We start from the raw sequence: 55,497 nt of genomic DNA, 5'->3' as shown, positions 1-55,497 counted from the left end.
CCGCGCGACGGCGGCGGAACGCTCTCGCTCTTAGCCCTCAGGGGCAAGCCCGTCGTCCTTTTTTTCTATCCCAAGGATGACACCAGCGGCTGCACGCAGGAGGCCATAGAGTTTTCCGGGTTGAAGGGGGATTTCGACAAGATGGGCGTCACCCTCGTCGGAATGTCGCCCGACAGCGTCAAGAAACACGACAAGTTCAAGGCGAAGCATGAGTTGAGCGTCGATCTCGCCGCGGACGAGGAAAAGACCGTTCTCCAGACTTACGGGGTATGGGTGCAAAAGAGCATGTATGGACGCAAATATATGGGCGTTGAACGCACGACTTTCCTGATTGGCCCCGATGGCAGGATCGTCCATGTCTGGCGCAAGGTAAAAGTCCCCGGACATGCTGCCGAGGTGCTCCAGACGGTAAAATCGCTGTGGCATTGATGGCTACCGAAGCCGCAATGCTGGAGGCCAGCCTGCGCGGCGGCGCCATACGGGCGATCCTGGCGCACGATCTCGACCTGAAAGTCCGCCTGACGCGCGAAACGGCCGCTCGCTGGTTCGCGCGCACGCTTTCGGTGCGCAACCCGCTCGATCCGCCGATCCCGGAAAGGCCTGGCCGGCCGGAAAAGCCGGAGCTTGTCCCGCCGCGCATGCTCAAAAAACGGTCGCTCAATACACAAGCCGGTCGCGTCGCGCTGATGCATGCGCTGGCGCATATCGAGCTCAACGCCATTGATCTTGCGCTTGATATCGTCGCCCGTTTTGCGGCGCAGCCCGTGCCGCGCAGCTTCTTCGACGGCTGGATGAGGGTGGCGGATGATGAGGCGCGCCATTTCACGCTCTTGCGCAACCGCCTGCGCGAGCTTGACGCCGATTACGGCGATCTGCCGGCCCATGACGGATTGTGGCAGGCGGCCCACCAGACGAGGAACAATCTCGAAGCCCGGCTTGCGGTGGTGCCACTTATCCTCGAGGCGCGGGGCCTCGACGTCACGCCATCACTCATCGAAAAGATGCGCGAAGCCGGCGATATCGATACAGCCGCCATTCTCGATATCATCTACAATGACGAGAAACGCCATGTTGCCGTCGGCGCGAAATGGTTCCGCTTCTTCTGCGCGCGCAACAGGATCGATCCGGTGGCGCGTTTCCAGGAGCTCGTGCGCGTCAATTTTCGCGGAGACCTGAAACCTCCCTTCAACGACCTGGCCCGTGCGGAAGCCGGTCTCACGCCGTCTTTCTATCGCGCGCTCTCCTCCCTTTCGACCTGATATCTCGTGTATTCAGGGGGCACCGCGCCTTGGCCGCAATGCTTTATTAACCCTAACAGAGTGTAATGATCGCACAAATTCATTTATTAAAGTATGGCTAGCCCCGTGACCGACGAAAGCCTCCCCATCTTCGGAAAGCGAAAAGAGCCGCACACGATCATTATAGCGCGCGGCGACGCTATCAGCCATTTCACGATTCGTCCCTGGGTCTTCGCCCTGGGCGGCTCTTTCTGTGCCGCTATCGCGATCGGATATTTGCTCGCGACATCTTATCTGGTCATTCGTGACGATCTGATTGGCGCAGGGATCGCGCGCCAGGCACGCACGCAGCAGCTCTATGAGGACCGGATTTCAACGCTGCGGGCGCAGGTGGACAGGATCACCAGCCGCCAATTGCTCGACCAGCAGGTGATGGAAGGCAAGGTCTCCGAATTGATCGAGCGGCAGAAGACGCTGAGCCAGCGGAGCGGCCGTCTGGCCCCTCTCCTGAAACGCGCCAGCGACGTTGCTCTCCCGGAAGCGCGCCAGGCTCTGGAGCAGCATACGCAATTCCTGCCTAGCGATGACCTGGCTGACGCGATGTTCATGGGGGTCGACCCGATCATCACCGGGCCTAGTGGTCCAACGCCGACGGCGTTGGAAAAGGCCCAGATCGACAAAGCCGGAACAGACGAGCTACGCCCTTCCGAAGGGCTGTCCGGCCAGTCGGCGGGCGAGAAAGCCGAAGAGATTTTCCAGACAATCAACCGCTCGTTGAGGCAGATCGAAACGGAACAGATCTACAAGGTGCGCAATCTGACGGAAAGCGCCTTTGAAACCGCCGACAACATTGCCGAGACGCTCAATGCGGCCGGGCTGAAGGTCGAAGGTCAGGATGAGCAGTCCGGGATGGGCGGCCCTCTCCTCTCATCCGATTCACCGACGGAAAGCATCGAGAGTTTCGATATGCAGCTCCAGGACCTCGATACGGCACTGGAACGGCTCGACCGGCTCAAGAAAACGGTTCGCACTCTTCCGCTCGCCAATCCGGTGCCTGGAATGCCGGTTACCAGCCTGTTCGGCGTGAGACGCGATCCCTTGATCGGAACTCCGGCCTTTCATGCCGGCATCGACTTTCGCGCCCGCACGGGCCAAAGCGTAACGGCGAGCGCCAGCGGAACCGTCATCAGGGCCGGACGCAATGGCGGCTATGGCAACATGGTGGAAATCGATCACGGAAACGGCTTCACCAGCCGCTACGCCCATCTGGACCGGATTCTGGTCAGCGAGAACCAGAAAGTCTCGCTCGGTACGGCCATTGGCGAAGCCGGCAGCACCGGGCGCTCTACTGGGCCGCATCTGCATTATGAAATTCGCCAGCACGGAACGGCTATCAATCCGGCCAATTTCCTGAAGACAGGCCGCCAGATCGAAAAGCTGCTATAGGCCATCGACTGATTGCTTCCATCGAACGGTTGGAAACAGGCTTGGATTCAATTATTCGCAGCCAATGCTGCGGATCAAATCACGATCTCATCCGCCGCCGGCTCAAGTGTCAGTCCGCATGGGAATGTCCGCGACGGCTTTATATGGCTCCTAGCTCTGCGTATGCCTGCGTGCCAAGACGATTGGACGGATGCGCGCCCCAGCCAAAAAAGCCCGGTATTTTGCCGGGCTTTAGTTCAATCAGGCAATGTCCTCGACCTGCACGTCGCTGCCATGGACGCGATGCGCAAGCGCTGCTTCCATGAACGGATCAAGCGAACCGTCGAGTACATCTTGCGGGCTGGTGCTTTCCACACCCGTGCGCAGGTCCTTTACCAACTGATAGGGCTGCAGCACATAGGAGCGAATCTGATGGCCCCAGCCGATATCCGTCTTGGAGGCGGCAATGGCGTCGGCGGCTTCCTCGCGCTTCTTCAGTTCGTTCTCGTAGAGACGTGCCCGTAGCATCGACCATGCCGTGGCGCGGTTCTTATGCTGCGACCGCTCGGCCTGGCACTGCACCACGATGCCGGTTGCGATATGCGTGATACGCACCGCCGAATCGGTCGTGTTGACGTGCTGGCCGCCGGCGCCTGAAGCGCGGTAGGTATCGATGCGCACGTCCGACTCCGTTACCGCCACTTCGATGTTGTCGTCGATGACGGGATAGACCCAGATACTCGCAAAGGACGTATGCCGCCGCGCGTTCGAATCATAGGGCGAAATGCGCACGAGCCGGTGCACGCCGGATTCGGTCTTCAGCATGCCGTAGGCATTGTGCCCCTTGACGAGGATGGTTGCCGACTTAATGCCCGCCTCTTCGCCGTCATGCACTTCGAGCACTTCAACCTTCATGCGGCTGCGGTCGGCCCAGCGCGTATACATGCGCAGGAGCATCGAGGCCCAGTCCTGGCTTTCGGTGCCACCGGCGCCGGCATGCACTTCGAGATAGGCGTCGTTGGCGTCGGCTTCACCCGACAGCAGGGTATCGATCTGGCGCTTGTCGATGTCGCGCTTCAACGCGCGGATGGTTTCCTCGGCTTCGGCGATGATGGACTTGTCACCCTCCTCTTCACCGAGGGCGATGAGTTCGATGCTTTCATCGAGAGACTGCGTGAGACGGCGGATTTCCGCGATGCTGTCCTCCAGCATCTGACGCTCGCGCATCAGTTTCTGGGCCTCCTGCGCATCATTCCACAGATTGGGATCTTCGGCTTGCTGGTTGAGATATTCCAACCTTTTCAGTGACTGATCCCAGTCAAAGATGCCTCCTCAGCAGGCCTATGCCCTGCTTGATGTCATCGACAAGCGTCTCGATTTCGGCTCGCATTCGCTATCCGTTCCTTCAGGTCAAACTTGCGAATTAGGGCGTCGTGCGTCCAATCAGACGCGCAAAGAACGCTCCAAGTCCCTGTAATGATGCATAATTTACACCCAAAACGATTCCCGCCTTGAGGAATTATGCCAATTGCGGCGGAACATAGTGACAGGTCCGCTGCCTGTAAAGACTGCAGTTTACAGCTTTCGGCCTGGAGTAATCAGTAAAGCCCGCCTGAACCCGACGTGATCGCGCGGGTGGCCTGCGGCGACTGCGGCCGCACCGGCGCGCCTTCGCGGAAACTGTCCATGCCGATGACGGAATAGGAATCGGCAGGGCCCGTGCCTGGCTTGAACGCTTCCATGATGACATCCGCTCCACCCGGATTGGCGCGCATTCCGCTACGACGATTGATCGCGATCAACGTCATGCCATCGGGCACACGGAAGTCCACCTTTGGCTTTCCGACCAGCGCCTGTTCCATGAAGTCCTTGAACACCGGGGCTGCAAGGCCACCGCCGGTATTGCCGTGGCCGAGAGGCGTCGGCGTATCGTATCCCATGAAGACGCCGACCACGAGATCGGGCGTAAAGCCGACGAACCAGGCGTCCTTTTCGTCGTTGGTGGTCCCGGTCTTGCCGGCAATAGGACGATCCAGGCTTTTCAGGATCTGCGCGGTGCCACGCTGTATCACGCCCTCCATCATCGATGTGATCTGATAGGCGGTCATCGGATCGAGAACCTGGTCGCGGTCGTCGATCAGGTCCGGTTCCGGCTGGTTGACCCACGCCGTTGCCGTGCAGCTGTCGCATTTGCGTTCGTCATGCTTGAACACGGTCTTGCCGTAACGGTCCTGGATACGGTCGATCATGGAGGGAACGATGCTGCGCCCGCCATTGGCGATGATCGAATAGGCCGTAACCATGCGCAGGACGGTCGTTTCGCCCGAACCGAGCGACATGGCGAGGACCGGCAGCATCTTGTCGTAGACGCCGAACCGTTCGGCATATTCCGCGACCAGCTTCATGCCCATATCCTTGGCCAGCCGCACGGTCATCAGATTGCGCGACTGCTCGATACCGTAGCGCAGCGTCGATGGGCCGGCGAACTTTCCGGAATAGTTCTTCGGTGCCCAGATACCGAGCGAACCGCCCTGGTCCACCTCGATGGGGCCATCCAATACGACCGATGCCGGCGTATAGCCATTGTCGAGCGCTGCGGCGTAAACAAACGGCTTGAACGAGGAGCCGGGCTGGCGGAATGCCTGCGTTGCGCGGTTGAACTCCGATTCTGAATAGGAGAAACCGCCGATCAGCGCCAGGACACGTCCCGTATGCGGATCCATGGCGACGGCCGCGCCCTCGATCTTCGGCGGCTGGCGCAGCCTATAGGCACTGTCGCTTCCCTCTTTCTTCTCGACATACACGACATCGCCGACCTTCAGCACACCCTCCGGTGATTTAACCGTCGTGCGATGGTCGTCCTTGTCGAGGAGCCGCATGGCCCATTTCATATCGGCAGCCGCGATAAAACCTTCCTTGCGCTCCTTGCCGCGTTCACCCGAGACGTCACGCGGCGGTTGCAGGCCGATGTCGGCGCCTTCACTGGAGACATCAAGCACGACCGCCAACTGCCATTCCGGCACGTCCGCGAAAGCTTCGATCTCGCCCAGCGGAATGCCCCAGTCGCTGCCCAGCTCGATATGCTTGAACGGACCGCGGTAGCCTCTGTTCTCGTCATATTTGATGAGACCCCTGTGCAACGCGCTGCGCGCCATGACCTGGAGCTTTGGATCCAGTGTCGTGCGTACCGACAGACCGCCCTCGTAGAGCGCGTTCACGCCGTATTTCGCGATGATCTGGCGACGGACCTCCTCGGTGAAATATTCGGACGCGAAAAGGTTGTTGCCGGTGGCGCGAGGCGTGACACCGAGCGGTTCCGCCTTGGCCGCTGTCCCATCTTCCTCGGTCACATAGCCATTATCAACCATGCGATCGATGACCCAGTTGCGGCGCTCGATAGCGCGCTCCGGCTGGCGGAAGGGGTGATAATTCGCCGGCCCCTTCGGCAGGGCAGCGAGGTAGGCGGCTTCCGCAATGCTAAGTTCGGTGACCGATTTGTCGAAATAGGTGAGCGCGGCGCCGGCCACGCCATAGGCGCCAAGGCCGAAGAATATCTCGTTGAGATACAATTCCAGGATTCTGTCCTTGGAATAAGCCTGCTCGATGCGCAGCGCCAGGATGGCTTCCTTGATCTTGCGGTCATAGGTCTGGTTCGATGAAAGCAGAAAGTTCTTGGCGACCTGCTGGGTAATCGTCGAAGCGCCAACCGGGCGGCGGCCGGAGCCGATATTCCTCAGATTGGTGACCACCGCACGCGCCAGACCACTGACGTCGACGCCGGGATGTTCGTAGAAATTCTTGTCTTCAGCCGAAATGAACGCCGCCTTGACACGATCGGGAATGACCTGGATCGGAAGGTAGAGACGCTTCTCCCGGGCAAATTCGGCCATCAGGCTGCCATCGGAAGCGTGAATGCGGGTCGTCACCGGCGGCTCGTACTGCGCGAGCACTTCGTAATTCGGCAGTTCCTTGATCATATTGCCGACATAGAGCGCTGTACCGCCCGCGACCAAAAGGAACAGCACTGCGCCGATTCCGAAGAAATATCCGATAAGCCGTATCATATGTGTTCGGATTCCTGCCTTCAGATTACTCGTGTGTCAAATCATGTGCCGGAGGACGCCGTCGCGGCAGGCAAATCAGGAGCGCTTTTACGCAACAATGCCATATGCCGCCGTGCATATCGCCTTCCCCGCATCTCAAGGCTACTGACCACCAAATGCGACAAAGGCAAGGTCACAACGCCTCAATTCTGAAGTTAAGCACGATATATGGGGATTCGCCATGCGAAATACATGAATGTGTTGCATGGGAACCTCACCTCTTCGTGCTATCCCTTTGTAAATGCCCGACCAGCCTTGAATGCAGAGAAGTTCTTGATCGCCTCCGCAAGCCTGCCGGCGACACGCGTGCGCCATGCCGGATCGGTCATCAGCTTTTCGTCCTCGACATTCGAGAGATAGCCAATCTCCACCAGGACGGACGGTACATCAGGCGCCCGCAGGACCTGGAAACCGGCAAAGCGATGCGGATTGTTGATGAGATTGATCTCGCCCTCGAGCGCGTGGACGACCTTGCCGGCGAAATTGAGCGAAAAAGCATGGGTTTCGCGGCGCGTCAGGTCAAGCAGGATGTCCGCGACCTCAGGCGGCTCCTCATGCGCAACGCCGGCAATGGCATCTGACTTGTTCTCGCGCTCCGCCAGGGCTCGAGCCACGCTGTCCGACGCCTTGTCGGAAATGGTGTAGACGGTCGCACCGCGGATATTGCGCAAATTGATCGTATCGGCGTGAATCGAAATGAAGAGATCAGCCTCGTGCTGCCGCGCCAGGCGCACCCGTTCACCCAGCCGCAAGAATTCATCGCCTTCGCGGGTCATCAGCACCCGCATACCGGGATTACCCGAGAGAAGGTCGCGCAACTCCCGCGCGAATGCGAGCGTCACATCTTTCTCCTTGACCCCACGGCTGCTTTCCGCCCCTGAATCGATGCCACCATGGCCCGGATCGATCATGACCGTAAACATATGCGGCAACACGGGGTCTTCGCTCTTGCCGATACGGTCGCCCTTCAATGCAGCCTGCGTCGATCCTGTCGTGGCGTTCTGCGCATCGATCGCCGCGGCGAATTCACGATCGGACGTCGCAACCAGGTCGGCCACAAGGCGGTAGCCCGGCGCGTTTTCGTTTTTCATGACGCGCAGCCCCTCTACCTTGAAGGGCCCACGCAATGCCAGAATCATCCGCGATTTGTCCTCCCCGATCAGGCCGTAACGCACATTGGTGACGAGCCCGCGCGGTTCGAGCGACTGCTTGTCGAAACCGAAATGGGCCTTGGGGAAGTCGATCACCAGTCGATGCGGATGCTCCAGGAGGAGCGTCGAGAGTTCCGGCTCGTGGTCGAACATGATGACGACGCGCGTACGCAATTCATCGCCCGCCATCCGGAACGTCAGCGCCGACAGCGCTTCGCCTGCCTGCGCCATCGGCGTCAGAACAAGCAAAAACAGCCAAAACCCCGCCAGCAAACGCCAACTTCGGCTAAAAATCGGTTTCTCCATTATCTTGGAAAATGTCGACATATCCCTGATGCCCGAAATTCTTTCATCCCTACGCAATGGTAAACGAGACGTAACGCCTTAGAGCTAACGGAGCGTTAACGAAGCCCTTTTGCTCTCTCCATCCTGGAGGGCATTCCCCGCCTCTGCAACATTCGGTCTTGTCATTGACCATATCAGGACATAAAAGCAAAGTCGGGTTACAAATATGCCGTCGGAATCAATTCCAGCAACGCTCGAAAGATCGGGATCAGTTGCAATGGATTTGCGAGGGAACGGCAGGATGGTCTGAACACCGTTCGGTAACCGGCACAGAATTTGGCGGAAGGTGAATCATCTTTCATCTCCGCTCAGTAAAAAGGTGAAGCGCCGATCAGACGCCTTCATCTGCTCCATGCGAGCATAAAGGTCGGCCCGGCGTTTCCGGGCATATATGAGGTCGTTTCGTTCGGAACAGTTATGGGTCATGCAGATTTGACCAGTACCAGCCTAAATACCGCGATCGCCGACAGGCAGTTGCGCGTGAAGGCTGACCTGACTGTCCCGGCGAACCTTGAATTATCCGGCAAGCGCAGCGCTACAGGGCCGAACGCTAAGGAAGCGTCCGTCAGGCCTTTCGTCGCGCGCCCTTACGCCGGAGGGAAAAACAATAATGTCAAACAAAATGCTTATCGATGCCTCCCACCAGGAGGAGACGCGCGTTGTCGTAGTCCGCGGCAACCGGATTGAAGAATTCGACTTCGAATCCGAGCACAAGAAGCAGCTCAAGGGTAATATCTATCTGGCGCGCGTGACGCGTGTAGAACCTTCCCTTCAAGCTGCATTCGTCGAATATGGCGGCAATCGCCACGGATTTCTCGCTTTCAGCGAAATTCATCCCGACTACTACCAGATTCCCGTCGCAGACCGCATTGCCCTTCTCGAAGCCGAGGCACAGGCCGCCAGCGAAGAGGATGAGGACGACGAAGCCAATGCGCGCAGCGAACGGGCTGACCGGACTCGCCGCAACAAGCGTCGCGGAGGCGGCGGACGCTCCGAAGACGAGCCCGTGAAAGCGGAAAGCGGAGACGACGAATCGCCCGCCGACGAAGACAATGACGACCAGGATGGTACGTCGATCGCCGCCGCGGTCGAAAGCGATGTCATTTCGGAAGATATTCCGGAAGGCGCGGATCTGGCCGAGGACGATTCCGCGGAAGCATCCTCCACCGAGAGAGGCCAACGGCGCCCGTCGTCCAGACGCCGCCGGAAGGATGCCAGTGATGACAATGACGGTCCCCAGGACGAAGCCGATATTGTCGAGTCGGTCGGCGCGGAAGATGCGCTCGAGGAAGTGCCTACCCATCAGCGGACCCAGCGTCGCCAGTACAAGATCCAGGAAGTCATCAAGCGCCGGCAGATCCTGCTGGTCCAGGTGGTCAAGGAAGAGCGCGGCAACAAGGGCGCCGCGCTGACGACTTATCTTTCGCTGGCCGGCCGTTATTCGGTGCTGATGCCCAATACGGCGCGTGGCGGCGGTATTTCGCGCAAGATCACCAGCCCGCTCGACCGCAAGCGCCTGAAGGAAATCGTCAAGGAACTCGAAGTGCCGAAGGGCATGGGCGTGATCCTCCGCACCGCCGGCGCCAATCGCACCAAGGCGGAGGTCAAGCGCGACTATGAATATCTGATGCGGCTTTGGGAGAATGTCCGATCCCTGACGCTGCAATCCACCGCGCCTGCCCTCGTCTATGAGGAAGGCAGCCTGATCAAGCGTTCGATCCGCGATCTCTATAATAAAGACATCACGGAAATTCTCGTCGCTGGCGAAGACGGCTATCGCGAGGCCAAGGATTTCATGCGCATGCTCATGCCGAGCCATGCCAAGGTGGTGCAGCCCTATCGCGATCCGGTGCCGATCTTCGCCCGCAACGGCATCGAAGCGCATCTCGACCGCATGCTGCAGCCCCAGGTGACGCTGAAATCCGGCGGCTACATCATCATCAACCAGACGGAAGCGCTCGTCGCCATCGACGTCAATTCCGGCCGTTCGACTCGCGAACATTCCATCGAGGACACCGCGCTCCAGACCAATCTGGAAGCAGCCGAGGAAGTGGCGCGGCAGTTGCGCCTGCGCGATCTCGCCGGCCTCGTCGTCATCGATTTCATCGACATGGAGGAAAAGCGCAACAATCGTGCCGTTGAAAAACGCATGAAGGATTGCCTGAAGGACGACCGGGCGCGCATCCAGGTCGGACGCATCTCGCATTTCGGCCTTTTGGAAATGTCGCGCCAGCGCATCCGGGCATCTGTCCTTGAAAGCACGATGCAGGTCTGCGCCCATTGCGGCGGAACCGGCTATATCCGCTCCGCGTCTTCCGTGGCGCTGCATGTCATCCGTTCCATCGAGGAATACCTGCTGCGCCATTCGCAGAACAACATCATCGTGCGCACGCCGGTTTCGACCGCGCTCTATGTACTCAATCACAAGCGCAAGAACCTTGCCGATCTGGAAGCCCGCTTCGGCCTGACGATCGACATCGAAGCCGATGACAATGTCGGCTCGCAGCATCTCGCCATCGACAAGGGGACGCCTGCGCTCGGCCCCGTGAACCTTGCACCGGCCACCCTGCCCTATCCCGACCTCGATATCGAAGAAGAGGAAGTGGACGAGTTGGAAATCTCCTCTGACGACGAGGAGATCGAGGCGACTGAAGTCTCGACCGCCAAGGACGAACGTTCCAGGGATGATCAATCCGACGAGAGTGGACGCAAGCGCCGCCGCCGCCGTCGCCGCCGCGGAGGACGCGATCGCGACGGTCAGGAGAACGCCATCGCAGCCGATGCCTCATCTGGCGACGATCGCGAAATCGGCGAAGCGAGCGACACCTTGCAGGAGGACGGCGATGAGACCAGCCCGGCAGCCGCGTCAGATGCAGATGCCGCAGCGGCAGCCGAGGAAGAGCGCCGCAAGAAGCGCCGTCGCGGTCGTCGTGGCGGACGCAAGAACCGTCGCGGCGACGATGAAGCCAACGGCCAACTCGAAGCCTCGGCTGACGATGAAGTGCGTAGCGATTCGGATGAAGGCGAAACCGCTCCGGTTGCCGACCTGACGCCGGCTGCGGAGGAAGAGCCCATCGTTTCCCCGACCGACCCCGCCCCGGAAGATGCGGAGGCAGCCGCTGATATAGAAGGCAAACCTGTCAAGAAGCCCGCACGGCGCCGTACTGCCAAGGCAAAGCCTGTGGAAGAAGCGGTTGCGGAAGCCGTCGAAGACCTCGACGCGGCGCCTGCGGAAGAAGCGGTCGTGCCGGAGAAGCCGGCCAAGCCCGCCCGCAAGAGCCGGAAGAAGGTCGTGTCTGTTGCAGAGGTTGCTGAAGCTACCGAAGTCGTCCAGGCCGATGTAACGGCGGAAGCGCCGCAGACAGAGGAAAAGAGCGACGAAAAACCTGCAGAGCCAGTCGAGGAAAAGGTGGAAGTGACTCCGGCCCCAACCGCGCCAAGCAAGCCGGTGGTTACTTCGAATGCCTCTGGGGAAGAAGGCGCGACCAAGCCCAAGCGCGGCGGCTGGTGGCAGAAAAAGGGTTTCTTTTGAAAGATCCTAGCTAAATGAAAACAGAAAACCGGCGGAAACGCCGGTTTTTTTTGTTTATGTCCTGCCATCATGACAGCCATTTCGCCGTCCCGACTGCAGATCATCGTTCCTTCGACGTTGCTATCGTCAATCACGCCGCATAATTGCCCGATTACTATGTGCTTCACAACATTCGCACTATAAGATGCTTCAGCCATTCGAATCCGTGACCTGAACCCAATGATCTGAACCATGGGCCTTGCAGCTATCTTCCCACATTGCGATTTTCACCTGCTTGCCGCGATGCCGCGAAAGCTCGTTACCGCCGTGATGGCTGCCGCCGTCGGGCTGTTGCCCATTGTTCAGGCTCAGGCGCAGTCCAGATCTCTGCCTATCGTGCGCGATGCGGAGATCGAAGCCCTCGTTACCGATTACGCAGCACCGATCCTGAAGGTAGCGGGCCTGAACAGCCGCGGCATCCGCATCGTTCTGGTCAACAACAACAGTTTCAATGCCTTCGTCGATGGCAGGCGCATCTTCATCAATACCGGCACCCTGCTTCAGGCCGAAACGCCGAATGAGGTCATCGGCGTCATCGCGCATGAATCCGGCCATCTCGCAGGCGCGCATCAACAGCGCCTGCGCGAGCAGTTGCGCCGTGCCCAGACCATGGCCGTTATCGGCATGCTGCTTGGCATGGGCGCGACCGCGGCGGGCGCCGCATCAGGCAATAGTTCAGTTGCGGGTGCTGGCGGCGGCATCGCACTTGGCGGCACCGAAATGGCGATGCGCAACCTTTTAAGCTATCAGCGCACCGAAGAAATCACCGCAGACCGCTCCGCCATCACCTATCTCTCACAGACCGGTCAATCGGCGAAAGGGATGCTGTCGACATTCTCACGCTTCGCCAATGCGCTGTCGCTTACCGGAACCCGTGTCGATCCTTATCGCATCAGCCATCCGATGCCGCGCGAGCGTATCGCCAATCTGCAGACGCTGGCGCATGAGAGCCCCTATTTCGACAAGAAGGATCCCGAAGCGCTGCAACTGCGCCATGACATGATGCGTGCGAAGATTGCCGCCTATACGGCCGGTCCGGGCGGTGTGGCGCGCATCTTCCGCAACAATCAACGCGGCCTCGCCGCGCGTTATGGCGATGCGATCTCCACTTTTCTCCACGGATCGGCCAAAGCGGCGCTGCCGAAGATTGACGCGCTCATCAAGGAACAGCCGAAAAACCCGTATTTCCAGGAAATGCGCGGCGAAATCCTGCTGAAAGCCAATGATTCCGCAGGTGCGGCCAAGGCCTTCCAGCGCGCCGCCGCGCTTGATACGCGCAAGTCTGGCCTGATCCGCATGAGTTACGGCCGTGCGTTGATGCTGACGGGCGAGAAAAGCAACATGTCTTCGGCTATTCGCGAACTCAAGACCGGCGTGGTCCGCGATCCCGAATTTTCGGCCGGATACGGTTATCTCGCGCAGGCCTATGGACAGATGGGTGATATCGGAGAGGCCGAACTCGCCACGGCTGACATGCACTATTATTCTGGTAACATCCAGGAAGCGAGAATCTTCGCCACACGGGCACAACAGAAGCTGAAGCGCGGCTCGCCGGAATGGGTCCGTGCGCAGGATATCATCAACAGCAAAAAGCCACGCTCCTGAGTTCTTGTCTGGCAGCATGCCAATTCGATCAATACAACAGGCGGATATCCAGAAATCGGCCTCCGAAAACCGCGAACGGAAAAACGATGAAGAACGCAATCACCATAACGATAGCCAGTGGCGTGGTCGGGCTCGCAGCTCTTTTCCTGGGCTATCAAGCGGGAACCGCGCGCACGAGTTTGGATGCCTCCGATGCGCCGGCACAGTCCGCGCCGGTACAATTGGCCAGCGCTACGCCTGAGGGCGCGGCTCCTGACCGGGCCGCCATCGAGGCGATCGTGAAGGATTACCTGATCAGCAATCCTGAAATCATGATCGAAGTTCAAAATGCACTGGAAACGAAGCAGGCAGCAGCAGCCAAGACCGGCCAGCGCGCGGCGATCACGGCCAATGCCGACAAGCTGTTTCACTCGCCGATGGATGCCGTTTTCGGCAATCCCGATGGTGACGTCACGGTCGTCGAGTTCTTCGATTACAATTGCGGCTACTGCAAGCACGCCCTGCCCGACATGGACGCGGTGTTGAAAAACGACCCCAATGTCCGCTTCGTCATGAAGGAATTCCCGATACTCGGGCCGGATTCGGTCAAAGCCCATATGGTCGCGAAGGCCTTTCAATCGTTGATGCCGGGCAAATATCTCGAATTCCACCGCGATCTCCTCGGCCAGCAGGGCCGCGCCACGGAGCAGACGGCGATCGACATAGCGGTGAAACTCGGCGCCAACGAAGCGCAATTGCGTGAAAAGATGAAGTCGCCGGAAATCGCAACCGCCTTCCAGAACAACTATCAGATTGCCAATGCGCTCAACATCACGGGAACGCCTTCCTACATCATCGGCGACGAAGTGGTCCCAGGCGCCATCGGAGTTGAGGGGCTTGCCGAGAAAATCGCCGAGCAGCGCGACGCCAAAGGTTGAGACGGCCGAAAATTCGATGGGGAAACAGACTGAAATCCTGCTTTCTCCGCCATTTTCAGGCTTTTACCTTGCGCGCATCCCCTCTATATGGGATGCGCATCCTCATTCGATATCCGGAGCGGTATCCGGGCACCATCTCGGAATGCCGGTCACCCTTCAAAAACATCAGGTTGTACTGTAACCAGGAATGACACAGACGATTTTCGTCCTCAATGGCCCCAATCTCAACATGCTGGGAAAGCGTGAACCAGGGATCTATGGTGCCGTGACGCTGGCCGATATCGAGGCCGCCTGCCGCCGGGAGGCGGAGGCGCTGAACTTCGATATCGAGTTCCGGCAGTCCAACCATGAGGGCGACCTGGTGACCTGGATACAGGAGGCCGGCGAGCGCGGCGCCTTGGTGCTGATCAATCCCGCCGCCTACACGCATACGTCGATCGCGCTACAGGATGCGATCCGTGCCGCGAAGGTCACGGTCGTCGAGGTGCATCTTTCGAACATTCATGCCCGGGAAGCCTTCCGGCACAACTCATTCGTCTCAGCCGTCGCCAGAGGCGTTCTCTGCGGCTTCGGCGCGGAGGGATATGTGATGGGGCTGCGTGCGCTTGCGGCATTCGCCGAGCAGGACAAAACCCAGGCCGGAAAAGCCAGAACCGGGACAGGGCATGAAAAACAATAACGGGCAAAGCGGTAAAGGGGCCAGCAACATGGCAAACAGAAACGCAGGTATCGACAAGGAGATCATCCGTGATCTTGCAGAGATACTGAACCAGACAGACCTGACCGACATTGAAATCGAGCAGGGAGATCTGCGCATTCGCGTTTCGCGGCAGATCACCGTCCACGCGTCCGCCCCGCAGGCTTACGCTGCTCCCGCTCCCGCAGCACCGGCTCCGGTCGCAGTCGAAGCAGCCAAGCCCGCAGACGTCTCCAAGAATGCCGTCCCCTCGCCGATGGTCGGCACCGTCTATCTTGCGCCTGCGCCCGGTGCGCGGCCATTCATCGAAATTGGCCAGAAGGTCAAGGAGGGCCAGACCCTCATGATTATCGAGGCGATGAAGACGATGAACCAGATCCCGGCTCCCCGTTCAGGAACCGTGACAGCCATCCTTATCGAAGACAGCCAGCCCGTCGAATATGGCGAGCTGCTGATTGTCATCGAATAAGGGCGGACAGGACACGATGTTTCAGAAAATCCTCATTGCCAATCGTGGCGAAATAGCTCTCAGGGTGCTGCGCGCCTGCAAGGAGCTGGGCATCAAGACGGTGGCGGTGCATTCGACCGCCGACGCCGACGCGATGCATGTGCGCCTTGCCGACGAAAGCGTGTGCATCGGACCGCCGCCTTCGCGCGACAGCTATCTGAACATCCATCAGATCGTTGCGGCCTGCGAGATCACCGGCGCGGATGCCATCCATCCCGGCTATGGCTTCCTTTCGGAGAATGCCAAATTCGCCGAAATCCTCGAAGCGCATGACATAACGTTCATCGGCCCGACCGCCGCCCATATCCGCATCATGGGCGACAAGATCGAAGCCAAGCGAACCGCCAAACGTCTGGGTATTCCGGTGGTTCCGGGATCGGACGGCGGCGTCACCGACGATGTGGAAGCCGCGCGCATTGCAGCCGACATCGGCTATCCCGTCATCATCAAGGCCTCCGCCGGCGGCGGCGGCCGCGGCATGAAGGTGGCGCGCACGCCGGAAGACCTTTCCATCGCGCTCTCCACCGCCCGCTCCGAGGCCGGCGCCGCTTTCGGCGACGATGCCGTCTATATCGAGAAATATCTGGAAAAGCCGCGGCACATCGAGGTTCAGGTGATGGGCGATGGTGCAGGCAACGCCGTGCATCTGGGCGAGCGCGACTGTTCCCTGCAGCGCCGTCACCAAAAGGTCTGGGAAGAGGCGAACTCGCCGGCACTGAACGCCGAGGCGCGCGACAAGATCGGCATGATCGTCGCCAATGCCTGCGCCGAGCTCGGCTATCGGGGCGCGGGAACGATCGAGTTCCTCTATGAGGATGGCGAGTTCTATTTCATCGAAATGAACACCCGTCTCCAGGTCGAGCATCCCGTCACCGAAGCGATCACCGGCATCGATCTCGTGCATGAGCAGATCCGCATCGCTTCGGGCGCCGGATTGTCGGTAACGCAGAAGGATGTCCGCTTCTCCGGCCATGCCATCGAGTGCCGCATCAATGCAGAAGACCCGCGCACCTTCACGCCTTCGCCGGGTGTCATCACCCATTTCCATACGCCAGGCGGCCTCGGCATTCGCGTCGATTCGGGTGTTTATTCCGGCTACAAGATCCCACCCTATTACGATAGCCTGATTGGCAAGCTGATCGTGCACGGACGCAATCGCGTCGAATGCATGATGCGGCTGCGCCGCGCGCTGGACGAGTTCGTCGTGGACGGCATCAAGACGACGCTGCCGCTGTTCCAGGATCTCATCAGCAATCCTGACATCGCCAATGGCGATTACGACATTCACTGGCTCGAGAAATATCTCGCCAGCCAGGCCGCCGACAATCTGGGGAACTGACCAGGGTGGCGCCAGGACGACCGGCGGATGATAATCATATTTCGCCCGATCTTCTTTTGCGTGCCTACGCCACGGGCGTCTTTCCGATGGCCGAGGACGCCGATGACCCGGAAGTCTTCTGGGTCAGGCCGCAGAAGCGCGGCATCATACCGCTCGACCGCCTCCATGTTCCGCGCAGCCTGAGAAAGATCATCAGGCAGCGCCGTTTCGAGATCAGGCTCGATACGGATTTTGAAGGCGTCATCGAAGGCTGCGCGACGGGTACGGGCAAGCGTGCGCGCACATGGATCAACCAGCCGATCCGTGAAGTCTATCGTGCCCTCTTCCAGCGCGGTCACTGCCATACGGTCGAAGCCTGGCGCGAAGGTCATCTGGTCGGAGGTCTCTACGGCGTAACGCTTGGCCGGGCGTTCTTCGGCGAAAGCATGTTCTCCAGGGAGCCGGATGCCTCGAAGGTGTGTCTCGTGGCCCTGGTGGAGCATCTGACCGAGCGGGGTTTCACCCTGCTCGACACGCAGTTCACCACGCAGCATCTGGAACGCTTCGGAGCCATCGACGTGCCGCGAAAGCGCTATGAGCGGATGCTGGAGGAAGCGCTGCTCGGCGCGGCCCAGTTTTAAGTAATTGCGTTTAAATAATTGCGGGCGTTCAGTTCGTCGCTCGAGCGGGCGAAGGGACAGTCGACTGCTGCTTGCAGTCCTTCAACCAGACGTCATAGACGGGATGCTCGATGGCGTTCAGACCGGGGCTGTCGGCAAACATCCAGCCCGAAAATATGCGCTGGATTTTCCTGTTCAGGGTGATCTCATCGACTTCGATGAAGCTGTCGGTCTTCGGCGCCTCGTCGTCGGTGCGGGAATAACAGACGCGCGGCGTGACCTGCAGCGCGCCGAACTGGACCGTTTCGTCGATATAGACGTCGAAAGTGGTGATCCGCCCGGTAATCTTATCGAGGCCGGAAAACTCGGCAATGGGATTGGATATGCGCTCGGCGGCAGCGGGACCGGCGAAAGAAACCAGAATGCACAATGCAGCCGCAGCCCTGGCCAGAAACCGTTTGTCGAAGCTTCGCGTCGCATGGCAGTTCATTGTCAAATCGGCTTCCGCATGATTTCGATTGGCAGATCTTGTAGCAGCCCGATCACCAACACTTCATTAACCCTGCCACACTCCTTAACCAAAGAATATGGCCGATCAAGGCGGCAGGATGTGAAAGTCAGCTGCCCGGCGTCCAGGCATCGTAATCGCCCGTGACCTTCGGACGCTCGCCCAGATTGGCAATCGAGCCCTTCGGCCTGTAGGCGGCGGGCGTGCCGGTCAGATTGGGCTGAAACGGCTTCTGCCATTCGCGGGGCTTGTAATCCTCCTGCGACGGCGGCGTATCGACACGATGATGCATCCAGCCGTGCCAGCCTGCGGGGATGGAGGAGGCCTCGGCATAGCCGTTGTAGATCACCCAGCGGCGCGTGCGCCCCTCGGAATCGGTTCCGCCCTGATAATAGACATTGCCGAATTCGTCCTCGCCGACGCGCTGGCCCTTGCGCCATGTATGAAAGCGCGTACCGAGCGTCTGGCTGTTCCACCAGGTGAAAAACTGAAGCAGAAAACTCTTCATGGCGTTTCCAAGTCCAAGCCGTCTCTCGTCAAGATCGTGATCGGTTGCGAGAGAATAATGAGAAGAATGTGCCCTGCTTATGGCCGTATCGTCCGGTCAAGGCAAGGGTCAAGTTGACGCTGGCAGGGCAAACACGGGTAAAGGGACTATAGCGACCAGTCGGCAAGCGCCTTTTCGAGCGTCAGCACCGCAATGCCCGAATCCGGCTCGCCCCAGTTCTCCGTGCGGGCGGTCCGGGTGTATCCTTTGGCTTCGTAGAATTGCACGGCCTTGCCGTTTTTCTCAATCACATCGAGCCGCAGCTTGCGGGCATTCGGGAACGCACTTTCGATTTCGACGAGGAGTAGAGTGCCGATACCCTGCGCCTGCTTTTCCGGCCTGACATAGAGCTGATGTAGATTGGCCAGCGTCTGGTCGCTCTGGCTGGCAAAGGCCATTCCATGCAGATCCGACCCGTCATCGGCCAGGACGAATTCCGAATAGGGCTTGGCCAGTTGCTTCTTCAAGGCATCGAGCGAGTGCCATTTATCGGTGATGGCGTTCACCTTCTCGACACCCAGTACATCATCGAAGGTCGCATGCCAGGTCTCGACCAGAAGGTCCCGAACGGCGGAAATGTCGTCCTTGGTAGCAGTTCTCAGCCACATCTCATTCGATACCCAGTTTTGCCTTCACCAGATCATTGACCGCCTGCGGGTTGGCTTTGCCGCCGGTTGCCTTCATCACCTGACCGACGAACCAGCCGGCAAGCGTCGGCTTGGCGCGGGCCTGCTCGACCTTCTCGGGATTGGCAGCGATCACCTCGTCCACCGCCTTTTCAATGGCCCCGGTATCCGTCACCTGTTTCAGGCCGCGCTCTTCCACAAGCGCCTTGGGATCGCCGCCCTCGCTCCAGACAATCTCGAACAAATCCTTGGCGATCTTGCCGGAAATCGTGCCTTCCTTGATGAGATCGATGATTCCGCCAAGCTGATCGGGTGTTACAGGCGAATGTTCTATATCTTTTCCGGCCTTGTTCAGGGCGCCGAGAAGATCGTTGATGACCCAGTTGGCAGCGGTCTTGCCGTCCCGCCCCTTGGCGACCGCCTCGTAATAATCGGCAATGGCTTTCTCGGAGACGAGAATGGAGGCATCGTAGACCGAAAGGCCCTGCTCCCGGATCAACCTTGCCTTCTTGTCGTCAGGCAGTTCCGGCAATTCGGCCGCCAACGCATCGACGAAAGCCTGGTCGAACTCGAGCGGCAGCAGATCCGGATCGGGGAAATAGCGGTAGTCATGCGCCTCTTCCTTGGAGCGCATGGAGCGCGTCTCGCCCTTGACCGGATCGAACAGTCGCGTTTCCTGATCGATGGTCCCGCCATCCTCCAGGATGGCGATCTGCCGGCGCGCCTCATATTCGATCGACTGGCCGACAAAACGGATGGAGTTGACATTCTTGATCTCGCAGCGCGTGCCGAACGGCTCGCCCGGGCGGCGCACGGAGACATTGACGTCGGCGCGCATCGAGCCCTCGTCCATGTTGCCGTCGCAGGTGCCGAGATAGCGCACGATGGTGCGCAGCTTGGTCAGATACGCCTTCGCCTCGTCCGGCGAGCGGATATCGGGCTTTGAGACGATCTCCATCAGCGCCACGCCGGAGCGGTTCAGGTCGACATAGGACATGGTTGGATGCTGGTCGTGCAGCGACTTGCCGGCGTCCTGTTCCAGATGCAGCCGCTCGATTCCCACTTCGATGTCCTCGAACTGGCCTTTTGTGTCAGGTCCGACGGAAACCGTGACGACGCCCTCGCCCACGATCGGCTGCTTGAACTGCGAAATCTGATAGCCCTGCGGCAGGTCTGGATAGAAGTAATTCTTCCGGTCGAAGATCGATTTCAGGTTGATCTGCGCCTTGAGGCCAAGCCCGGTGCGCACAGCCTGCTTGACGCATTCCATATTGATCACCGGCAGCATGCCCGGCATGGCGGCATCGACGAGTGAGACGTTGGAATTCGGCTCGGAGCCAAACGAGGTCGAAGCGCCGGAGAAAAGCTTCGAATTCGACGTTACCTGGGCATGGACCTCCAGGCCGACGATCACTTCCCACTCACCGGTGGCTCCGGAAATAAGACGTTTGGGTTCAGGTGTGCGCGTATCGATGAGTGTCATGCTGGCTCGTCATTGCTGGATTATGTCCCTTATTCGCTAGTGCAAAGCACCGGCTGAGGCAAGAGCCGAAACGGCAATTGGCGCGTGGTGGCGTCCAGCCCCAGTGATCGCGGGAAATTCCTGCCTCTCAAAATGAAAAGGCCGCCCGGAAGGCGGCCTCTTGATTATACGAGTGAGCTGATCACTCTTCGTCTTTTTTCTTCGCTGCGGCCTTCTTCTTCGGCGCGGCTTTCTTCGCGGGCTTTGCTGCGCTGTCCGCGGTTTCGTCCTCGGCCATCAGCTCTTCCTTGCTGACCTTCTTGTCGGTCACCTGGATCGATGCCAGCAGATGATCGACGACCTTTTCCTCGAAGATCGGCGCGCGCAGATTGGCGACGGCATCCGGTGTCCGGCGGAAGAACTCATAGATCTGCTGCTCCTGGCCGGGATAGCGGCGAACCTGGTCGTAAAGAGCACGCTGCAGTTCGTCTTCCGTCACCTCGATGCCGGCTTTGTCGCCGATCTCGGAGAGGACCAGGCCAAGGCGCACGCGGCGTTCGGCCAGCTTGCGGTATTCTTCGCGGGCGGCTTCTTCAGTCGTCTCTTCATCCTCGAAGGTACGGCCGGCTTCCTGCAGATCGTTGTTGATCTGCATCCAGATATTGTTGAACTCCGCATCGACGAGCTTCTGCGGCGCTTCGAACTGGTATTCGCCATCGAGCGCATCGAGAATCTGCCGCTTCACCTTCTGGCGGGTGAAGGAGCCGTACTGGCTCTCGATCTGCTCGCGGATCACCTGGCGCAGCCGATCCATCGATTCGATGCCGAGCTTCTTGGCCGTCTCGTCATTAAGTTCGAGTTCACCCGGCTTGGCGACTTCCTTGACGGTGATGTCGAAGGTCGCGTCCTTGCCGGCCAGCTTCTCCGCGCCATATTCGGCGGGGAAGGTCACGTTGATCTGCTTCTCGTCGCCGGCCTTGGCGCCGATGAGCTGCTCTTCGAAGCCCGGAATGAACTGACCCGAACCGAGCACCAGTTGCGCATCCGTATCGGCACCGCCATCGAAAGGCTCGCCGTCGAGCTTGCCGAGATAGTCGATGGTGACGCGGTCGCCATCCTCGGCCTTGCCCTTCTTCGTCTCGAAGCTGCGGGTGGAAGAGGCGGCGCGCTTGACCTGCTCATCGATCTCTTCATCGGTGACGTCGACGATCTCGCGCGTTACGGAGATGCCCGTCACGTCCTTCACTTCGATCTTCGGCAGGACTTCATAGTTCAGCGAGAAGATGAAATCGGCCTTGCCGTCGAGGACCTTTTCGGCCTCTTTCTCGTCTTCGCTCATGACGATCTCCGGCTGGGTCGCCGATTTCTCGTTGCGGTCGGAGAGAACCGAGCGGGGAGTCTCGCTGAGAATCTCGTTGACCACTTCGGCCATGAAGGACTTGCCATAGACCTTGCGCAGATGCGCAGGCGGCACCTTGCCCGGACGGAAGCCGTTGATGCGCACCCGCGACCGGGCATTCTCGAGGCGCTCTGAGAGCTTCGCTTCGAGATCCTTGGCCGGAACCACGACTTTGATCTCGCGCTTCAGCCCTTCATTGAGCGTTTCGGTAACCTGCATGTCCAAACCTTCATTTTTCCGCCGCATGATCTTCTCCAAAAAGTTGCAGCTTTTTGGGATCGTGCTCTTCGTTGCATTGCCCCGCCGTCACCGGCCATTTTGCCCTGTAAGCGGGAGAAACTGTTTGCCCTCGTGGCCTTTCGCTGGTGCGGATGGAGGGACTCGAACCCCCACGGTCTCCCGCCAGAACCTAAATCTGGTGCGTCTACCAATTTCGCCACATCCGCTTCAGAGCGTGACCACCCTCGAAAGCGCGCGTCTCTATATCATCCAATTTTCAGTGTTCAAAGGAAAAAACCGTCCGTTTCGGCGAGAATAACCCCTCGCCTACCGATTTCCGGCAAAAGCCCGCAGTTTCAGTATAGCGGTTCTTCGTAAAGCGGTTTTCCATTCTCCTTCAGCGCCTTGATCTGCGCTTCTCCGGATGCAGAAACGGCGATAACCGCCTGGATATTCTGCTGCCGCTGCGCGTCATCGATGGCGGCACCTTCACCTTCCGGAATGTAATAGCGTTCTATGCCATAATCAACGCCGACAAGTGCATCCGGCTGGGCGGGCGGGGCGTAACGGGTGCGCCCCTTGAGCATGATTTCGTCCGCCGCGATATCCTTGATCGGCTGGAAGGAGGCGCGCGAAAACTGCCAGTTTTCATTGGGGCCCGGCTTCACCGTCACGTAGATATTCGAATTTTCGGTTTCGCTGTCGGGTTTTCCTGCGATGTCCGAGCGCTTGATCGAGGAAATGCCATAGCCAAGGGTGACATAGTCGCCGCGCATTAGATCGCGCGGGTCCACCGGCTGTGTCAGAAGCACTATGTCTTTGCCGTCACGCAGGATCGAGGCCCGCTTTACGATGCTGGCATAGAGAATACTGGACTGGAACAAGGCGACGAGAGCCGCCATGGCGAAAAGCCAGACTGGCTTGTTTCTCATGCGCTTGCCCCCGCCTTGGGATTTTTTTCATGAAGCCGCCGCTCCATCCGCGCCACGAAGGCTGCCAGAAGAAGAAGAAGAATACCCGCCGTGAGAAAAAACCCTGATGTACCGACCAAGGTGCCGACGGTCACGAAGGCCAGATAGAGCACCTCAAGCGAGAACGCGACATAGGCGATCCAGCGCACCGAGCGGTTTCTCCGGCCCGAAAGCGCCAGCGCACCGATCGAAAGCCCGAGGATGAGGATGCCGAACATCACCCGCCCGGACGCATCCCGCACGATATCTTCGAACTGCATGACGGACAGGGCCAAAAGCGTTGCGGCAAGCCCATAGGCCGCAAGCGCCGGACCGAAACTGCCGATCCTGTCAGACAAATCGGGACGAAAACCGTCGAGGAGGAAAAGCGCGAGGCCGATTGCCCCCGTCAGCCAAAGCACCGTCAGCGAATTGAGATCAAAATAGCTGATCAGGAAAAAGGCCAGCAGGAACAGCGCCACGAGATCGGCCGTCGCACGACTCTTCGTGTACCAGGCAAGCCCTGCCCCGAGCGCCGCCAGCACCGGTGCAACCCACAGATACTGCCTGTCGGGATAGAAGCCGTCGCTCAGGAAGGAAAAGAGGTAGAAACAGGCGATTGCCATGCCAGTTATGGCCAGAGCCCTGGACTTCAGCAGCAAGGCTGCGACCATGACCCCAACTGTCCAGACCAGCGCGGCCAATGCAGCATCGCCGGAGAGATGATACATCTGCCCGATCAGCGCAATGCCGGCGCCGAAAGCGATGGCCGCGATGATATAGAGCACCGGGGAGAAAACCGTATCACCGCGGCTCTGACGCCAGGCGCCGCCGAGATATCCGGTCCAGATCACCGCGAATATCATGAAGACCCGCAACAGGCGGGGCATCGCCTCCCAATTGGCTGCGATAAGCGTAATGATGGCGACGCCGAGCAGAACGGCGCCGAGAACAGCCAGCGTATTGCCGAGGCCGAAACGACGTCCCTGGCTTCTCACATCGGAGAGAAGCGCTTCGGCCGTCTCCTCGTCGATAAGGCCATTCTTTTGCCAGCGCGCTATATAGGCCCGGACGGAGATGGGAAATGGCACGCTGAACTCCTGATTCGTGCGGCTGCAAAATCAGCACACATTACCCCAGGATCGGCAGATCAAGAACAGCCAAGAATTCGGCTAGCGCCATTCATGCGTATTGTGCGATGCACAAAAATTAAAATCGATTAATGACGCGTTGCAACAATTGCAGGTCAGCTATGCAATCTTGGGCCTGCAACCCAGGCAAAAGCTGGATTATATGTGGGTCACGATCGAAACAGCGATCAACGAGATACATTAGAAGGTTGACTGACATGAACCTGATCCGCTCCTACAACAACTGGCGCCGTTTCCGCGACACCGTTGGTGAACTGAACCGCCTTTCGAACCGCGAACTGAGCGACCTCGGCATCTCCCGCGCCGACATTCCTTACGTCGCCCGCCAGTCCGGCACGCGCTAAGAACCATACGGCGCGTCGAGCGTCTGACCGAATATCGCGAGAGCTTACCTCCTCCCAAGCTCGAGCGATCAAAGGCCGGCATTCCTCCTCCCAGCCGGCCTTACCTAATGGCACTCGCTGTACCTCCTCCCACAGCGAGTGCCGTTAACTTCAAAGAATAACGAATATCGCGAGAGCTTATCCTCCTCCCAAGCTTGAGCGATCAAGGGCTGGCACTCCTCCTCCCAGTCAGCCTTTACCTAACGACACCCGCCGCACCTCCTCCCGCGGCGGGTGTTGTTTATTCAGCGCGGATTCCGCCTCATCGTTCCCCGCCGACCCCTCGTCGCTTCCATTCCGACAGCTTCATCACGTCGGGCGGCCCGCCCCCGGGATCGAACCAGGAATCGACCGCCCAGAGCACGCCTTGCTCATCCCTCAGAACTGCCGTCCAATGGGGATATCGCCCATCAAGAAAGAAGCCGCGCGATGTCTTGCGCGCCACGCGGTGATGGCTGAGCCAGCCCTTCGCCTCCATAAACTTCAGGAAATGGTCTGTATTGGTGGATTCGTCGATGCAATCCATCTGGCCCACGATGCGCGCCTTGCCGAACTCCATCCTTGGCTTGTCGCGCACACCGATGACAGCAACGCTGCGTTCTTCGAAGATCGCCAGCGCATCGCGTAGGGCCCCGCGCTCAGCTTCAGCGGATTTCTGGCCCTGCGCCATGATTGCCGTGATCTTTTTCAGGTCGTCGGAACTAAGCGTTACGAGCGTCGTACGATAGCAGCCATAGCCATGGCAGATCCTGAAGCGCGGCGCCTGTGCTTGCGCAGAATCTGCGCCTGCGAGAAGCAGCAGGAAAAAGAGCCCGGCCCGTGTCCCTCCAGACAGTGTGCTTCTCCTCCAACAGATGGTGAATGGCGAACTGCATGCGGTTCGCCGTTGAAGCCCGCTGAATAAGACGCTAAGTGAAACCCATGCCAAATTCAAAGTCAAAACAGCCTATCCACATCATTGGCGGCGGTCTCGCCGGCTCGGAAGCCGCATGGCAGATAGCCCAAGCAGGAATTCCGGTCGTCCTCCATGAAATGCGGCCGGTTCGCGGAACGGATGCGCACAAGACGGACGGACTTGCCGAACTCGTCTGTTCCAACTCGTTCCGCTCCGACGACGCCGAAACCAATGCCGTGGGCGTGTTGCATGCCGAGATGCGGCTGGCCGGTTCGTTGATCATGGCAAGCGCGGATGTGCACCAGGTACCAGCCGGCGGCGCGCTGGCGGTCGACCGGGACGGTTTTTCGCAAGGCGTCACCGCGAAACTCGAAGCCCACCCGTTGATCACGATCGAACGCGAGGAAGTCACCGGTCTGCCGCCCGCCGATTGGGGCCAGACCATCATCGCGACGGGTCCGCTGACCGCGCCTGGCCTTGCCGAGGCGATACGGACGGAAACCGGCGCCGACGCCCTCGCCTTCTTCGACGCCATCGCGCCGATCGTCCATTACGACAGCATCGACATGAATGTCTGCTGGTTCCAGTCGCGCTACGACAAGGTCGGCCCGGGCGGCACCGGCAAGGACTACATCAACTGCCCGATGACGAAGGAGCAGTACGAAACCTTCGTCCAGGCGCTGATCGACGGCGAGAAGACCGAATTCAAGCAATGGGAAGGCACGCCCTATTTCGACGGTTGCCTGCCGATCGAAGTGATGGCGGAACGCGGACCCGAAACGCTGCGCCATGGACCTATGAAGCCGATGGGTTTGACCAACGCCCATAATCCTGCGGTGAAAGCCTATGCCGTGGTGCAGCTTCGCCAGGACAATGCGCTCGGCACGCTCTACAACATGGTCGGCTTCCAGACGAAACTGAAATATGGCGCGCAGACCGCCATTTTCCGGCTCATCCCGGGCCTGGAAAACGCCGAGTTTGCCAGGCTCGGCGGTCTGCACCGCAACACCTATCTGAACTCACCGCTGCTGCTCGATGGCTCGCTGCAGCTCAAATCCCGGCCAGGCCTGCGCTTCGCCGGACAGATCACCGGTTGCGAGGGTTACGTGGAATCGTCGGCCATCGGGCTCCTAGCCGGGCGCTTCGCCATAGCCGAACATTGTGGTGAGGAGCCGTCGCTGCCGCCGGAGACGACGGCGTTCGGCGCGCTATTGGGCCACATCACCGGCGGCCATCTCGTTTCCGAGGATGAACCGGGGAAGCGTTCATTCCAGCCGATGAACGTCAATTTCGGCCTGTTTCCCCCGATTGAAACGCCGAAAACCGAGGGAAAGCGCCTGCGCGGCAAGGAAAAGACCAATGCCAAGAAGCGCGCACTGAGTGCCCGGGCACTCGCCGATTGCCGGGCATGGCTGGGCCTGCCCCCGGCTGCTGCAGCAACTGCGGCTGAATAATCAGAGGCTGCCGGAAGTGGCCGCCCGGAATATGATCCATTGCCGCCGCAGCGGCGAGATCTCGGTGATCTCTTTGGCAGCATCGCCGCCCTTGCGCATGACGGCCTTGAGATAGGCAGGCACGAGCGCGATAGGGAGATAGGCCGGCTTGAGCGAAGCGGGCAGCGTACCCTTGACCGCGTTGAAAGCGGCGAGGTGATGCTGCGCCAGCGCTGCCATTGCCGAGACCACGCGGCTGAGCGCGTCTTTGTCTGTACCGGCTAGCAGGATATCGGGGCTAGCGCCGACGGCTTTCAAGATATCCGCAGGCACGAAGACCTGGCCCCGCCTGCGGTGCAGCGGTAACAGCCGCAACAGGCCGGTCACGCCCTGCGCAACGCCCGCATGGCCGGCAAGCTCGGCGAAGCGCGGCGCTGCCTCGCTGTCCAGGACGAGGCTTGCAAGCTGGATCAGGGCCGATGCGGTCTCGCCGCAATAGCCTTCCAGATCATTGCGGCTCGGCATCGGGTCGTCGTAGAGATCGAAAATCCGCGCTTCGCAGTAATTGTCGAATGCAGCGCGTGGCAGGCGATAGAGATCAATCGTTTTCAGGAGCGCTGCGGCGATCGGGTGGCCCGCCGCCGCGCCATGTTCGGTGCCGTTGACGAGATCGCGCCACCATTGCAACCTGACTTCACCGGGCAGCGGGTCGTGTACCACGTCGCGGATGCGCGCTATTTCCGCATTGAAGGCATAGAGCGCCGCAAGGGATCCACGCTTTTCCTCCGGTGCATAGAGCACCGAGAGATAGCGGTCGCGGTCTGCATCGCGCAGGAAGTCCATACAGTGGGTTTCGTTTGCATCCATCGGGGGACATCCATCGGCAAAGCTTACAGTAAACTGTCTTGAAGCGGTTTTTGTTCTGAAAGCAGTCTCTGCCTCACCAGGAGAAACCGCGAACTTTCCTGAACGCACGACGCTTTAATCGACGGCGATCAGGACCGCGGCAACCGCCCGTTCTTCGGCGAGCAATACGTTATAGGTGCGCACCGCTGCGCCCGTGCTCATGGGATCGGCCGAAATACTGTATTCGCGCAGAACGGCGCGCAGATCCTCAGGCAGCCGGCGCAGATCGGTTCCTGTCCCGACCAGCAGGATTTCGATCTGGTCGGCTTCCGCGATGATCCTGTCGATATCGCCTACGCCCAGCAAAGGCGGCGTCTTCGGCTCCCAGCCATAGATGCCGGACGGCAGGCAAAAGATGGAGCCGCGATGGGACATGTCGGCAAACCGGAACCCGCCATTGCCGTAGGCGTCGATGGGCGCGCGGCCGGGAAAGTGTGCGTCGCGGATTTCAATGCCCTTGTTCATGGATCACATTTCCGGCGCGGCCGGCTGCGCCGTGCCGCCGCGCGGTCCCGCACGGGTTTTCATGCCGAGAACGACCAGGAGCGGCCCGGCGATGAAGATGGACGAATAGGTTGCGACAACGATGCCGATGCCGAGCGTCAGCGCGAAGGACCGCATGTCGGCACCGCCGAAGACATAAAGAGCGATCAGCGCCAGCAGTGTCACGACCGAGGTCAGGATGGTGCGCGACAGGGTCTGGTTGATCGAAGTGTCAACCAGCGCGGTTCTCGACACCAGATCGTTCCGCTTCAGGTTTTCGCGCACGCGGTCATAGATCACAACCGTATCGTTGAGCGAATAGCCTATCACGGTCAGGATCGCGGCGATGCTCCACAGGTTGAATTCCAGCCCGAACACGATGAAGACGCCGGCGAGAAGGATGACGTCATGGATCGTCGCCAGAACCGCGCCGAGCGCGAACTGCCATTGAAAGCGCAGCCAGACATAGGCGAAGATCGCCAGGAGCGACAGGATGATCGCCATCGTGCCCGCCCGGGACAATTGCGAGGAGACCGTTGGTCCGACCACATCAACGCGCTGGAAACTGTAATCATCCTCCAGTTCGCCGCGCAGTTTGACGGCCACCGTCTGCTCCGCATCTTCGCCGCCTTCCTGGCTGCCGACGGTAATCATAACCGACCGGGGTGAAAGCGGTTCGACTTTGGCGTCGCTGATATTAAGCTCCGCCAGGCGGTTTTCGATATCGGCCAGATCGGCGTTTCCCTGCCGGGCCTGAAGCTCAACCTGCGCTCCGCCGCGAAAATCGATGCCGTATTTCATGCCGAAAACGGCGAAGAGAGCGATGACGGCAATGCTTGCCAGCGTCGATACGCCGAGTGTCAGGCCGCGCAGACGCATGAACGGGATGTTTGTGCGCGACGGCACCAGCTTCAGGAACCGTCCTGGAACCCGTGTCGGCTTGGCCGCCCCGAACCATTCCGAAATCATCAGACGCGTGAAGGTGAACGTCGTAAAGAGCGTCGTGACAATACCGATGGCGACCGTGAGCGCGAAACCTTGCACCGCACCACTGCCGAGAATGAACAGAACCAGTGCGGCGATCAATGTCGTCAAATTGGCATCGATGATGGTGGAAAGAGCGCGTGAGAAGCCGGATTCGATTGCCTGCTGCACGGGGGCGCCGTTGCGGCTGTCCTCGCGGATGCGCTCATAGATCAATATGTTGGAATCAACCGCCATGCCGATGGTGAGCACGATGCCAGCGATACCGGCAAGGCCGAGCGGCTCGCCGATTACACCCAGCGCCGCCACGATCAACGCGACATTGACCACCAGAGCGATATCCGCGATGAGCCCCAGGAGCCCATAGGACAACACCATGAAAACAGCGACGAGGAGCGCCGCGATAACGATCGCGATCCTGCCGGTGCTGGCCTGGTTTTCGCCGAGAGAGGAGCCGATGGTGCGCTCTTCCAGAACCGTGACGGAAGAAGGAAGCGCCCCCGCGCGCAGCACCACGGCAAGATTGCTGGCGGCCTGCAGGTCGAATGCGCCCGAGATCTGGAGCTGGCCTTCGCCAATCTGCTCCCGGATGATTGGTGCCGAGATCACCTGATTATCGATCACCAGCGCGATCGGCTTGCCGATATTGGCGGCCGTGGCTTCGGCAAGACGCTGCTTGCCGGCGGCATCAAGGGTCAGCGTGATGATGCCGTCCTGCGTGCCTGTATCGACCCCAGCCTCCGCGCCGACGATATTCCTGCTGGAAATGATTTCGTCGCGAAGAACAAGGTATCCGACCGGCGGATCGTCGGCGGAATAGAGGATTTCGGATCCCTCCGGCGGCGAGCCGGCGATCGCCTGGTCCACCGGCATCGATTCATCAACCAGATGGATGGAGAAACTTCCCTCCAGGCTCAGGATATCCTTCAGGAGCTGGGCGTCGTAGAGACCTGGGACCTCGACCCTGATCTGGTCCCTGCCCTGCTTCTCGATGAGCGGATCCGTATAGCCGAGCTCCGCCAGGCGCCGCTTCATCACGGCGATCGTCGCATCGGCCGTGGCGATCTGTTCGGCCGGCAATTGCAGGAGCAATCGCGATCCGCCAGCCAGATCAAGGCCCAGAGCCACCTGACGCTTCGGCAGCCAGTCGGGCAAGGCCGCGAGCTGTGTTTGCGGCAACAGGCTGGGGAGCGCCAACAGGATGCCTGCCGCCACGAACAACCAGATAAGAACCGACTTCCAGCGCGAGAAATAGAGCATCAGGTGCCAATCAGTCAGGCCACGCCGCGGTCAGATCATCTCACCTGGATGCGGCATGCGCCATTCAAGACAATCAGGAAGAACGAAACCTGCTTATTTCTTGTTGTCGGCGACGGGTTCGCCCTTAACCCGCACGTCGCTCACCATTGTCCGCAGCACGCGCACCTTGACGCCTTCGGCGATTTCGGCCTCGAGTTCATGATCGTCGATGACCTTCGTTACCTTGGCGAGCATGCCGCCGGCCACGATGCTGTCGCCGCGACGGATACCCTTCAGCATTTCCTCGCGCTTTTTCATCTGCGTGCGCTGCGGGCGAATGATCAGGAAGTACATGATCACGAAGATCAGGATGAAGGGCAGAATGCTCATCAGAACATCCGGGCCGAACGGCGAGCCACCTGGGACCTGTGCATAAGCCGGGGTAACGAACATGGGAAAACTCCTCGTGTAATCCTACTGCATAATTCCTTAGATCGGCATCGATCTAAGGAATTATGCAGTGTTCCAAATGTCAAAGCATCGTTTACGCGTCCAAATTGACGCGTAGCGCGCTCATTAATCCAGCGCAATACAATGGTTATCGTCTCAAAAGCAACCGGGCAAAAAACCGCCGCACACTTTTCGCTCCCCCAAGCGCGTGATAAGCCATCGGCGCCGGGCCCCGGCTCACTATATTTCAGGGATATGAAGCAAGGGTATGAGATGACGACTGAAGATATGCTGTCGCAGAAGCTGGACCAGCTGATCGCCGTACTCGAGCGGATCGCACCGCCAGCCGCCCAACCAGCCGACCTGACCGCTGCCGACTGCTTCGTCTGGGATCCGGCACGGCTGGCGCTCGATCCCGTGGCCAAGGTCAATCGCGTCGATATCTCGCTCATCCAGAGCGTCGACAATGTCCGGGATATCCTGCTCGACAACACCCGCCGCTTTGCCGACGGGCTTCCGGCGAACAACGTGCTTCTCTGGGGCGCGCGGGGCATGGGCAAGTCATCGCTGGTGAAAGCGGCTCAGGCAGCCATCAACGCGGAAAAGCCCGGCCGCCCGCCGCTGAAGCTGATCGAGATCCACCGCGAGGACATCAACAGCCTGCCCGCGCTGATGAACAGCATCAAGGACGCTTCGTATAGGTTCATCCTGTTCTGCGACGATCTTTCCTTCGACCAGGACGACACTTCCTATAAATCCTTGAAGGCAGCGCTGGAAGGCGGCGTGGAGGGCCGCCCGTCGAATGTGATCTTCTACGCCACGTCAAACCGCCGTCATCTCCTGCCGCGCGACATGATCGAAAACGAACGCTCGACGGCCATCAATCCGTCAGAGGCGGTGGAAGAAAAGGTTTCACTCTCCGACCGTTTCGGCCTGTGGCTTGGTTTCCACAAATGCAGCCAAGACGATTATCTGGCGATGGTTGACGGTTATGCGCAATATTTCGGCCTCGATCGAGAGAAACCGAAACTGCATGCCGAGGCGCTGGAATGGGCGACCACACGCGGCAACCGTTCCGGCCGCGTCGCCTGGCAGTTCATCCAGGATCTGGCGGGACGGCTTGGAAAAGCGATCTGAGATTTGACTTCAGCGGTTCGGCAACAATTAAAAAATTACCTAGAGTTTCAAATAGTTAGAGCGTCCCTTGCGCATCCAACTGGATGCGGCGCTCTAATCCTTGGAAATCGAGCCTGTCGTGAGGTCGGCGGGCGCTCTCGTGAGCAAAGTTCCGTCCTGCGGCGTGTTGCCGGGGCGTCCCGCCGCGATCAGCAGCGCCGCAACAAACGCCAAAGCCAGACAAATGGAAAGACGGGACATCGGACAAATTCCTCCTTCGAATATGTCGCGATATCACCGATCAAACGGGGCGGAATAAGGACATCAAAATGATGAGGTTGCGGCAAACATCGCGGCAGCAGCCATCATCTCTTCCTCGCGGGAATTGCGTCGCGCCTTGGCCTCCGCATCCTCCCCCCATTGCTCGTTGGTCCAGTCCTCGTCGATATGGGCGAGTTCCCAGCCTTCCCTCGCACCGATTTCGCCCTTGGCGATGGCGAGCGCCAGAATGGCCGAGCCGGTCAGGGTCGTCATGGTGTGAAGTGCTGCCAACGCGACCGCCTCACGAATGGCACCGACGTGGACACCGAACGCGGCCAGCGCCTCACGCGGCTGGGAAACAGGCATGACGCCTTCAGCCAGAATGAAATGCGCGCCGAGCGAGGACGAAGCCCAGTCGATCAGCGGATCCCAGCGCTCCGCCTGCCGCTTGACCAGAGCTTCCGGCGCTTCAGCCCTGTAGAACAGCATGTCCGAGGCGGCAAAGCGCAGGAGGTCCTCCGCCACCGCCTGCGGATCGTCCGCCACGCCATCGATGGCCGTATTGGCGAGACGGGTTGCAGGCATGCGGGAAGGATCGATGACATCGACCTGGCGGGCAAACTCATTGGCGACGATCTGGGCCGCGGCGGCGGTTGGCAGGGCCAGAATGCGCCGCCCGGGCGTGCGAACCGGCTTTCCATCGAGATATATCCCGTAGCCACCGCCTTCAGCTTCCGCCACAGTGACGGCCTGATAGAAACGCTTCGGCAATGGGGTTTTCATCTGATTTTGCGCGCGCCGTACCGGATCGGGGTCCGACGGCCCTCCTGCCTTCTCGGGATCGTTCAGAATATCACGCATCGAGTAACTCACTCTTTTCAAGCAGCGTCAGCAGGTCGGCCGGGACATCGAGCACGTGGTGCGCTCCCGTTGCGCGCAAGGCCTCCGGTGTATGATAACCCCATGAAACCCCTACGGCCAGCGCTCCGGCCGCCCGCGCCATTTCCATGTCGTAGATGGCGTCGCCGACGACGAGAGCCTCGGTGGGATCGAATCCCATTTCGGCGCAGGCCTCCAGCACCATGGCCGGATGCGGCTTCGACGGACAATCATCCGCCGTCCGCACGACCGTGAAATACTCGCTCAGCCCGTGCATCTCCAGAACCTTGCGCACGCCGCGACGCGACTTTCCGGTGACCATGCCGATGACTATGTCGTCGCGGTGCGCCAATTCGACCACCAATTCGGGAATGCCGGGAAAGACGGGCTCGGCAAAATCCGGCTCGCCGCGCAGCAAGATGAAATGATCCTTGTAGCGCTGCGCCAACGCCGCAACGTTTGCATCGAGATCGCACTTCAGCAGCCTTGCGATCGCATGATCGAGCGAAAGGCCGATGATCGAGCGGGTCTGCGCCTCATCGATCTCGGCGATGCCCGCTTCGGCGAAGGTCCGTGCCATGCAGCGATGGATGACGCCGGCGCTATCGACCAATGTGCCGTCGCAATCAAATAAAACGAGCTTCATCGTCAAACGTCTTTCGATAGTCAAACGGCGGCAGCCATTATTCCATCTCTGCCAGGGTTTCGCTGAATCCGAGAAGATTCCAGGACTGGACCATATGCGGCGGCAGTGGCGCGGTCACATCGATGACCCCGCCGCCGCCCGGGTTGGGAATGCGGATGCGCCGCGCATGGAGATGCAGGCGCTTCTGCAAGCCGCCAGGAAATTCCCAATTGTGGTCGGCGTCGAAATATTTGGGATCGCCGATGATCGGATTGCCTAAATGGACGGCATGAACGCGCAACTGATGCGTGCGCCCCGTATAAGGCTCCATCTCGAGCCAGGTCAGAGTGCCACCGGCCGTCTCGATGACGCGGTAATAGGAGACGGCGTGATCGGCGTCCGGCTCGCCATGCTCGCAAATGCGCATCCTGTCTCCGTCAGGTGTCGCTTCCCTCACAAGCCAGGTGGAAATCTTGTCCTCGCGGTGGCGCGGGACGCCTTTTACCAGAGCCCAATAAGTCTTCTTCGTATCGCGCTCGCGGAAGGCCTTGGTGAGCGCCTGGGCGGCGCCGCGCGTTTTTGCCACGACAAGGACGCCCGATGTGTCCCGGTCGAGACGGTGCACCAGTCGGGGCTTCTCGCCTTTCTTGTTGCGCCATGCTTCCAGCATATCATCGACATGGCGCACAACGCCCGATCCGCCCTGTACGGCAAGACCGGCAGGCTTGTTGAAGACATAGACCTTTTCGTTTTCAAAAAGCAGCATCTGCGCCAGCACGTCGGCATCTTCCTGCCCGCGAATGGTGCGGCCGGTCAGAGGCCCTGCGGCTTTCTCATCGACGCCGAGCGGCGGAATGCGGATGGCCTGACCGGGCTGGACACGGGTGTCGGCCTTGGCGCGGCCGCCATCGACGCGAATCTGGCCTGACCGCAGAAGCTTCTGGAGATGACCGAAGCCGAGGCCGGGATAATGCGCCTTGAACCAGCGGTCGAGCCTCATGCCCGCCTCGCCTGCATCCACCGTTTTTTGCTCTACACCTGCCATATTTTTTTAACCTGGTTTTGAATTGGCCCTGCTCTACCATCAGCCGGCGCTTCTTGCGAGCCAGAATTCGCAGAGACACATCGGAGGCGCTGCCGAGGGAGAAAACCGCCCGTTTATCAACCCATAAACGGCATCTCACGCGATATGAAAAACGTTGATGCAACGTGTGGGGTTCGGAGGGAAAAGCTCTTTGATCACGGCTAGTTACAGGGCGTAGCAAATTATGGTTTTAATAGTCACGTATCCGCCACTACCTGAATGCATGGATATTGCAGCGCACGCAAGTACACCATCTTGCGTCTGACATATCTTCGAACCACTGGAGTGGCAAATTGTCTTTGCTGAACATCTACTGGAGATCACTGCAATATCTGGGCGCCGAAAAGCGCGCGACCATCCTGATATGTGCAGCCAATATCGTCCTTGCGCTGGTAACGGTTGCCGAGCCGATGCTGTTCGGGAACGTGATCGATTCCATTTCCGAGAAAAGCGCAATCTTTCCGACGCTCGCGATGTGGGCGGGCCTCGGCGTGTTCAACATCATCGCAATCGTGCTTGTATCGCGCGGCGCCGACAGGCTGGCGCATAAGCGGCGGCTGGGCGTGCTCTCCGATTCCTTCGAGCGCGTCATCACCATGCCGCTTGCCTGGCATCACCAGCGCGGCACGTCCAATGCCCTGCATACGCTGATACGCGCCACGGATTCGCTGTTTACCCTCTGGCTCGAATTCCTGCGCCAGCATCTATCAACCGTTGTCGCACTCGTCGTCCTCGTACCGACCGCCATGCAAATGGATATGCGCCTGTCGCTGGTTCTGGTCGTCCTGGGTGTCATCTATGTGATGATCGGCCAGCTCGTCATGCGCAAGACCAAGGACGGTCAGGCCGCTGTCGAGCGTCACCATCACAAGGTGTTCGAGCATGTGAGCGACTCCATCAGCAACATTGCCGTGCTGCAGAGCTATAATCGCATCACGGACGAGGCCCGGTCGCTCAAGGAATATACCTCGCGTCTCGAGCAGGCCCAGAACCCGGTTCTCAACTGGTGGGCGCTGGCCAGCGGTCTCAACCGCATGGCCTCGACCATCTCCATGGTCATCGTCCTGCTTCTCGGCGCTTATCTCGTTACCAAGGGCGAGCTCCGGGTCGGCCAAGTGGTCGCATTCATCGGCTTTGCCCAATTGATGATCGGCCGTCTGGACCTCATCAGCAATTTCGTCAACCAGACGATGACCGCCCGCGCCAAGCTGGAAGAATTCTTCGAAATGGAAGACTCGACCGCTGATCGCCACGAGCCGGCTACTGCCCGCACGCTCGATCATGTTGACGGCCACATCATATTCGACAATGTGACCTATGAGTTCGCGAATTCAGGTCAGGGCGTTTATGACGTATCGTTCGAAGCGAAACCCGGCCAGACTGTTGCGATCGTCGGCCCAACGGGCGCCGGCAAGACGACGCTGGTCAATCTCCTGCAGCGTGTCTACGACCCGGCGGCAGGTCGCATCCTGATCGACGGCGCGGATACGCGCACGATAAGCCGCCATTCGCTGCGTCATTCGATTGCAACGGTTTTCCAGGATGCCGGCATGTTCAACCGCTCCATCGAGGACAATATCCGCATCGGACGGAAGGAGGCTTCAAACGAGGACGTGCATGCTGCAGCTCGTGCAGCCGCCGCGCACGACTTCATTCTCTCCAAGAGTGCGGGTTACGACACGGTCGTCGGCGAACGCGGATCGCAGCTTTCGGGCGGCGAGAGACAGCGCCTGGCAATCGCCCGGGCTGTTCTCAAGAATGCCCCGATCCTGGTTCTCGACGAGGCGACCAGCGCGCTGGACGTCGAGACCGAAGCCCAGGTGAAGCGTGCGATAGACGAACTGAGCGACAACCGAACGACGTTCATCATCGCCCACCGTCTCTCGACCGTGCGCAACGCCGACCTCGTCTTGTTCCTCGACAAAGGCCATCTGATCGAGTCCGGCACGTTCGACCAGCTTGCCGCACAGAACGGCCGGTTTGCCGGGCTGCTGCGCGCCGGCGGCCTGCTCGCCGAAGACGCGGAAGAGGAGCAGAGCACAAGCAATGTCACGCCCTTTCCGCGCAAGGGGGCGGCGGCGTAAGAAACCGATGTTCGTTTAAGATATGGAAAAAGCCCGGCATCGCCGGGCTTTTTGCTTTTGGGATAGCTCGGAGGTTCTGCGCGGTAGCGGCAGTGGAGATGGTGAGGAAATGACGGGAGGTTTGATATTTCAGCCAATCATGAGCGTTGGGCATACGCAACGGTTCTCGGAAAAGCGATAATCTCTCATCTCGTCATTCCAGTACTTGTCACTGGAATCCATTCCTCAACGCTGCCACGCCCACAGCCGTAAAATCTAACGCTTCCCCTGCCGCTCGAAGCGTAGCTTGGCCCAGTAATCGACGCGCTTGCGGATCTCTCGTTCGAAGCCGCGCTCCGGTGGGTCGTAGAATGTGGGGCGGCCCATGGCATCGGGGAAATAATTCTGACCGGAAAAGGCTTCCGGCTGGTCGTGATCATAGGCGTAACCCGCGCCATAGCCCTCGCCTTTCATCAGCTTGGTCGGCGCGTTGAGGATATGCTTGGGGGGCACGAGAGAACCATGTTCCTTCGCTGCCCGCATCGCCGCTTTGTAGGCGGTATAGACGGCGTTCGATTTCGGCGCGGTCGCGAGATAAACGCATGCCTCGGCGAGCGCCAGTTCGCCCTCGGGGGAGCCTAGATAGTCATACGCATCCTTCGCGGCATTGGCGATGACGAGAGCCTGGGGATCAGCGAGGCCAATATCCTCTGAGGCCATGCGCACCAGCCTTCGCCCGAGATAGAGCGGATCCTCTCCGGCGTCGAACATACGGCAGAGATAATAGAGCGCGGCGTCCGGGTCCGATCCACGCACTGATTTATGGAGCGCTGAGATCAGATTGTAATGGCCGTCCTGGCTCTTGTCATAGACCGGCGCGCGGCGCTGCACGATTTCCTGCAGCTCAACGGCATTGAAGATCTCGTCCTCGCGCGCGGCGCGCCAGATTTCCTCGGCAAGCGTCAGGGCCGCCCTGCCGTCGCCATCCGACATGCGAACGAGGCTCGCCCTGCCCTCGTCGTCGAGCGGCAGCTTGCGGCCTTCGCGTTCCTCTGCGCGCGCAAGGAGCGTCGCGATGCTTTCGGCGTCATGCGAATGAAACGTCAGCACGCGGGCACGAGACAAAAGCGCGGCATTGAGCTCGAAGGAGGGATTTTCCGTCGTGGCGCCGATGAGGATCACGGTGCCGTCCTCCATCACCGGCAGGAATGAATCCTGCTGCGCGCGGTTGAAGCGATGGATCTCGTCGACGAAAAGCAGGGTCTGGCGGCCGGACATGCGGCGGGCGCGGGCGCCGTCGAACATCTTCTTGAGATCCGCCACGCCGGAGAAGATCGCCGATATCTGCTCGAAGGCCAGATTGGTTTCCCCGGCGAGCAGCCGCGCCACTGTCGTCTTGCCGGTGCCGGGCGGTCCCCAGAAGATCATCGAGCCGAGTGTCCCCGAAGCGATCATGCGGGTCAGGACGCCCTGCGGGCCGGTCAGATGCACCTGCCCCGTCACCTCGGTGAGATGGCGGGGACGCATGCGATCGGCCAGCGGTCTGTTTCGGTCGGCCTGCGGATCGGCACTGGCGGAGAAAAGATCAGTCATCTCGTATGCTTATCGGCTAGCGGATATATTGTCGAATGATAGCGCCATTGCGCTCGAACTCGAAGCGCCAGAGCAGGTTTGTGCCGGCGGAGAGAACATCCGTCAGATCGCTTGCCGCGGTGATTTCAACACCATTAACCCTGCGGATGATATCGCCCTGGCGCAGATTGAGCCGAGCGGCCGGAGAGTTGCGGTAAACACCGGCAACCACCACGCCACCACGTACAGTTTTGGGAAGACGGAACTGCCGGGCATTGTCAGGCGTCAGATCGACGATCTCGGCACCGGCGAGTGGGTTGTCGCCCTCGATGATCTGCGTTTTCGCGGCGGCCTCCACCGGAGGCTTGGCAAGCGTCACCGACACCTCGCGCTGCTGCGACCCGCTCAGCACATTGAGTTTGACGGTGTTTCCGATGCCGGCCGTCGAAACCCGGTAGGCAAGCACGTCGGGATTATCGACGCGCACGCCCTCTACGGAAAGAATGAGATCACCGACCTTGAGGCCGGCTTTCTCGGCCGGGCCGTCCTTGTTGAGCGCCGTTATCAGCGCGCCATAGGGCTGCGGCAGACCAAGGCTTTCGGCGACATCCGGCGTCACCGCCTGGAACGTCGCGCCGATGAACGGACGCTCGAAGCTCTTGCCGCCCTTCATCGCGGTTTCGGCCACCGCGCGCACCATATTCGAGGGAATGGCAAAACCGATACCGATCGAGCCTCCCGAGCGCGAAAAGATCGCGGTGTTGATGCCGATCAGCTGGCCCCGCATGTCGATCAGCGCTCCGCCGGAATTGCCGGGATTGATGGCCGCGTCGGTCTGGATGAAGAAGTCGAAGTCGGAAATGCCGACCCGCGTGCGCGATTGCGCCGAGACGATGCCGCTCGTCACGGTCTGGCCGACGCCGAAGGGATTGCCGATGGCGAGCACGAGGTCGCCAACCTCGACATTGTCGGAGTTGCCGAGCGCCAGGACAGGGAAAGGCTCCTTGGCGTCGATCTTCAGGATGGCGAGATCGGTTTTTTCATCCTTCAGCAGGATGCGGCTTGAAAATTCACGACCGTCGGAAAGCGCCACCTTGATTTCGTCGGCATCCTTGATGACGTGATTGTTGGTCACGACGATGCCGCTCGGATCGACGATGACGCCCGAGCCAAGCGAGGACTGGACGCGCGGGGGGCCGCTGAACTGCTGGCCGAAGAACTGCTCGAAGAACGGATCGCCGGCAAAGGGCGAGCGGGTTGCGACCTGGCGCGCCGCGTAGACATTGACCACGGCAGGCGCGGTTGCCTTGACGAGCGGCGCGAACGACAATTGCATATCGCCACGGCTTAGCGGGATATTCTTGCTGGAAGGCGCGGGAAGCGGCGCTGCAGGCGGCGATGATTGCTGGGATTTGTCCCCGTCCCCGGGACCGCTGCCGAGGAGGCCCTTGAACGTATCGCGCAGTACGTCGCCCGTACTTTTCTCCTGCGCGAGAGAAACGGTCACGGGAGTGGTCAGGACGGCGATCGTCATCGCGGCTGCCAGCAGACCAACGATTCTCGAAAAACGGAAAGGCATGGAGAACTCCCGAATTGATGTATTGGGATAAATAGGACGCGGACCCGGCCGGGCCAAGCGGATGCCCGATCATAGAAAGCGATAAGGGGCCGGAATGTGAAATTCACTCACCGATTTGGCAAAATAGACAGAAATTCGACAGTTGCAGGGTTTTTGATTCGATGAAACCGGATATCGCCTGCTCTTTGCCGCTTCACCCCTCCAACTCGCCGGGCGTGTGCTTCAACGGAGTGCTTCGCCGCCTTGCGGGTAGGATCGACTTCCATCATTGTGCCTTCGGTTCATCCTCGGAAGGCGTTGTCCCGTGTGCCTCTTCCCCAAAAGAAAAAGGGGCCTTGCGGCCCCTCGTTCATCATCAATGTGAAAGCAATTATGCCGCTTCGGCTTCCGAAGCCGCTTCGGCCTCGACGCGGGCGCGGTCCTTGGCGCCCTTGGCATCGACATCGCGCTCCACGAACTCGACAACAGCCAGAGGTGCGTTGTCGCCGGTACGGAAGCCGGCCTTCATGATGCGGATATAGCCGCCGTTGCGCGTTGCATAGCGTGTTGCGATCGTATCGAACAGCTTGGCAACGAGCGCGACATCGCGAATGGCCGAAATGGCCTGACGACGAGCGTGCAGATCGCCGCGCTTGCCGAGCGTGACAAGCTTTTCAACGATGGGGCGAATTTCCTTGGCCTTGGGCAGCGTCGTCACGATCTGCTCATGCTCGATCAGCGATGCAGCCATATTGGCAAACATCGCCTTACGGTGACTAGCAGTCCGGTTCAGCTTGCGGCCTGAATTACCGTGGCGCATGAGCCTTCTCCTTCAATCTTTCTGTCCGGTTGTTTCTTTGTTCGCATTTCCGGACGCAAAACCGTTTCACACTTTTGCTGGAAATGCTTTAGCCGGCAATTCTCAATACTGGTCTTCGTAACGCTTGGCGAGATCTTCGATGTTTTCCGGCGGCCAGGACGGGATTTCCATACCCAGATGGAGGCCCATGGATGCCAGAACTTCCTTGATCTCGTTCAGCGACTTGCGGCCAAAGTTCGGTGTCCGCAACATCTCGGCTTCCGTCTTCTGGATGAGGTCGCCGATATAGACAATGTTGTCGTTCTTCAGGCAGTTCGCCGAGCGGACCGAAAGCTCCAACTCGTCAACCTTCTTCAGGAGCGCCGGGTTGAAGGCGAGTTCAGCCACCTGTTCCTGCGGCACTTCCTTCTGCGGCTCGTCGAAGTTGACGAAGATCGCGAGCTGGTCCTGCAGGATGCGCGCGGCATAGGCCACGGCATCTTCACCGGTGATCGAGCCATCGGTCTCGATGTTCAGCGTCAGCTTGTCATAATCGAGAACCTGGCCCTCACGGGTATTCTCGACCTTGTAGGACACCTTGCGAACCGGCGAGTAAAGGCTGTCGACCGGGATAAGCCCGATCGGCGCGTCTTCGGCGCGGTTGCGGTCGGCCGGGACATAGCCCTTGCCGGTGTTGACGGTGAACTCCATGCGGATCTCCGCGCCCTCGTCGAGGGTGCAGATGACGTGATCGGGATTGAGGATCTCGACATCGCCAACCGTCTGAATGTCGCCAGCGGTGACCACGCCTGGGCCTTCCTTACGGACGACCATGCGCTTGGGACCATCGCCTTCCATGCGGATGGCAATTTCCTTGATGTTGAGTACGATATCCGTCACGTCCTCGCGCACGCCGGCGATCGAGGAGAATTCGTGCAGAACACCGTCGATCTGAACCGCCGTCACCGCAGCGCCGCGCAGCGACGAGAGCAGCACGCGACGCAGCGCGTTGCCGAGCGTCAGGCCATAACCGCGCTCAAGCGGCTCGGCGATAACGGTCGCCTTGGTCTTTGAACCCGAGGTCTGGAACTCCACCTTGTTCGGCTTGATCAGTTCCTGCCAGTTTTTCTGGATCATGTGCTTTTCCTTGTCCTTGCCTTCACCACCATCCAATCGTGGTGACAGAGCGTGGAACCGCAGAGGAGCCCAGAGGGCTCATGCGGTTGATATCGCAGGTTAGACGCGGCGCTTCTTGCGCGGGCGGCAACCATTGTGCGGGATCGGCGTCACGTCACGGATCGAGGTGATCGTGAATCCGGCCGCCTGAAGGGCGCGAAGCGCGGATTCACGGCCGGAACCGGGACCACAAACCTCAACCTCAAGCGAGCGCATGCCATGTTCCTGCGCCTTCTTGGCGCAATCTTCAGCCGCCATCTGGGCTGCAAACGGGGTCGACTTGCGCGAACCCTTGAAACCCTGAGCACCGGCGGAGGACCAGGCAATCGCATTGCCCTGCGCGTCCGTGATGGTGATCATGGTGTTGTTGAATGTCGAATTGACGTGGGCAACACCCGACGAAATATTCTTACGCTCGCGACGGCGAACGCGTGTGGCTTCCTTGGCCATGATAGTCCTTCCGATTGATCTCAACGCCGCCGTAACACCAGCGGCTACACCTGGAAGGAGTAGCGAGCAGTGATTGGTGAGTAGATTTTCTACTCACCACCCTACTATTCCGCTATTCCCTCAATTACTTCTTCTTGCCGGCAATCGCCTTGGCAGGTCCCTTGCGGGTGCGCGCATTGGTATGCGTACGCTGACCGCGAACCGGAAGCGACCGACGATGACGCAGGCCGCGATAGCAACCAAGATCCATCAGGCGCTTGATGTTCATCGAAACTTCACGACGAAGATCACCCTCGACCTGATAATCGCGATCAATCGCCTCACGGATCTGAAGAACTTCAGCATCCGTCAACTGATTGACACGACGATCTGCAGGAATGCCGACTTTCTCGACGATTTCCTGAGCAAATTTTTGTCCGATCCCGTGGATATACTGAAGCGCAATGATTACGCGCTTGTTCGTCGGGATGTTGACGCCAGCAATACGAGCCACGCCTGTTCTCCTTAATGTTGCCGCTGTCCTGTCCGGACATTCAATACCTTCGACCGGACAGCACAAAAATGCCCGATATCGGCTCTTATCGTTTTGCCGCTACCGACCATTCTGAACTAACCGAATTGGTGCAGTCTTTGGCGGAATCACGGGGAAAAGTCAACTCCCCGGGCATTCTTTTTGAATATCGACCCGATGACTCAGGCCGGTATCAGTATTCTCTCTATCTCGGAGGTCACGGTCTCGACATCGGCCATGCCGTTGACGACCTTCAATTCACCCGTGCCCGAATAATACTCCGACAATGGCGCGGTCTTCTCACGATATTCCACCAGGCGCTTGCGAAAGGCCTCTGGGTTATCGTCGGAGCGGACCTGGCCGCCGGAAGCCGTTGTCTCGGCCACACGGTTCTCCATGCGCCGCACCAGCGCAGCTTCATCGACCTTGAGCTCAATCACAGCATCGAGCCTGAGACCCTTGTCCTGAAGCATCTGCCCCAGGGCTTTGGCCTGGGGAACGGTGCGGGGATAGCCGTCGAGAATGAAACCTCTTGTACAATCGGCCTCGTCGATTCTCTCCGAAACGATCTGGTTGACGATTTCGTCGGAAACCAGCTGCCCCGCATCCATCACCGTCTTGGCACGCATGCCGACCTCGGTTTGATGAGCCACGGCTGCACGAAGCATGTCGCCTGTGGAAAGCTGGGGAATCGCGTGCTTGTTCGCCAGAAGCTTGGATTGCGTTCCCTTACCCGCTCCAGGAGGTCCAAGAAGAATCAATCTCATTTGTTGCGTTTTCCTCCCCGAAGCTTCGATTTCTTGATGAGCCCTTCATATTGATGGGCGATCAGATGTCCCTGTATCTGCGCAACCGTATCGAGCGTCACGCTAACCACGATGAGCAATGAGGTACCGCCGAGATAGAAAGGAACACCCGTTGCCGAAATCAGAAACTCAGGCAGGAGGCAAACCAGCACGATATAGATCGCACCGACGACGGTAATGCGCGTCAGCACGTAATCGATATACTCCGCGGTCCTCTCGCCAGGACGGATGCCTGGAATGAAACCCGAATGCTTCTTGAGCTGATCAGCCGTATCCTTCGGATTGAAGACGATCGCGGTATAGAAAAAGCAGAAGAAAGCCATCAGTGCGGCGTATAGCGCCATATAGATCGGCTGTCCGTGACCGAGAGCGGCGAGGATCGTCGTCGCCCAGCCGGGCATCGTCTGCGTATTGGCAAAGCCTGCGGCAGTTGCCGGCAACAAGAGCAGCGACGAGGCGAAGATCGGCGGAATGACGCCGGCGGTGTTCAGCTTCAGCGGCAGATGCGAGGTGTCGCCCTGGAACATCCGGTTGCCGACCTGGCGCTTGGGATACTGGATCAGCAGCCTGCGCTGTGCCCGCTCGACAAAAACGATGATGGCGATGAGGGCAATAGCAAGAACAATGATGCCGAGGATCAGCGCAGTGGAGAGCGCGCCTGTCCGGCCCAGTTCCAGCGTGCCGGAAATGGCATGAGGCAGGTTGGCGACAATGCCGGAGAAGATGATCAGCGAAATACCGTTGCCGATACCGCGCGCCGTGATCTGCTCGCCGAGCCACATCAGAAACATCGTGCCGCCGACAAGGGTGATCACCGTCGAAACACGGAAGAAAAGCCCGGGATCGAGGACAATGCCATTGCCGGACTCGAGGCCGGCAGCAATGGCATAGGCCTGAACCGTTGCCAGCAGGACCGTGCCATAACGCGTATATTGGTTGATGACCTTGCGGCCCTGCTCCCCTTCCTTCTTCAGATTTTCGAGCGTAGGCACGACCGAGGTCATGAGCTGCACGATGATCGAAGCGGAGATATAGGGCATGATGCCGAGCGCGAAGATGGCCATACGGCCGACCGCACCACCGGCAAACATGTTGAAGAGGCCGAGAACGCCCTGGCTATGCTGCTGGAACGCCTGAGCCAGCGCATCGGGATTAATGCCGGGAAGCGGGATATACGTACCGAACCGGTAGACGAGCAGCGCACCTAGCGTGAACCAGATTCGCCTTTTCAGCTCATCAGCTTTTGAAAAAGCCGAAAAATTCAGATTGGATGCAAGCTGTTCTGCAGCCGATGCCATGAAAGATCTCCGGTCTGTCCCCCGCCATTCAATGGCGGTCCTACCCCAGATATGTGCAAAGGCACAAAGGTACAAGCGGCGGCTCGAAAGCCGCCGCTATCAACTTTATGCTTACTCGGCAGCGGCAGCGGCTTCCGGCAATTTTACCGAGCCGCCCGACTTCTCGATCTTTTCGATCGCAGTCTTCGAGGCGCCTGCCACTTCGAAATTCACCTTAGCAGTGATTTCGCCGTCGGCAAGCAGGCGTACGCCGTCCTTGGTGCGGCGAATGACGCCGGCAACCTTGAGGGCTTCGGCCGTCACGGCCTGCTTCACATCGAGCTTGCCGGCATCGATTGCCTGCTGAACGCGGCCAACCGACACGGTATTGAAGCTCTTGGCGAAGATATTGGTGAAGCCACGCTTCGGCAGGCGACGATAGATCGGCATCTGGCCGCCCTCGAAGCCATTGATCGCGACGCCTGAGCGGGACTTCTGTCCCTTCACGCCACGACCGCCGGTCTTGCCGGTGCCGGAACCAATACCGCGGGCGACGCGCTTGCGAGCCTTGGTAGCATCGGGCTTGTCACGCAGATCGTTGAGTTTCATCGTTTCAATCTCCCGCGTTATCAGACCTCGTCCACGATGCGGACGAGATGCTGAACCTTGGCGATCATGCCGCGAACTGCCGGAGTATCTTCCAGCGTCCTGCGACGGTGCATTTTATTAAGACCCAGACCGATCAGCGTCGCGCGCTGCTCGGCCGGACGACGGATGGGGCTGCCAGTCTGTTCGACCGTAACCGTCGCGCCCTTCTTCTTCTCAGCCATCACTCATATTCCTTGTCTTCGACAGGCCAGTAGCCCGCGCCAGTACGGCTATTCCTCAGCGCCGACCACATCATGGCGGCGAGCCTGAAGGGTCGCGTACTTGATGCCACGCTGCGCAGCGACATCCTTCGGATGCATCTGGTGCTTCAGCGCATCAAACGTCGCGCGAACCATGTTGTACGGGTTCGACGAACCGAGCGACTTGGCAACGACGTCCTGCATGCCGAGCGTCTCGAAGACGGCGCGCATTGGGCCACCTGCGATGATGCCGGTACCGGCAGCGGCGGCGCGCAGCAGAACCTTGCCGGCGCCATGACGGCCTTCGACGTCATGATGAAGCGTACGGCCCGAACGCAGGGGCACGAAAATCAGGTCGCGCTTGGCAGCCTCGGTGGCCTTGCGGATCGCTTCCGGCACTTCGCGTGCCTTGCCATGACCAAAGCCTACACGGCCCTTCTGGTCACCGACCACGACGAGTGCCGCAAAACCAAAACGCCGGCCGCCCTTGACGACCTTGGCGACGCGGTTGATGTGAACGAGCTTGTCGACGAATTCGCTGTCGCGCTCCTCACGGCCGCCTTCGCGGCTCCGTTCTCTCTGTGCCATTTCCTAGTTCCTTTTTCTTTTCCGGAAGCACAATTGAAAATGCATGATCTCATAGAGAGAGATCATGCGGCTAAATCAGAAGCTCAGGCCCGCTTCACGGGCAGCTTCGGCCAGGGCCTTGACGCGACCATGGAAAATGAACGACCCACGGTCGAACACGACTTCCTTGACGCCAGCCTTGACAGCGCGTTCAGCGACAAGCTTGCCGACAGCGGCGGCGGCATCCTGGTCCGCGCCGGTCTTGAGCTTGCCCTTCAACTCACCGTCGAGGGTCGAGGCAGCTGCAATGGTCTGTCCACGCGCATCATCAATGATCTGCGCGTAGATGTTCTTCGAAGAGCGATGCACGCTAAGCCGCAGACGGCCACTGGAGACCGCCTTGAGCTGACGGCGAACGCGCGATGCGCGACGCTGAATGGTTTCTTTCGGCGATGCCATGACGCGAGTTCCTTACTTCTTCTTGCCTTCTTTGCGGACGATCTTCTCGCCAGCATATTTCACGCCCTTGCCCTTGTAAGGCTCGGGTTCGCGATATTCGCGGATCTCGGCCGCAACCTGGCCAACTTGCTGCTTGTCGATGCCGCTGACAATGATTTCCGTCGGCTTCGGCACGACAACAGTGATTCCAGCCGGGACCTGATAGATCACTTCGTGGCTGAAGCCCAGCGAAAGCTGCAGGTTCTTGCCCTGCATCGCTGCGCGGTAGCCGACGCCGTTGATCTCAAGCTTCTTCTCGAAGCCGTCCTTCACGCCGTTGAAGATGTTGGCGATCATCGTGCGGGACATGCCCCACTTCGAACGCGCCACCTTCGACTGGTCGCGCGGGTCCACATGGACCCCATCGTCTTCCAGCTTCACCAGCACTTCATCATTGACGACGAACGACAGCTCGCCCTTCGCGCCCTTGGCCTTGACGGTCTTGCCCTCAACGGTGGCAGTTACGCCCGCCGGGACCGGCACGGGTTTTTTACCGATACGAGACATTGTTCACCTGTCCGTTTCTTCCTGTTCACCGCAGCCGCATCAGAAGATGCGGCAGAGCAGCTCACCACCAACGTTCTGTTCGCGAGCCTCGTGATCCGCCATCACGCCCTTCGGCGTGGAGAGGATCGAAATACCAAGACCGTTTGCGACCTGCGGAATAGACTTGACCGACACATAAACACGGCGGCCAGGCTTCGAAACGCGCGTGATCTCGCGGATAACCGGAGCGCCTTCGTAATATTTCAGCTCGATTTCGATCTCGGACTTGCCGTTTTCGAATTCGGTCTGGCTGTATCCGCGGATATAACCTTCGGACTGAAGCACATCGAGAACGCGGGCGCGAAGCTTCGAAGCAGGGGTAAGAACCCTGCTCTTCTTGCGGCCGATCGCGTTACGGATGCGGGTCAGCATATCGCCGAGAGGATCTGACATAGACATGGGGCTTCTCCCTTACCAGCTCGACTTGACCACGCCCGGAACCTGGCCGAGAGAACCCAGCTGGCGGAGCGCGATACGCGACATTTTGAGCTTGCGGTAGAAACCGCGCGGACGGCCCGAGATCTCGCAACGATTGCGGATACGGACCCTTGCAGAATTACGCGGCAGTTCAGCCAGCTGGATGGTCGCCCGGAAGCGCTCGTCCAACGGAAGGCTCTGGTTCATAACAACCGCCTTCAACCGTGCACGCTTCGCAGCGTGACGCTTAACCAACTGCACGCGGTGCTTGTTCTTTTCGACTGCGCTCGTCTTGGCCATTTCAATTACCTCGCTACGCTTGTCGTTACTGCCGGAACGGGAAGTTGAAAGCACGCAGCAGAGCGCGCGCCTCATCATCCGTCTTGGCGGTCGTGCAAACGATGATATCCATGCCCCAGATCTGATCGACCTTATCGTAGTTGATCTCCGGGAACACGATGTGTTCCTTGATACCCATGGCAAAGTTGCCACGGCCATCAAAGCTCTTCGGGTTCAGGCCGCGAAAGTCACGTACGCGCGGCAGCGCGATGGTGATCAGACGGTCCAGGAACTCGTACATACGATCCTTGCGGAGCGTAACCTTGGCGCCAAGCGGCATATTCTCGCGGACCTTGAAGGTCGCGATGGAATTGCGGGCGTAGGTGATCACTGGCTTCTGGCCGGCAATCTGCGCGAGGTCTTCGGCGGCGATCGCAGGCTTCTTAGAGTCGCCTGTCGCTTCGCCGATACCCATATTGATGACAACTTTATCGACGCGCGGAATTTGCATCTCGTTGTCGTATTTGAACTGCTCTAGAAGCGCCTTGCGGACTACGTCCTGGTACTGCTTCTTCAAGCGCGGTTCGATTCTTACCTCAGCCATCGATCAGCTCTCCAGAACGTTTTGCCACACGCACCTTCTTGCCGTCCTTTTCGATGCGGAAGCCGACGCGGGTCGGCTTTCCATCCTTGGGATCGGCAACGGCCAGGTTGGACAGATGGATCGGGGCTTCCTTGGAAATGATGCCCGCTTCCTGCGTCTGACTCTGGCGCTGATGGCGCTTCACTACATTAATGCCACGAACAACGGCCTTGTCGTCCTTGGGCGCGACGCTGAGCACTTCGCCCGAGCGGCCCTTATCCTTACCGGCCAGAACGACGACCTTGTCGCCTTTACGTATCTTCTGCATCGTCTTGCTCCCTTACAGAACTTCTGGAGCCAGCGAGATGATCTTCATGTGGTTCTTGGCACGAAGTTCGCGCGGAACCGGTCCGAAGATACGGGTGCCGATGGGCTCTTTCTTGTTATCGATCAAAACGGCAGCGTTCTTGTCGAACCGGATAACACTGCCATCGGCACGGCGGATGTCCTTGGCGGTGCGCACGACAACCGCCTTCATCACGTCGCCCTTCTTCACGCGGCCGCGCGGAATGGCTTCCTTGATCGAAACGACAATGATGTCGCCGACCGAAGCATATTTCCGCTTCGAACCGCCCAGCACCTTGATGCACATGACACGACGGGCGCCGGAATTATCCGCGACGTCGAGGTTTGTTTGCATCTGAATCATGACTGGCCGCCTTCTTTTCGTTCAGCCGGGTCGGACTTCTCGCCCTGCCCTCTATTGCTGTGGTTTGTTAGCCCGCCGGAGCGTCGGTTACGACGACCCAACACTTGTCTTTCGAGATCGGCTTCGATTCCTCGATGGAAACGAGGTCGCCGACCTTGCACTGATTGTTCTCGTCATGCGCCTTGTACTTCTTCGACTGGCGCACGGTCTTCTGGAGAAGCGGATGCGAATAGCGCCGCTCGACCTTGACCACAACGGTCTTGTCGTTCTTGTCGCTGACGACAACGCCCTGCAGAACGCGTTTAGGCATGATATTCTTTCCTTATGCCTTGCTTTCGGCCGCCTTCTGGCGGGCGATAGTCTTGATACGGGCGATGTCACGGCGGATTTCCTTGACACGCGCTGTTTTCTCGAGCTGGCCGGTAGCCTTCTGGAAGCGCAGGTTGAACTGCTCCTTCTTGAGCTTGGCCAGCTCATCATTCATCTGGTCGAGGCTCTGCGCCCGAACTTCTGCGGCTTTCATGGCTGCCTCTCTTATTCTGCGATGCGCTGTATGAAGCGCGTCTTGATCGGGAGCTTCGCAGCTCCGAGTCGAAGCGCTTCGCGTGCCACATCTTCAGGCACGCCGTCAAGCTCGAACATGACGCGACCCGGTGCAACGCGAGCTGCCCAATAGTCCACGCCGCCCTTACCTTTACCCATACGGACTTCGGTAGGCTTCGATGTGACCGGCACATCCGGGAAAATGCGGATCCACACGCGGCCGGCACGCTTCATGTGACGGGTGATCGCGCGGCGGGCCGCTTCAATCTGACGCGCAGTGATGCGTTCCGGCTCCACTGCCTTCAATCCGAAAGCACCGAAATTGAGCTCCGTACCGCCCTTCGACGCGCCGTGAATACGGCCCTTGAACTGCTTGCGGAACTTTGTGCGCTTAGGCTGCAACATTGTTCTCTACTCCAAAAATCTTGCCCGCGACCCGCGATCAGGCGTTTTCGCGCCGGCGGTTCGATGAGAAGCCCTGGCTGTCGCCTTCAACAGCACGGCGCTCGGAAGCCATCGGGTCATGCTCAAGGATCTCGCCCTTGAACACCCAGACCTTGACGCCGCAGATGCCATAGGCGGTTTTAGCCTCAGCCGTTCCGTAATCGATGTCGGCACGCAGCGTGTGAAGCGGAACGCGGCCTTCGCGATACCATTCCATACGAGCGATTTCAGCACCACCGAGACGACCGGAGCAATTGATACGAATACCCTCGGCGCCAAGACGCATGGCGGACTGCACTGCGCGTTTCATGGCGCGACGGAATGCAATACGGCGTTCCAGCTGCTGAGCAATCGACTGGGCGACCAGCACAGCGTCGATTTCGGGCTTGCGCACTTCAACGATGTTGAGCGCAGCTTCCGAATTCGTCATCTCGGAAAGCTTCTTGCGGAGCTTCTCGATATCCGCGCCCTTCTTGCCGATGATCAGACCCGGACGAGCCGAGTGAATGGTCACACGGCACTTCTTGTGCGGACGCTCGATCACGACCTTGGAGATCGCAGCCTGCTTCAGCTCTTCCATCAGATACTGACGGATCTTGATGTCTTCATGCAGCAGCTTGCCGTACTCGCCGGTGTTCGCATACCAACGCGAATCCCAGGTGCGATTGATGCCGAGGCGGAAGCCGATCGGATTAATCTTCTGGCCCATTATGCGGCCTCCCCTTTTTCCGCGGCTTCGCGGACAACGATGGTGAGATGCGAGAATGGCTTCTCGATCCGGCTCGCGCGACCGCGGCCACGAACGTGGAAGCGCTTCATGACAATCGACTTGCCGACATAGGCTTCCGCGACGATCAGCGCATCGACATCGAGGTCGTGGTTGTTTTCAGCGTTGGCGATCGCCGATTCAAGCGTCTTCTTCACCGTACCGGCGATCCGCTTGCGCGAAAACGTCAGATCGGCCAATGCCGCACTTACCTTCTTGCCGCGGATCAAGCTCGCCACGAGGTTGAGCTTCTGCGGGCTGACGCGGATCGTGCGGGCGACGGCTTTCGCCTCGTTATCCTTAAGCTGGCGCGGAGCCTTAGCCTTGCCCATCGTTATTTCCTCTTTGCCTTCTTGTCCGCACCATGACCGTAATAGGTCCGGGTCGGAGAGAATTCACCGAACTTGTGTCCGACCATTTCCTCGGACACTGAAACCGGCACATGCTTGTTGCCGTTATAGACGCCGAAGGTCAGACCGACAAACTGCGGCAGGATCGTGGAGCGACGGCTCCAAATCTTGATAACCTCACTGCGACCGCCTTCGCGTACCTTCTCAGCCTTCTTGAGAAGATAGCCGTCTATGAACGGGCCTTTCCAAACTGAACGAGCCATTTCAGACTTCCTCTCTTACTTCTTGCGCTGATGACGCGAACGCATGATGAACTTGTCCGTCGCCTTGTTGGAGCGCGTCTTCTTGCCCTTCGTGGGCTTGCCCCACGGAGAAACAGGATGGCGGCCACCGGAGGTACGGCCTTCGCCGCCGCCGTGCGGATGGTCGACCGGGTTCATCGCGACACCGCGAACGCCTGGACGCTTGCCGAGCCAGACGCGACGACCGGCCTTGCCCAGGTTGATGTTGCCATGGTCAGGGTTCGAGACGGCGCCGACCGTTGCGAAGCAGGAACCGTGAACGAGACGCTGCTCGCCCGAGTTCAGGCGCAGGATCGCCATGCCCTGGTCGCGGCCCACGAGCTGCGCATAGGTACCGGCAGAGCGAGCGATCTGACCGCCCTTGCCCGGCTTCATCTCCACATTGTGGATGATGGTGCCCACAGGCATGGCCGAAAGCGGCATCGCATTGCCAGGCTTCACGTCAGCTGACGTGCCGGCGATGACCTGATCGCCAACGGCGAGACGCTGCGGCGCCAGGATGTAGCTCAGCTCGCCGTCCGCATAGCGGATGAGCGCGATGAAAGCCGTGCGGTTGGGATCGTATTCAAGACGCTCCACCGTCGCCGAAACGTCGTGCTTGCGACGCTTGAAATCGACAAAGCGATAGGTGCGCTTGTGACCGCCGCCCTGGTAGCGGGCGGTGATACGACCAGTGTTGTTACGTCCACCCTTCGAGTGCAGGCCTTCGGTCAAAGACTTGACCGGCTTGCCCTTGTAGAGCTCGGAACGGTCCACGAGGACCAGCTGACGCTGGCTCGGCGTGGTGGGATTATAATGCTTGAGTGCCATTGTCTTTTACTCCACGGCCTCTCAAAGACCAGTCGAAACGTCGATGGATTGGCCTTCGGCTATCGTCACGATCGCTTTCTTGACATCGCTCTGGCGCCCGACGATGCCGCGGAACCGCTTCACCTTGCCCTTGCGCACTGCAGTGTTCACCGCGGTGACCTTGACGCCAAACAGCGCTTCGACCGCAGCCTTGATTTCCGGTTTCGTCGCCTTGCGGGCCACATTGAAGACCACCTGGTTGTGTTCGGAAACCATGGTGGACTTCTCGGTGATGACAGGGCTGACGATCACGTCGTAATGGCGAAGATCAGTCATTTGAAACGCTCCTCGAGAGCTTCGACCGCCGCCTTGGAAAGAACGAGCTTGCCGCGGCGAAGGATGTCATAGACGTTGATGCCCTGCACCGGCAGAACATCGATATTCGGAATGTTCGAGGCCGCCAGGCGGAAGTTCGCGTCGATCTCGGCGCCGCCGATCAGCAGCGCGTTCTCGAGGCCGAGCTTGGCGAACTGCGCCGTCAGAGCCTTGGTCTTGGCTTCCTTGGAAGCCAGATCGTCGATGACGATCAGGTCGGACGACTTCAGCTTGGCCGAAAGCGCGTGACGCAGACCGAGAGCGCGAACCTTCTTCGGCAGCTCATGCTCGTGGCTGCGGACAACCGGGCCGTGAGCCTTACCACCGCCGCGGAACTGCGGAGCACGAGCGGAATGGTGACGAGCGCGGCCCGTTCCCTTCTGCTTGTACATCTTCGCGCCGGTACGGGCGATTTCGGAACGTCCCTTGGCCTTGTGCGTGCCCTGCTGGCGGCGTGCGAGCTGCCAGCGGACGACGCGCTGAAGGATATCGTCGCGCGGCTCAAGACCGAAGATCTCCGCGGAGAGCTCCACCTTGCCGGCATCCTTGCCTTCAAGAGTTGTAATCGTGAGATCCATTATTCGGCTCCCTCAGTCGCTTCGGCCATCTCAGGCGCTGACGACACTGCTGCTGACTGTGCGGCCTGACGGATACCGGCCGGCTTCGGCGCGTTATCCGGCACAGAAACCTTCACGGCGTCACGCACCAGGATCCATGCGCCCTTCGAGCCCGGGACCGCGCCGCGGACCAGAATGAGGCCGCGATCGAGATCGGTGGACACGACTTCGATGTTCTGTGTCGTCACGCGGGTCTGACCCATGTGACCAGCCATCTTCTTGCCCTTGAACACCTTGCCGGGGTCCTGGCGCTGGCCAGTCGAACCGTGCGCACGGTGGGTAACAGAGTTACCATGCGAGGCGCGGTGACCACCGAAGTTGTGGCGCTTCATCGAACCGGCAAAACCCTTACCGATCGAGGTACCGGTCACGTCGACCTTCTGGCCCGGAACGAAATGTTCCGCCGTGATCTCGACACCAACATCGAGGAGATTGTCGGGCGACACGCGGAATTCCGCGACTTTCGCCTTCGGCTCGACCTCGGCCTTCGCGAAATGTCCGCGCAGTGCCTTGGGCGTGTTCTTAACCTTGGCAAGTCCAACGCCAAGCTGAACCGCCGTGTAACCGTTCTTTTCAACTGTACGCTGGGCCACCACGTGGCAGCTCTCCATGCGGAGAACTGTCACCGGCACATGCTCTCCAGCGTCGTTATAGACGCGGGTCATGCCCAGCTTCTGTGCAATAACACCTGAACGCATCGGGTTCGTTCCTTCCGTCCTCAAGCTTTACAGCTTGATCTCGACATCGACACCTGCAGACAGGTCGAGCTTCATCAGCGCGTCAACCGTTTGCGGGGTCGGGTCTACGATATCGAGCAGGCGCTTGTGCGTGCGCATCTCAAACTGCTCGCGGCTCTTCTTGTCAATATGCGGCGACCGGTTGACCGTGAACTTCTCGATCCGCGTAGGAAGCGGGATCGGGCCGCGCACATTGGCACCGGTACGCTTGGCAGTCGACACGATCTCCCGCGTCGAAGCGTCAAGGATCCGATGATCAAACGCCTTGAGGCGAATGCGGATGTTTTGACCGTTCATTTCATCTGTTCCTTGTTACGCGGGACGCCATTTTCAGACGTCCCTGCACAATCTTATTCGACGATGCTTGAGACGATGCCGGCGCCGACGGTGCGGCCACCTTCGCGGATAGCGAAACGCAGCTTCTCTTCCATCGCGATCGGCACGATCAGCGTCACGTCCATTGTGACGTTGTCGCCGGGCATCACCATCTCAGTGCCTTCCGGCAGCGTCACAACACCCGTCACGTCGGTCGTGCGGAAGTAGAACTGCGGACGGTAGTTGGTGAAGAACGGCGTATGACGGCCACCCTCGTCCTTGGTCAGGATGTAGGCTTCCGCCATGAACCTGGTGTGCGGCTTGACCGAACCCGGCTTGCACAGGATCTGGCCACGCTCAACGCCCTCACGGTCGACACCGCGAAGCAGAGCGCCGATGTTGTCGCCGGCCTGGCCCTGGTCGAGCAGCTTGCGGAACATTTCCACGCCCGTCACAGTCGTCGTCGTCGTCGGGCGGATGCCGACGATCTCGACCGTCTCGC

62 protein-coding genes, 1 tRNA gene and 1 pseudogene (1 of these 64 only partly in view) are annotated in these 55,497 nt (G+C 59.5%); 14 read left to right on the top strand and 50 right to left on the bottom strand.

The genetic code is table 11. The annotated features are described in order from the left end of the window. The 3 genes from DUT91_RS07285 to DUT91_RS07275 all read left to right on the top strand — a co-directional run. Positions 1-429, top strand: partial view of a peroxiredoxin gene (locus DUT91_RS07285; protein ID WP_114439750.1) — the 3' portion only. It extends 57 nt beyond the left edge of the window; the window shows 429 of its 486 coding nt (coding positions 58-486); its start codon lies off the left edge, out of view; it ends in the stop codon at positions 427-429. Then, positions 429-1,259: a ferritin-like domain-containing protein gene (locus tag DUT91_RS07280; protein WP_245419619.1), complete on the top strand. Its 831-nt coding sequence runs from the start codon at positions 429-431 to the stop codon at positions 1,257-1,259. The genes DUT91_RS07285 and DUT91_RS07280 overlap by 1 nt, the downstream gene beginning before the upstream one ends. Positions 1,260-1,352: 93 nt before the next feature. Then, positions 1,353-2,684, top strand: coding sequence for a M23 family metallopeptidase (locus DUT91_RS07275; protein WP_114439749.1), 1,332 nt, complete (start codon positions 1,353-1,355; stop codon positions 2,682-2,684). Positions 2,685-2,924: 240 nt separating this feature from the next. Here DUT91_RS07275 and prfB read toward each other — a convergent pair. From prfB to DUT91_RS07260, 3 genes are all read right to left on the bottom strand, one after another. Beyond that, positions 2,925-4,053, bottom strand: a protein-coding gene (gene prfB, locus DUT91_RS07270) for a peptide chain release factor 2 (RefSeq protein WP_114439748.1) whose coding sequence is annotated in 2 segments (ribosomal slippage) — positions 2,925-3,983 and positions 3,985-4,053 — 1,128 coding nt in all. Because the reading frame shifts where the segments join, the coding sequence is not laid out codon by codon here. Positions 4,054-4,261: 208 nt separating this feature from the next. Next, positions 4,262-6,727 (bottom strand): penicillin-binding protein 1A, encoded by a 2,466-nt coding sequence (locus DUT91_RS07265; protein ID WP_114439747.1) that lies wholly within the window; start codon positions 6,725-6,727, stop codon positions 4,262-4,264. Positions 6,728-6,993: 266 nt separating this feature from the next. After that, the gene (locus DUT91_RS07260; protein WP_245419653.1) at positions 6,994-8,148 is read right to left on the bottom strand and encodes an N-acetylmuramoyl-L-alanine amidase; all 1,155 of its coding nucleotides are present in this window, start codon (positions 8,146-8,148) and stop codon (positions 6,994-6,996) included. 724 nt (positions 8,149-8,872) lie between these two features. On the opposite strand from DUT91_RS07260, the gene DUT91_RS07255 reads away from it, so the two are divergent. From DUT91_RS07255 to aat, 7 genes are all read left to right on the top strand, one after another. Next, the gene (locus DUT91_RS07255; RefSeq protein WP_114439746.1) at positions 8,873-11,794 is read left to right on the top strand and encodes an Rne/Rng family ribonuclease; all 2,922 of its coding nucleotides are present in this window, start codon (positions 8,873-8,875) and stop codon (positions 11,792-11,794) included. Between the two features lie 282 nt (positions 11,795-12,076). Further along, positions 12,077-13,438 carry a M48 family metalloprotease gene (locus DUT91_RS07250; protein ID WP_425373769.1) on the top strand — a complete coding sequence of 454 codons (1,362 nt, stop codon included), beginning with the start codon at positions 12,077-12,079 and terminating at the stop codon, positions 13,436-13,438. Between the two features lie 86 nt (positions 13,439-13,524). Then, positions 13,525-14,355 (top strand): DsbA family protein, encoded by an 831-nt coding sequence (locus DUT91_RS07245; RefSeq protein ID WP_114439744.1) that lies wholly within the window; start codon positions 13,525-13,527, stop codon positions 14,353-14,355. A gap of 187 nt (positions 14,356-14,542) precedes the next feature. Then, positions 14,543-15,034: a type II 3-dehydroquinate dehydratase gene (gene aroQ / locus DUT91_RS07240; RefSeq protein ID WP_114439743.1), complete on the top strand. Its 492-nt coding sequence runs from the start codon at positions 14,543-14,545 to the stop codon at positions 15,032-15,034. A gap of 28 nt (positions 15,035-15,062) precedes the next feature. Next, the gene (accB, locus tag DUT91_RS07235; RefSeq protein ID WP_114439742.1) at positions 15,063-15,521 is read left to right on the top strand and encodes an acetyl-CoA carboxylase biotin carboxyl carrier protein; all 459 of its coding nucleotides are present in this window, start codon (positions 15,063-15,065) and stop codon (positions 15,519-15,521) included. 16 nt (positions 15,522-15,537) lie between these two features. Then, a complete protein-coding gene (accC, locus tag DUT91_RS07230; RefSeq protein WP_114439741.1) occupies positions 15,538-16,899 on the top strand; it encodes an acetyl-CoA carboxylase biotin carboxylase subunit in 1,362 nt (453 codons plus the stop codon). Positions 16,900-16,904: 5 nt separating this feature from the next. After that, positions 16,905-17,519 carry a leucyl/phenylalanyl-tRNA--protein transferase gene (gene aat, locus DUT91_RS07225; RefSeq protein WP_281032601.1) on the top strand — a complete coding sequence of 205 codons (615 nt, stop codon included), beginning with the start codon at positions 16,905-16,907 and terminating at the stop codon, positions 17,517-17,519. A gap of 28 nt (positions 17,520-17,547) precedes the next feature. Here the strand turns inward: aat and DUT91_RS07220 are convergent. The 8 genes and pseudogenes from DUT91_RS07220 to DUT91_RS07185 all read right to left on the bottom strand — a co-directional run. Continuing rightward, positions 17,548-17,898 (bottom strand): annotated as a pseudogene (locus DUT91_RS07220) (DUF2155 domain-containing protein); the annotation flags it as partial. Between the two features lie 217 nt (positions 17,899-18,115). Further along, positions 18,116-18,514 carry an NADH:ubiquinone oxidoreductase subunit NDUFA12 gene (locus tag DUT91_RS07215; RefSeq protein ID WP_114439738.1) on the bottom strand — a complete coding sequence of 133 codons (399 nt, stop codon included), beginning with the start codon at positions 18,512-18,514 and terminating at the stop codon, positions 18,116-18,118. Positions 18,515-18,660: 146 nt separating this feature from the next. Next, positions 18,661-19,161, bottom strand: coding sequence for a GNAT family N-acetyltransferase (locus DUT91_RS07210; protein ID WP_114439737.1), 501 nt, complete (start codon positions 19,159-19,161; stop codon positions 18,661-18,663). 1 nt (position 19,162) lies between these two features. Beyond that, positions 19,163-20,662, bottom strand: a complete 1,500-nt coding sequence (gatB, locus tag DUT91_RS07205) for an Asp-tRNA(Asn)/Glu-tRNA(Gln) amidotransferase subunit GatB (protein ID WP_114439736.1) — start codon at positions 20,660-20,662, stop codon at positions 19,163-19,165. 181 nt (positions 20,663-20,843) lie between these two features. Then, positions 20,844-22,259, bottom strand: a complete 1,416-nt coding sequence (gene tig / locus DUT91_RS07200) for a trigger factor (RefSeq protein ID WP_114440139.1) — start codon at positions 22,257-22,259, stop codon at positions 20,844-20,846. 144 nt (positions 22,260-22,403) lie between these two features. Then, a tRNA-Leu gene (locus DUT91_RS07195) sits at positions 22,404-22,486 on the bottom strand. Between the two features lie 129 nt (positions 22,487-22,615). Then, positions 22,616-23,191, bottom strand: coding sequence for a GDYXXLXY domain-containing protein (locus DUT91_RS07190; RefSeq protein ID WP_114439735.1), 576 nt, complete (start codon positions 23,189-23,191; stop codon positions 22,616-22,618). Beyond that, complete coding sequence (locus DUT91_RS07185; RefSeq protein ID WP_114439734.1) at positions 23,188-24,300, bottom strand: DUF2157 domain-containing protein; 1,113 nt, start codon at positions 24,298-24,300, stop codon at positions 23,188-23,190. The genes DUT91_RS07190 and DUT91_RS07185 overlap by 4 nt, the downstream gene beginning before the upstream one ends. A 257-nt stretch (positions 24,301-24,557) precedes the next feature. On the opposite strand from DUT91_RS07185, the gene DUT91_RS07180 reads away from it, so the two are divergent. Then, a complete protein-coding gene (locus tag DUT91_RS07180) occupies positions 24,558-24,704 on the top strand; it encodes a DUF1127 domain-containing protein (protein WP_114439733.1) in 147 nt (48 codons plus the stop codon). Positions 24,705-25,005: 301 nt separating this feature from the next. Here the strand turns inward: DUT91_RS07180 and DUT91_RS07175 are convergent, their stop codons facing one another. Then, on the bottom strand, positions 25,006-25,413 hold the full coding sequence (locus DUT91_RS07175) for a hypothetical protein (RefSeq protein WP_245419615.1): 408 nt from the start codon (positions 25,411-25,413) through the stop codon (positions 25,006-25,008). 251 nt (positions 25,414-25,664) lie between these two features. Between DUT91_RS07175 and trmFO the strand changes: the two genes are divergently transcribed. Next, positions 25,665-27,092, top strand: a complete 1,428-nt coding sequence (trmFO, locus tag DUT91_RS07170) for a methylenetetrahydrofolate--tRNA-(uracil(54)-C(5))-methyltransferase (FADH(2)-oxidizing) TrmFO (protein WP_114439732.1) — start codon at positions 25,665-25,667, stop codon at positions 27,090-27,092. Here the strand turns inward: trmFO and DUT91_RS07165 are convergent, their stop codons facing one another. The 4 genes from DUT91_RS07165 to yajC all read right to left on the bottom strand — a co-directional run bounded on the left by DUT91_RS07165 (position 27,093) and on the right by yajC (position 31,136). Continuing rightward, entirely contained in the window at positions 27,093-27,938 is an 846-nt protein-coding gene (locus DUT91_RS07165) for a phytoene/squalene synthase family protein (protein ID WP_114439731.1), read from the bottom strand. 114 nt (positions 27,939-28,052) lie between these two features. Further along, a complete protein-coding gene (locus DUT91_RS07160; protein WP_114439730.1) occupies positions 28,053-28,442 on the bottom strand; it encodes an Mth938-like domain-containing protein in 390 nt (129 codons plus the stop codon). A 3-nt stretch (positions 28,443-28,445) separates the two neighbouring features. Beyond that, positions 28,446-30,704 (bottom strand): protein translocase subunit SecD, encoded by a 2,259-nt coding sequence (gene secD, locus DUT91_RS07155; protein ID WP_114439729.1) that lies wholly within the window; start codon positions 30,702-30,704, stop codon positions 28,446-28,448. A gap of 93 nt (positions 30,705-30,797) precedes the next feature. After that, positions 30,798-31,136: a preprotein translocase subunit YajC gene (yajC, locus tag DUT91_RS07150; RefSeq protein WP_114439728.1), complete on the bottom strand. Its 339-nt coding sequence runs from the start codon at positions 31,134-31,136 to the stop codon at positions 30,798-30,800. A 270-nt stretch (positions 31,137-31,406) separates the two neighbouring features. Here yajC and DUT91_RS07145 point away from each other — a divergent pair, with 270 nt between their 5' ends. Further along, complete coding sequence (locus DUT91_RS07145; RefSeq protein WP_114439727.1) at positions 31,407-32,270, top strand: ATP-binding protein; 864 nt, start codon at positions 31,407-31,409, stop codon at positions 32,268-32,270. A gap of 93 nt (positions 32,271-32,363) precedes the next feature. Here DUT91_RS07145 and DUT91_RS25760 read toward each other — a convergent pair whose 3' ends face one another. The 4 genes from DUT91_RS25760 to DUT91_RS07130 all read right to left on the bottom strand — a co-directional run bounded on the left by DUT91_RS25760 (position 32,364) and on the right by DUT91_RS07130 (position 35,059). Then, complete coding sequence (locus tag DUT91_RS25760) at positions 32,364-32,510, bottom strand: hypothetical protein (RefSeq protein WP_160113631.1); 147 nt, start codon at positions 32,508-32,510, stop codon at positions 32,364-32,366. A gap of 63 nt (positions 32,511-32,573) precedes the next feature. Then, positions 32,574-33,371, bottom strand: coding sequence for an ATP12 family chaperone protein (locus DUT91_RS07140; RefSeq protein WP_114439726.1), 798 nt, complete (start codon positions 33,369-33,371; stop codon positions 32,574-32,576). Beyond that, positions 33,364-34,035 carry an HAD-IA family hydrolase gene (locus DUT91_RS07135; protein ID WP_114440137.1) on the bottom strand — a complete coding sequence of 224 codons (672 nt, stop codon included), beginning with the start codon at positions 34,033-34,035 and terminating at the stop codon, positions 33,364-33,366. The genes DUT91_RS07140 and DUT91_RS07135 overlap by 8 nt, the downstream gene beginning before the upstream one ends. 37 nt (positions 34,036-34,072) lie before the next feature. Beyond that, on the bottom strand, positions 34,073-35,059 hold the full coding sequence (locus DUT91_RS07130) for an RluA family pseudouridine synthase (protein ID WP_114439725.1): 987 nt from the start codon (positions 35,057-35,059) through the stop codon (positions 34,073-34,075). A gap of 332 nt (positions 35,060-35,391) precedes the next feature. On the opposite strand from DUT91_RS07130, the gene DUT91_RS07125 reads away from it, so the two are divergent. Beyond that, a complete protein-coding gene (locus DUT91_RS07125; RefSeq protein ID WP_114439724.1) occupies positions 35,392-37,182 on the top strand; it encodes a glucan ABC transporter ATP-binding protein/ permease in 1,791 nt (596 codons plus the stop codon). A 255-nt stretch (positions 37,183-37,437) separates the two neighbouring features. On the opposite strand, the gene DUT91_RS07120 is transcribed toward DUT91_RS07125, so the two are convergent. From DUT91_RS07120 to DUT91_RS06975, 30 genes are all read right to left on the bottom strand, one after another. Further along, complete coding sequence (locus DUT91_RS07120) at positions 37,438-38,754, bottom strand: replication-associated recombination protein A (protein ID WP_114439723.1); 1,317 nt, start codon at positions 38,752-38,754, stop codon at positions 37,438-37,440. Positions 38,755-38,770: 16 nt separating this feature from the next. Then, positions 38,771-40,312: a DegQ family serine endoprotease gene (locus DUT91_RS07115; RefSeq protein WP_342634445.1), complete on the bottom strand. Its 1,542-nt coding sequence runs from the start codon at positions 40,310-40,312 to the stop codon at positions 38,771-38,773. A 370-nt stretch (positions 40,313-40,682) separates the two neighbouring features. Beyond that, positions 40,683-41,111, bottom strand: a complete 429-nt coding sequence (rplQ, locus tag DUT91_RS07110; RefSeq protein WP_114439722.1) for a 50S ribosomal protein L17 — start codon at positions 41,109-41,111, stop codon at positions 40,683-40,685. Positions 41,112-41,213: 102 nt separating this feature from the next. Next, on the bottom strand, positions 41,214-42,227 hold the full coding sequence (locus tag DUT91_RS07105) for a DNA-directed RNA polymerase subunit alpha (protein WP_114439721.1): 1,014 nt from the start codon (positions 42,225-42,227) through the stop codon (positions 41,214-41,216). A 99-nt stretch (positions 42,228-42,326) separates the two neighbouring features. Then, positions 42,327-42,716, bottom strand: coding sequence for a 30S ribosomal protein S11 (gene rpsK, locus DUT91_RS07100; RefSeq protein WP_110753473.1), 390 nt, complete (start codon positions 42,714-42,716; stop codon positions 42,327-42,329). Between the two features lie 124 nt (positions 42,717-42,840). Then, a complete protein-coding gene (gene rpsM, locus DUT91_RS07095; protein WP_114439720.1) occupies positions 42,841-43,209 on the bottom strand; it encodes a 30S ribosomal protein S13 in 369 nt (122 codons plus the stop codon). Positions 43,210-43,409: 200 nt separating this feature from the next. Next, positions 43,410-43,994: an adenylate kinase gene (locus tag DUT91_RS07090; RefSeq protein WP_114439719.1), complete on the bottom strand. Its 585-nt coding sequence runs from the start codon at positions 43,992-43,994 to the stop codon at positions 43,410-43,412. Further along, positions 43,991-45,331, bottom strand: a complete 1,341-nt coding sequence (gene secY / locus DUT91_RS07085; RefSeq protein WP_114439718.1) for a preprotein translocase subunit SecY — start codon at positions 45,329-45,331, stop codon at positions 43,991-43,993. Before secY ends, DUT91_RS07090 begins: the two co-directional genes overlap by 4 nt. Before the next feature lie 111 nt (positions 45,332-45,442). Then, entirely contained in the window at positions 45,443-45,919 is a 477-nt protein-coding gene (rplO, locus tag DUT91_RS07080; RefSeq protein ID WP_114439717.1) for a 50S ribosomal protein L15, read from the bottom strand. 20 nt (positions 45,920-45,939) lie between these two features. Continuing rightward, positions 45,940-46,140, bottom strand: a complete 201-nt coding sequence (rpmD, locus tag DUT91_RS07075) for a 50S ribosomal protein L30 (RefSeq protein ID WP_114439716.1) — start codon at positions 46,138-46,140, stop codon at positions 45,940-45,942. A 48-nt stretch (positions 46,141-46,188) separates the two neighbouring features. Next, positions 46,189-46,746 carry a 30S ribosomal protein S5 gene (gene rpsE, locus DUT91_RS07070; RefSeq protein ID WP_114439715.1) on the bottom strand — a complete coding sequence of 186 codons (558 nt, stop codon included), beginning with the start codon at positions 46,744-46,746 and terminating at the stop codon, positions 46,189-46,191. A gap of 75 nt (positions 46,747-46,821) precedes the next feature. Beyond that, positions 46,822-47,184: a 50S ribosomal protein L18 gene (rplR, locus tag DUT91_RS07065; RefSeq protein ID WP_114439714.1), complete on the bottom strand. Its 363-nt coding sequence runs from the start codon at positions 47,182-47,184 to the stop codon at positions 46,822-46,824. 12 nt (positions 47,185-47,196) lie between these two features. After that, positions 47,197-47,730, bottom strand: coding sequence for a 50S ribosomal protein L6 (rplF, locus tag DUT91_RS07060; RefSeq protein WP_114439713.1), 534 nt, complete (start codon positions 47,728-47,730; stop codon positions 47,197-47,199). A 39-nt stretch (positions 47,731-47,769) separates the two neighbouring features. Further along, positions 47,770-48,168 (bottom strand): 30S ribosomal protein S8, encoded by a 399-nt coding sequence (gene rpsH, locus DUT91_RS07055; RefSeq protein WP_114439712.1) that lies wholly within the window; start codon positions 48,166-48,168, stop codon positions 47,770-47,772. Positions 48,169-48,180: 12 nt separating this feature from the next. Next, positions 48,181-48,486, bottom strand: coding sequence for a 30S ribosomal protein S14 (rpsN, locus tag DUT91_RS07050; RefSeq protein WP_114439711.1), 306 nt, complete (start codon positions 48,484-48,486; stop codon positions 48,181-48,183). Between the two features lie 25 nt (positions 48,487-48,511). Continuing rightward, complete coding sequence (rplE, locus tag DUT91_RS07045) at positions 48,512-49,069, bottom strand: 50S ribosomal protein L5 (RefSeq protein ID WP_114439710.1); 558 nt, start codon at positions 49,067-49,069, stop codon at positions 48,512-48,514. Then, positions 49,062-49,376, bottom strand: a complete 315-nt coding sequence (gene rplX, locus DUT91_RS07040; RefSeq protein WP_114439709.1) for a 50S ribosomal protein L24 — start codon at positions 49,374-49,376, stop codon at positions 49,062-49,064. Before rplX ends, rplE begins: the two co-directional genes overlap by 8 nt. A 12-nt stretch (positions 49,377-49,388) precedes the next feature. Further along, the gene (gene rplN / locus DUT91_RS07035) at positions 49,389-49,757 is read right to left on the bottom strand and encodes a 50S ribosomal protein L14 (protein WP_068881785.1); all 369 of its coding nucleotides are present in this window, start codon (positions 49,755-49,757) and stop codon (positions 49,389-49,391) included. A 67-nt stretch (positions 49,758-49,824) separates the two neighbouring features. After that, on the bottom strand, positions 49,825-50,067 hold the full coding sequence (rpsQ, locus tag DUT91_RS07030) for a 30S ribosomal protein S17 (protein ID WP_114439708.1): 243 nt from the start codon (positions 50,065-50,067) through the stop codon (positions 49,825-49,827). A 12-nt stretch (positions 50,068-50,079) separates the two neighbouring features. After that, a complete protein-coding gene (gene rpmC, locus DUT91_RS07025; protein WP_114439707.1) occupies positions 50,080-50,280 on the bottom strand; it encodes a 50S ribosomal protein L29 in 201 nt (66 codons plus the stop codon). A gap of 11 nt (positions 50,281-50,291) precedes the next feature. Beyond that, complete coding sequence (rplP, locus tag DUT91_RS07020) at positions 50,292-50,705, bottom strand: 50S ribosomal protein L16 (protein WP_114439706.1); 414 nt, start codon at positions 50,703-50,705, stop codon at positions 50,292-50,294. Positions 50,706-50,742: 37 nt separating this feature from the next. After that, entirely contained in the window at positions 50,743-51,453 is a 711-nt protein-coding gene (gene rpsC / locus DUT91_RS07015; protein ID WP_114439705.1) for a 30S ribosomal protein S3, read from the bottom strand. Continuing rightward, positions 51,453-51,842: a 50S ribosomal protein L22 gene (gene rplV, locus DUT91_RS07010; protein WP_114439704.1), complete on the bottom strand. Its 390-nt coding sequence runs from the start codon at positions 51,840-51,842 to the stop codon at positions 51,453-51,455. Before rplV ends, rpsC begins: the two co-directional genes overlap by 1 nt. Before the next feature lie 2 nt (positions 51,843-51,844). Further along, entirely contained in the window at positions 51,845-52,123 is a 279-nt protein-coding gene (gene rpsS, locus DUT91_RS07005) for a 30S ribosomal protein S19 (RefSeq protein ID WP_114439703.1), read from the bottom strand. A 15-nt stretch (positions 52,124-52,138) separates the two neighbouring features. Then, positions 52,139-52,972 (bottom strand): 50S ribosomal protein L2, encoded by an 834-nt coding sequence (gene rplB, locus DUT91_RS07000; RefSeq protein ID WP_114439702.1) that lies wholly within the window; start codon positions 52,970-52,972, stop codon positions 52,139-52,141. 21 nt (positions 52,973-52,993) lie between these two features. Beyond that, complete coding sequence (locus DUT91_RS06995) at positions 52,994-53,287, bottom strand: 50S ribosomal protein L23 (protein WP_114439701.1); 294 nt, start codon at positions 53,285-53,287, stop codon at positions 52,994-52,996. Continuing rightward, positions 53,284-53,904 (bottom strand): 50S ribosomal protein L4, encoded by a 621-nt coding sequence (rplD, locus tag DUT91_RS06990; protein ID WP_114439700.1) that lies wholly within the window; start codon positions 53,902-53,904, stop codon positions 53,284-53,286. The genes DUT91_RS06995 and rplD overlap by 4 nt, the downstream gene beginning before the upstream one ends. Continuing rightward, positions 53,904-54,641 (bottom strand): 50S ribosomal protein L3, encoded by a 738-nt coding sequence (rplC, locus tag DUT91_RS06985; RefSeq protein WP_114439699.1) that lies wholly within the window; start codon positions 54,639-54,641, stop codon positions 53,904-53,906. The genes rplD and rplC overlap by 1 nt, the downstream gene beginning before the upstream one ends. Positions 54,642-54,668: 27 nt before the next feature. Then, positions 54,669-54,977 carry a 30S ribosomal protein S10 gene (gene rpsJ, locus DUT91_RS06980; protein WP_002964363.1) on the bottom strand — a complete coding sequence of 103 codons (309 nt, stop codon included), beginning with the start codon at positions 54,975-54,977 and terminating at the stop codon, positions 54,669-54,671. 53 nt (positions 54,978-55,030) lie between these two features. Beyond that, positions 55,031-55,497: EF-Tu C-terminal domain-related protein (locus DUT91_RS06975; RefSeq protein ID WP_114439698.1), on the bottom strand; the 467-nt coding region annotated here is incomplete at its 5' end.

It is taken from the genome of Paramesorhizobium salinisoli (assembly GCF_003335045.1).
Classification (GTDB): domain Bacteria; phylum Pseudomonadota; class Alphaproteobacteria; order Rhizobiales; family Rhizobiaceae; genus Paramesorhizobium; species Paramesorhizobium salinisoli.
The sequence above is the reverse complement of the archived record's forward strand: the minus strand, read 5'-3'. Positions and strand labels throughout refer to the sequence as shown.

Bases quoted from the DNA above. Each gene is read 5' to 3' on its own strand.
- DUT91_RS07280 (WP_245419619.1), top strand. From the start codon at position 429: ATGGCTACCGAAGCCGCAATGCTGGAGGCCAGCCTGCGCGGCGGCGCC.
- DUT91_RS07275 (WP_114439749.1), top strand. From the start codon at position 1,353: ATGGCTAGCCCCGTGACCGACGAAAGCCTCCCCATCTTCGGAAAGCGA.
- DUT91_RS07265 (WP_114439747.1), bottom strand. From the start codon at position 6,727: ATGATACGGCTTATCGGATATTTCTTCGGAATCGGCGCAGTGCTGTTC.
- DUT91_RS07260 (WP_245419653.1), bottom strand. From the start codon at position 8,148: ATGGCGCAGGCAGGCGAAGCGCTGTCGGCGCTGACGTTCCGGATGGCG.
- DUT91_RS07255 (WP_114439746.1), top strand. From the start codon at position 8,873: ATGTCAAACAAAATGCTTATCGATGCCTCCCACCAGGAGGAGACGCGC.
- DUT91_RS07250 (WP_425373769.1), top strand. From the start codon at position 12,077: ATGCCGCGAAAGCTCGTTACCGCCGTGATGGCTGCCGCCGTCGGGCTG.
- DUT91_RS07245 (WP_114439744.1), top strand. From the start codon at position 13,525: ATGAAGAACGCAATCACCATAACGATAGCCAGTGGCGTGGTCGGGCTC.
- aroQ (WP_114439743.1), top strand. From the start codon at position 14,543: ATGACACAGACGATTTTCGTCCTCAATGGCCCCAATCTCAACATGCTG.
- accB (WP_114439742.1), top strand. From the start codon at position 15,063: ATGGCAAACAGAAACGCAGGTATCGACAAGGAGATCATCCGTGATCTT.
- accC (WP_114439741.1), top strand. From the start codon at position 15,538: ATGTTTCAGAAAATCCTCATTGCCAATCGTGGCGAAATAGCTCTCAGG.
- DUT91_RS07215 (WP_114439738.1), bottom strand. From the start codon at position 18,514: ATGAAGAGTTTTCTGCTTCAGTTTTTCACCTGGTGGAACAGCCAGACG.
- DUT91_RS07210 (WP_114439737.1), bottom strand. From the start codon at position 19,161: ATGTGGCTGAGAACTGCTACCAAGGACGACATTTCCGCCGTTCGGGAC.
- gatB (WP_114439736.1), bottom strand. From the start codon at position 20,662: ATGACACTCATCGATACGCGCACACCTGAACCCAAACGTCTTATTTCC.
- tig (WP_114440139.1), bottom strand. From the start codon at position 22,259: ATGCAGGTTACCGAAACGCTCAATGAAGGGCTGAAGCGCGAGATCAAA.
- DUT91_RS07190 (WP_114439735.1), bottom strand. From the start codon at position 23,191: ATGAGAAACAAGCCAGTCTGGCTTTTCGCCATGGCGGCTCTCGTCGCC.
- DUT91_RS07180 (WP_114439733.1), top strand. From the start codon at position 24,558: ATGAACCTGATCCGCTCCTACAACAACTGGCGCCGTTTCCGCGACACC.
- DUT91_RS07175 (WP_245419615.1), bottom strand. From the start codon at position 25,413: ATGGCGCAGGGCCAGAAATCCGCTGAAGCTGAGCGCGGGGCCCTACGC.
- trmFO (WP_114439732.1), top strand. From the start codon at position 25,665: ATGCCAAATTCAAAGTCAAAACAGCCTATCCACATCATTGGCGGCGGT.
- DUT91_RS07165 (WP_114439731.1), bottom strand. From the start codon at position 27,938: ATGGATGCAAACGAAACCCACTGTATGGACTTCCTGCGCGATGCAGAC.
- DUT91_RS07160 (WP_114439730.1), bottom strand. From the start codon at position 28,442: ATGAACAAGGGCATTGAAATCCGCGACGCACACTTTCCCGGCCGCGCG.
- secD (WP_114439729.1), bottom strand. From the start codon at position 30,704: ATGCTCTATTTCTCGCGCTGGAAGTCGGTTCTTATCTGGTTGTTCGTG.
- yajC (WP_114439728.1), bottom strand. From the start codon at position 31,136: ATGTTCGTTACCCCGGCTTATGCACAGGTCCCAGGTGGCTCGCCGTTC.
- DUT91_RS07145 (WP_114439727.1), top strand. From the start codon at position 31,407: ATGACGACTGAAGATATGCTGTCGCAGAAGCTGGACCAGCTGATCGCC.
- DUT91_RS25760 (WP_160113631.1), bottom strand. From the start codon at position 32,510: ATGTCCCGTCTTTCCATTTGTCTGGCTTTGGCGTTTGTTGCGGCGCTG.
- DUT91_RS07140 (WP_114439726.1), bottom strand. From the start codon at position 33,371: ATGCGTGATATTCTGAACGATCCCGAGAAGGCAGGAGGGCCGTCGGAC.
- DUT91_RS07135 (WP_114440137.1), bottom strand. From the start codon at position 34,035: ATGAAGCTCGTTTTATTTGATTGCGACGGCACATTGGTCGATAGCGCC.
- DUT91_RS07130 (WP_114439725.1), bottom strand. From the start codon at position 35,059: ATGGCAGGTGTAGAGCAAAAAACGGTGGATGCAGGCGAGGCGGGCATG.
- DUT91_RS07120 (WP_114439723.1), bottom strand. From the start codon at position 38,754: ATGACTGATCTTTTCTCCGCCAGTGCCGATCCGCAGGCCGACCGAAAC.
- DUT91_RS07115 (WP_342634445.1), bottom strand. From the start codon at position 40,312: ATGCCTTTCCGTTTTTCGAGAATCGTTGGTCTGCTGGCAGCCGCGATG.
- rplQ (WP_114439722.1), bottom strand. From the start codon at position 41,111: ATGCGCCACGGTAATTCAGGCCGCAAGCTGAACCGGACTGCTAGTCAC.
- DUT91_RS07105 (WP_114439721.1), bottom strand. From the start codon at position 42,227: ATGATCCAGAAAAACTGGCAGGAACTGATCAAGCCGAACAAGGTGGAG.
- rpsK (WP_110753473.1), bottom strand. From the start codon at position 42,716: ATGGCCAAGGAAGCCACACGCGTTCGCCGTCGCGAGCGTAAGAATATT.
- DUT91_RS07090 (WP_114439719.1), bottom strand. From the start codon at position 43,994: ATGAGATTGATTCTTCTTGGACCTCCTGGAGCGGGTAAGGGAACGCAA.
- secY (WP_114439718.1), bottom strand. From the start codon at position 45,331: ATGGCATCGGCTGCAGAACAGCTTGCATCCAATCTGAATTTTTCGGCT.
- rplO (WP_114439717.1), bottom strand. From the start codon at position 45,919: ATGAAACTCAACGATCTGCGTGACAAGCCCGATGCTACCAAGGCTCGC.
- rpmD (WP_114439716.1), bottom strand. From the start codon at position 46,140: ATGGCTGAGAAGAAGAAGGGCGCGACGGTTACGGTCGAACAGACTGGC.
- rpsE (WP_114439715.1), bottom strand. From the start codon at position 46,746: ATGGCACAGAGAGAACGGAGCCGCGAAGGCGGCCGTGAGGAGCGCGAC.
- rplR (WP_114439714.1), bottom strand. From the start codon at position 47,184: ATGGCATCGCCGAAAGAAACCATTCAGCGTCGCGCATCGCGCGTTCGC.
- rplF (WP_114439713.1), bottom strand. From the start codon at position 47,730: ATGTCTCGTATCGGTAAAAAACCCGTGCCGGTCCCGGCGGGCGTAACT.
- rpsH (WP_114439712.1), bottom strand. From the start codon at position 48,168: ATGTCTATGTCAGATCCTCTCGGCGATATGCTGACCCGCATCCGTAAC.
- rpsN (WP_114439711.1), bottom strand. From the start codon at position 48,486: ATGGCCAAGACGAGCGCAGTCGAAAAGAACAAGCACCGCGTGCAGTTG.
- rplE (WP_114439710.1), bottom strand. From the start codon at position 49,069: ATGGCTGAGGTAAGAATCGAACCGCGCTTGAAGAAGCAGTACCAGGAC.
- rplX (WP_114439709.1), bottom strand. From the start codon at position 49,376: ATGCAGAAGATACGTAAAGGCGACAAGGTCGTCGTTCTGGCCGGTAAG.
- rplN (WP_068881785.1), bottom strand. From the start codon at position 49,757: ATGATTCAGATGCAAACAAACCTCGACGTCGCGGATAATTCCGGCGCC.
- rpsQ (WP_114439708.1), bottom strand. From the start codon at position 50,067: ATGCCTAAACGCGTTCTGCAGGGCGTTGTCGTCAGCGACAAGAACGAC.
- rpmC (WP_114439707.1), bottom strand. From the start codon at position 50,280: ATGAAAGCCGCAGAAGTTCGGGCGCAGAGCCTCGACCAGATGAATGAT.
- rplP (WP_114439706.1), bottom strand. From the start codon at position 50,705: ATGTTGCAGCCTAAGCGCACAAAGTTCCGCAAGCAGTTCAAGGGCCGT.
- rpsC (WP_114439705.1), bottom strand. From the start codon at position 51,453: ATGGGCCAGAAGATTAATCCGATCGGCTTCCGCCTCGGCATCAATCGC.
- rplV (WP_114439704.1), bottom strand. From the start codon at position 51,842: ATGGGCAAGGCTAAGGCTCCGCGCCAGCTTAAGGATAACGAGGCGAAA.
- rpsS (WP_114439703.1), bottom strand. From the start codon at position 52,123: ATGGCTCGTTCAGTTTGGAAAGGCCCGTTCATAGACGGCTATCTTCTC.
- rplB (WP_114439702.1), bottom strand. From the start codon at position 52,972: ATGGCACTCAAGCATTATAATCCCACCACGCCGAGCCAGCGTCAGCTG.
- DUT91_RS06995 (WP_114439701.1), bottom strand. From the start codon at position 53,287: ATGACTGATCTTCGCCATTACGACGTGATCGTCAGCCCTGTCATCACC.
- rplD (WP_114439700.1), bottom strand. From the start codon at position 53,904: ATGGATCTCACGATTACAACTCTTGAAGGCAAGGATGCCGGCAAGGTG.
- rplC (WP_114439699.1), bottom strand. From the start codon at position 54,641: ATGCGTTCAGGTGTTATTGCACAGAAGCTGGGCATGACCCGCGTCTAT.
- rpsJ (WP_002964363.1), bottom strand. From the start codon at position 54,977: ATGAACGGTCAAAACATCCGCATTCGCCTCAAGGCGTTTGATCATCGG.